At 67.9% G+C, this 53863-nt stretch carries 55 protein-coding genes, 1 other RNA gene and 1 pseudogene (2 of these 57 cut by a window edge); 29 read left to right on the top strand and 28 right to left on the bottom strand.

Translation table 11 applies throughout. The features are described 5' to 3' along the window. From AC07O8_RS17380 to gyrA, 6 genes are all read right to left on the bottom strand, one after another. On the bottom strand, positions 1 to 1389 hold the 5' portion of the coding sequence (locus AC07O8_RS17380) for a bifunctional 3-phosphoshikimate 1-carboxyvinyltransferase/cytidylate kinase (protein ID WP_495049230.1). It extends 633 nt beyond the left edge of the window; only the first 1389 of its 2022 coding nucleotides appear in the window; the start codon lies at positions 1387 to 1389; its stop codon lies off the left edge, out of view. A gap of 62 nt (positions 1390 to 1451) precedes the next feature. Continuing rightward, positions 1452 to 2339, bottom strand: coding sequence for a prephenate dehydrogenase (locus AC07O8_RS17385; protein ID WP_331614454.1), 888 nt, complete (start codon positions 2337 to 2339; stop codon positions 1452 to 1454). Between the two features lie 33 nt (positions 2340 to 2372). Next, positions 2373 to 3524, bottom strand: coding sequence for a prephenate dehydratase (gene pheA, locus AC07O8_RS17390; RefSeq protein WP_495049231.1), 1152 nt, complete (start codon positions 3522 to 3524; stop codon positions 2373 to 2375). Then, positions 3517 to 4644, bottom strand: a complete 1128-nt coding sequence (serC, locus tag AC07O8_RS17395; RefSeq protein ID WP_495049232.1) for a 3-phosphoserine/phosphohydroxythreonine transaminase — start codon at positions 4642 to 4644, stop codon at positions 3517 to 3519. The genes pheA and serC overlap by 8 nt, the downstream gene beginning before the upstream one ends. Positions 4645 to 4738: 94 nt before the next feature. Beyond that, positions 4739 to 5362, bottom strand: coding sequence for a DUF2059 domain-containing protein (locus tag AC07O8_RS17400; protein ID WP_495049233.1), 624 nt, complete (start codon positions 5360 to 5362; stop codon positions 4739 to 4741). A gap of 5 nt (positions 5363 to 5367) precedes the next feature. Beyond that, positions 5368 to 8073, bottom strand: coding sequence for a DNA gyrase subunit A (gyrA, locus tag AC07O8_RS17405; RefSeq protein WP_495049234.1), 2706 nt, complete (start codon positions 8071 to 8073; stop codon positions 5368 to 5370). 259 nt (positions 8074 to 8332) lie between these two features. Here gyrA and ompA point away from each other — a divergent pair, with 259 nt between their 5' ends. The 4 genes from ompA (at position 8333) to ssrA (ending at position 11055) form a co-directional block, all read left to right on the top strand. After that, a complete protein-coding gene (gene ompA, locus AC07O8_RS17410) occupies positions 8333 to 8983 on the top strand; it encodes an outer membrane protein OmpA (protein ID WP_495049235.1) in 651 nt (216 codons plus the stop codon). Between the two features lie 169 nt (positions 8984 to 9152). Next, the gene (gene ubiG / locus AC07O8_RS17415) at positions 9153 to 9857 is read left to right on the top strand and encodes a bifunctional 2-polyprenyl-6-hydroxyphenol methylase/3-demethylubiquinol 3-O-methyltransferase UbiG (RefSeq protein ID WP_495049236.1); all 705 of its coding nucleotides are present in this window, start codon (positions 9153 to 9155) and stop codon (positions 9855 to 9857) included. A gap of 8 nt (positions 9858 to 9865) precedes the next feature. Next, on the top strand, positions 9866 to 10561 hold the full coding sequence (gene gph / locus AC07O8_RS17420) for a phosphoglycolate phosphatase (protein ID WP_495049237.1): 696 nt from the start codon (positions 9866 to 9868) through the stop codon (positions 10559 to 10561). A 120-nt stretch (positions 10562 to 10681) separates the two neighbouring features. Further along, positions 10682 to 11055, top strand: a transfer-messenger RNA (tmRNA) gene (gene ssrA, locus AC07O8_RS17425). A gap of 83 nt (positions 11056 to 11138) precedes the next feature. Here ssrA and AC07O8_RS17430 read toward each other — a convergent pair. After that, positions 11139 to 13217 carry a WD40/YVTN/BNR-like repeat-containing protein gene (locus AC07O8_RS17430; protein WP_495049238.1) on the bottom strand — a complete coding sequence of 693 codons (2079 nt, stop codon included), beginning with the start codon at positions 13215 to 13217 and terminating at the stop codon, positions 11139 to 11141. Positions 13218 to 13556: 339 nt separating this feature from the next. Here AC07O8_RS17430 and AC07O8_RS17435 point away from each other — a divergent pair, with 339 nt between their 5' ends. After that, entirely contained in the window at positions 13557 to 14429 is an 873-nt protein-coding gene (locus AC07O8_RS17435; protein ID WP_495049239.1) for a PIG-L deacetylase family protein, read from the top strand. A 118-nt stretch (positions 14430 to 14547) separates the two neighbouring features. After that, positions 14548 to 14958 carry a hypothetical protein gene (locus AC07O8_RS17440; protein ID WP_495049240.1) on the top strand — a complete coding sequence of 137 codons (411 nt, stop codon included), beginning with the start codon at positions 14548 to 14550 and terminating at the stop codon, positions 14956 to 14958. A gap of 69 nt (positions 14959 to 15027) precedes the next feature. On the opposite strand, the gene AC07O8_RS17445 is transcribed toward AC07O8_RS17440, so the two are convergent. Further along, positions 15028 to 17679, bottom strand: coding sequence for an excinuclease ABC subunit UvrA (locus AC07O8_RS17445; RefSeq protein WP_495049241.1), 2652 nt, complete (start codon positions 17677 to 17679; stop codon positions 15028 to 15030). Between the two features lie 167 nt (positions 17680 to 17846). On the opposite strand from AC07O8_RS17445, the gene AC07O8_RS17450 reads away from it, so the two are divergent. The 3 genes from AC07O8_RS17450 to AC07O8_RS17460 all read left to right on the top strand — a co-directional run bounded on the left by AC07O8_RS17450 (position 17847) and on the right by AC07O8_RS17460 (position 19893). Then, complete coding sequence (locus AC07O8_RS17450) at positions 17847 to 18953, top strand: catalase family protein (RefSeq protein WP_495049242.1); 1107 nt, start codon at positions 17847 to 17849, stop codon at positions 18951 to 18953. Positions 18954 to 19045: 92 nt separating this feature from the next. After that, positions 19046 to 19561, top strand: a complete 516-nt coding sequence (locus tag AC07O8_RS17455; RefSeq protein WP_495049243.1) for a pyridoxamine 5'-phosphate oxidase family protein — start codon at positions 19046 to 19048, stop codon at positions 19559 to 19561. Between the two features lie 11 nt (positions 19562 to 19572). Next, positions 19573 to 19893 (top strand): plasmid stabilization protein, encoded by a 321-nt coding sequence (locus AC07O8_RS17460; protein ID WP_495049244.1) that lies wholly within the window; start codon positions 19573 to 19575, stop codon positions 19891 to 19893. Positions 19894 to 19991: 98 nt separating this feature from the next. Here the strand turns inward: AC07O8_RS17460 and AC07O8_RS17465 are convergent, their stop codons facing one another. Continuing rightward, a complete protein-coding gene (locus AC07O8_RS17465) occupies positions 19992 to 20237 on the bottom strand; it encodes a hypothetical protein (RefSeq protein WP_495049245.1) in 246 nt (81 codons plus the stop codon). A 289-nt stretch (positions 20238 to 20526) separates the two neighbouring features. On the opposite strand from AC07O8_RS17465, the gene AC07O8_RS17470 reads away from it, so the two are divergent. From AC07O8_RS17470 to AC07O8_RS17515, 10 genes are all read left to right on the top strand, one after another. Then, complete coding sequence (locus AC07O8_RS17470; protein ID WP_495049246.1) at positions 20527 to 21795, top strand: MFS transporter; 1269 nt, start codon at positions 20527 to 20529, stop codon at positions 21793 to 21795. Positions 21796 to 22037: 242 nt separating this feature from the next. Then, entirely contained in the window at positions 22038 to 24257 is a 2220-nt protein-coding gene (locus AC07O8_RS17475; RefSeq protein WP_495049247.1) for a TonB-dependent receptor, read from the top strand. A 122-nt stretch (positions 24258 to 24379) separates the two neighbouring features. Further along, positions 24380 to 24736 carry a DUF3649 domain-containing protein gene (locus AC07O8_RS17480; RefSeq protein WP_495049248.1) on the top strand — a complete coding sequence of 119 codons (357 nt, stop codon included), beginning with the start codon at positions 24380 to 24382 and terminating at the stop codon, positions 24734 to 24736. Then, a complete protein-coding gene (locus tag AC07O8_RS17485) occupies positions 24733 to 26478 on the top strand; it encodes a PepSY-associated TM helix domain-containing protein (protein WP_495049249.1) in 1746 nt (581 codons plus the stop codon). Before AC07O8_RS17480 ends, AC07O8_RS17485 begins: the two co-directional genes overlap by 4 nt. Then, entirely contained in the window at positions 26475 to 26753 is a 279-nt protein-coding gene (locus AC07O8_RS17490) for a DUF3325 family protein (protein ID WP_495049250.1), read from the top strand. The genes AC07O8_RS17485 and AC07O8_RS17490 overlap by 4 nt, the downstream gene beginning before the upstream one ends. Positions 26754 to 26821: 68 nt before the next feature. After that, positions 26822 to 28015, top strand: coding sequence for a fumarylacetoacetate hydrolase family protein (locus tag AC07O8_RS17495; RefSeq protein WP_495049251.1), 1194 nt, complete (start codon positions 26822 to 26824; stop codon positions 28013 to 28015). A 102-nt stretch (positions 28016 to 28117) separates the two neighbouring features. Then, the gene (locus tag AC07O8_RS17500) at positions 28118 to 28879 is read left to right on the top strand and encodes a MipA/OmpV family protein (RefSeq protein WP_495049252.1); all 762 of its coding nucleotides are present in this window, start codon (positions 28118 to 28120) and stop codon (positions 28877 to 28879) included. A gap of 58 nt (positions 28880 to 28937) precedes the next feature. Beyond that, positions 28938 to 29636: a response regulator transcription factor gene (locus tag AC07O8_RS17505; protein ID WP_495049253.1), complete on the top strand. Its 699-nt coding sequence runs from the start codon at positions 28938 to 28940 to the stop codon at positions 29634 to 29636. Beyond that, positions 29636 to 30937, top strand: coding sequence for a histidine kinase dimerization/phospho-acceptor domain-containing protein (locus AC07O8_RS17510; RefSeq protein ID WP_495049254.1), 1302 nt, complete (start codon positions 29636 to 29638; stop codon positions 30935 to 30937). The genes AC07O8_RS17505 and AC07O8_RS17510 overlap by 1 nt, the downstream gene beginning before the upstream one ends. Positions 30938 to 31047: 110 nt before the next feature. Further along, the gene (locus AC07O8_RS17515) at positions 31048 to 31425 is read left to right on the top strand and encodes a response regulator (protein WP_495049255.1); all 378 of its coding nucleotides are present in this window, start codon (positions 31048 to 31050) and stop codon (positions 31423 to 31425) included. A gap of 155 nt (positions 31426 to 31580) precedes the next feature. Here the strand turns inward: AC07O8_RS17515 and AC07O8_RS17520 are convergent, their stop codons facing one another. The 3 genes from AC07O8_RS17520 to AC07O8_RS17530 form a co-directional block, all read right to left on the bottom strand. Further along, complete coding sequence (locus AC07O8_RS17520) at positions 31581 to 32069, bottom strand: copper chaperone PCu(A)C (RefSeq protein WP_495049256.1); 489 nt, start codon at positions 32067 to 32069, stop codon at positions 31581 to 31583. Positions 32070 to 32126: 57 nt separating this feature from the next. Next, entirely contained in the window at positions 32127 to 32735 is a 609-nt protein-coding gene (locus tag AC07O8_RS17525) for an SCO family protein (RefSeq protein ID WP_495049257.1), read from the bottom strand. A gap of 141 nt (positions 32736 to 32876) precedes the next feature. Further along, positions 32877 to 33272: a DUF2946 domain-containing protein gene (locus AC07O8_RS17530; protein ID WP_495049258.1), complete on the bottom strand. Its 396-nt coding sequence runs from the start codon at positions 33270 to 33272 to the stop codon at positions 32877 to 32879. A gap of 160 nt (positions 33273 to 33432) precedes the next feature. Between AC07O8_RS17530 and AC07O8_RS17535 the strand changes: the two genes are divergently transcribed. Beyond that, on the top strand, positions 33433 to 33840 hold the full coding sequence (locus AC07O8_RS17535; RefSeq protein ID WP_495049259.1) for a VOC family protein: 408 nt from the start codon (positions 33433 to 33435) through the stop codon (positions 33838 to 33840). A 45-nt stretch (positions 33841 to 33885) separates the two neighbouring features. Here the strand turns inward: AC07O8_RS17535 and cynS are convergent, their stop codons facing one another. The 6 genes from cynS to AC07O8_RS17565 form a co-directional block, all read right to left on the bottom strand. Beyond that, positions 33886 to 34329, bottom strand: a complete 444-nt coding sequence (cynS, locus tag AC07O8_RS17540; protein ID WP_377153793.1) for a cyanase — start codon at positions 34327 to 34329, stop codon at positions 33886 to 33888. Continuing rightward, positions 34326 to 35129 carry an ABC transporter ATP-binding protein gene (locus AC07O8_RS17545; RefSeq protein WP_495049477.1) on the bottom strand — a complete coding sequence of 268 codons (804 nt, stop codon included), beginning with the start codon at positions 35127 to 35129 and terminating at the stop codon, positions 34326 to 34328. Before AC07O8_RS17545 ends, cynS begins: the two co-directional genes overlap by 4 nt. 37 nt (positions 35130 to 35166) lie before the next feature. Further along, positions 35167 to 36075 (bottom strand): nitrate ABC transporter permease, encoded by a 909-nt coding sequence (gene ntrB, locus AC07O8_RS17550; RefSeq protein ID WP_495049260.1) that lies wholly within the window; start codon positions 36073 to 36075, stop codon positions 35167 to 35169. 13 nt (positions 36076 to 36088) lie between these two features. Beyond that, positions 36089 to 37501, bottom strand: coding sequence for a CmpA/NrtA family ABC transporter substrate-binding protein (locus AC07O8_RS17555; protein ID WP_495049261.1), 1413 nt, complete (start codon positions 37499 to 37501; stop codon positions 36089 to 36091). A 242-nt stretch (positions 37502 to 37743) separates the two neighbouring features. Continuing rightward, complete coding sequence (locus AC07O8_RS17560) at positions 37744 to 38409, bottom strand: response regulator (protein WP_495049262.1); 666 nt, start codon at positions 38407 to 38409, stop codon at positions 37744 to 37746. After that, on the bottom strand, positions 38406 to 39644 hold the full coding sequence (locus tag AC07O8_RS17565) for a PAS domain-containing sensor histidine kinase (protein WP_495049263.1): 1239 nt from the start codon (positions 39642 to 39644) through the stop codon (positions 38406 to 38408). Before AC07O8_RS17565 ends, AC07O8_RS17560 begins: the two co-directional genes overlap by 4 nt. Before the next feature lie 27 nt (positions 39645 to 39671). On the opposite strand from AC07O8_RS17565, the gene AC07O8_RS17570 reads away from it, so the two are divergent. After that, a complete protein-coding gene (locus AC07O8_RS17570; RefSeq protein ID WP_495049264.1) occupies positions 39672 to 40154 on the top strand; it encodes a CPBP family intramembrane glutamic endopeptidase in 483 nt (160 codons plus the stop codon). 308 nt (positions 40155 to 40462) lie between these two features. On the opposite strand, the gene AC07O8_RS17575 is transcribed toward AC07O8_RS17570, so the two are convergent. From AC07O8_RS17575 to AC07O8_RS17585, 3 genes are all read right to left on the bottom strand, one after another. Beyond that, on the bottom strand, positions 40463 to 41062 hold the full coding sequence (locus AC07O8_RS17575; RefSeq protein WP_495049265.1) for a hypothetical protein: 600 nt from the start codon (positions 41060 to 41062) through the stop codon (positions 40463 to 40465). A gap of 142 nt (positions 41063 to 41204) precedes the next feature. After that, the gene (locus AC07O8_RS17580; RefSeq protein ID WP_495049266.1) at positions 41205 to 41696 is read right to left on the bottom strand and encodes a hypothetical protein; all 492 of its coding nucleotides are present in this window, start codon (positions 41694 to 41696) and stop codon (positions 41205 to 41207) included. Positions 41697 to 41731: 35 nt separating this feature from the next. Further along, complete coding sequence (locus tag AC07O8_RS17585; RefSeq protein WP_495049267.1) at positions 41732 to 43162, bottom strand: aminotransferase-like domain-containing protein; 1431 nt, start codon at positions 43160 to 43162, stop codon at positions 41732 to 41734. Between the two features lie 178 nt (positions 43163 to 43340). Between AC07O8_RS17585 and AC07O8_RS17590 the strand changes: the two genes are divergently transcribed. Beyond that, positions 43341 to 43580 carry a hypothetical protein gene (locus tag AC07O8_RS17590; RefSeq protein WP_495049268.1) on the top strand — a complete coding sequence of 80 codons (240 nt, stop codon included), beginning with the start codon at positions 43341 to 43343 and terminating at the stop codon, positions 43578 to 43580. Between the two features lie 9 nt (positions 43581 to 43589). Here the strand turns inward: AC07O8_RS17590 and ubiG (AC07O8_RS17595) are convergent. Beyond that, positions 43590 to 44270: pseudogene (gene ubiG / locus AC07O8_RS17595) on the bottom strand (bifunctional 2-polyprenyl-6-hydroxyphenol methylase/3-demethylubiquinol 3-O-methyltransferase UbiG). A gap of 35 nt (positions 44271 to 44305) precedes the next feature. Here ubiG (AC07O8_RS17595) and AC07O8_RS17600 point away from each other — a divergent pair. The 4 genes from AC07O8_RS17600 to AC07O8_RS17615 all read left to right on the top strand — a co-directional run bounded on the left by AC07O8_RS17600 (position 44306) and on the right by AC07O8_RS17615 (position 45998). Continuing rightward, positions 44306 to 44623 carry a helix-turn-helix transcriptional regulator gene (locus AC07O8_RS17600; RefSeq protein ID WP_495049269.1) on the top strand — a complete coding sequence of 106 codons (318 nt, stop codon included), beginning with the start codon at positions 44306 to 44308 and terminating at the stop codon, positions 44621 to 44623. A 52-nt stretch (positions 44624 to 44675) separates the two neighbouring features. Then, complete coding sequence (locus tag AC07O8_RS17605; protein WP_495049270.1) at positions 44676 to 45257, top strand: hypothetical protein; 582 nt, start codon at positions 44676 to 44678, stop codon at positions 45255 to 45257. 94 nt (positions 45258 to 45351) lie between these two features. Beyond that, entirely contained in the window at positions 45352 to 45651 is a 300-nt protein-coding gene (locus tag AC07O8_RS17610) for a hypothetical protein (protein ID WP_495049271.1), read from the top strand. Then, positions 45651 to 45998, top strand: coding sequence for a DUF2024 family protein (locus AC07O8_RS17615; RefSeq protein ID WP_495049272.1), 348 nt, complete (start codon positions 45651 to 45653; stop codon positions 45996 to 45998). Before AC07O8_RS17610 ends, AC07O8_RS17615 begins: the two co-directional genes overlap by 1 nt. A 554-nt stretch (positions 45999 to 46552) precedes the next feature. On the opposite strand, the gene AC07O8_RS17620 is transcribed toward AC07O8_RS17615, so the two are convergent. Further along, positions 46553 to 47005 carry a hypothetical protein gene (locus tag AC07O8_RS17620; RefSeq protein ID WP_495049273.1) on the bottom strand — a complete coding sequence of 151 codons (453 nt, stop codon included), beginning with the start codon at positions 47003 to 47005 and terminating at the stop codon, positions 46553 to 46555. A gap of 184 nt (positions 47006 to 47189) precedes the next feature. Here AC07O8_RS17620 and AC07O8_RS17625 point away from each other — a divergent pair, with 184 nt between their 5' ends. After that, positions 47190 to 47630, top strand: coding sequence for a GNAT family N-acetyltransferase (locus AC07O8_RS17625; protein WP_495049274.1), 441 nt, complete (start codon positions 47190 to 47192; stop codon positions 47628 to 47630). Positions 47631 to 47639: 9 nt separating this feature from the next. On the opposite strand, the gene ubiG (AC07O8_RS17630) is transcribed toward AC07O8_RS17625, so the two are convergent. Together ubiG (AC07O8_RS17630) and AC07O8_RS17635 are read right to left on the bottom strand one after the other, a co-directional pair. Beyond that, positions 47640 to 48344: a bifunctional 2-polyprenyl-6-hydroxyphenol methylase/3-demethylubiquinol 3-O-methyltransferase UbiG gene (gene ubiG / locus AC07O8_RS17630; protein WP_495049275.1), complete on the bottom strand. Its 705-nt coding sequence runs from the start codon at positions 48342 to 48344 to the stop codon at positions 47640 to 47642. Positions 48345 to 48367: 23 nt separating this feature from the next. Further along, positions 48368 to 48778 (bottom strand): thiol-disulfide oxidoreductase DCC family protein, encoded by a 411-nt coding sequence (locus AC07O8_RS17635; RefSeq protein WP_495049276.1) that lies wholly within the window; start codon positions 48776 to 48778, stop codon positions 48368 to 48370. A gap of 98 nt (positions 48779 to 48876) precedes the next feature. Here AC07O8_RS17635 and AC07O8_RS17640 point away from each other — a divergent pair, with 98 nt between their 5' ends. Then, on the top strand, positions 48877 to 49200 hold the full coding sequence (locus tag AC07O8_RS17640) for a metalloregulator ArsR/SmtB family transcription factor (protein ID WP_495049277.1): 324 nt from the start codon (positions 48877 to 48879) through the stop codon (positions 49198 to 49200). Between the two features lie 6 nt (positions 49201 to 49206). Here AC07O8_RS17640 and AC07O8_RS17645 read toward each other — a convergent pair whose 3' ends face one another. Both AC07O8_RS17645 and AC07O8_RS17650 read right to left on the bottom strand, forming a co-directional pair. Beyond that, complete coding sequence (locus AC07O8_RS17645; RefSeq protein WP_495049278.1) at positions 49207 to 49671, bottom strand: hypothetical protein; 465 nt, start codon at positions 49669 to 49671, stop codon at positions 49207 to 49209. A gap of 129 nt (positions 49672 to 49800) precedes the next feature. After that, entirely contained in the window at positions 49801 to 51315 is a 1515-nt protein-coding gene (locus AC07O8_RS17650) for a hypothetical protein (protein WP_495049279.1), read from the bottom strand. A gap of 106 nt (positions 51316 to 51421) precedes the next feature. Here AC07O8_RS17650 and AC07O8_RS17655 point away from each other — a divergent pair, with 106 nt between their 5' ends. After that, positions 51422 to 52267 carry a DUF3667 domain-containing protein gene (locus AC07O8_RS17655; RefSeq protein WP_495049280.1) on the top strand — a complete coding sequence of 282 codons (846 nt, stop codon included), beginning with the start codon at positions 51422 to 51424 and terminating at the stop codon, positions 52265 to 52267. Positions 52268 to 52286: 19 nt separating this feature from the next. On the opposite strand, the gene AC07O8_RS17660 is transcribed toward AC07O8_RS17655, so the two are convergent. Further along, positions 52287 to 53863 carry the 3' portion of a hybrid sensor histidine kinase/response regulator gene (locus tag AC07O8_RS17660; RefSeq protein WP_495049281.1) on the bottom strand. 616 nt of this gene lie beyond the right edge of the window, so the window shows 1577 of its 2193 coding nt (coding positions 617-2193); its start codon lies beyond the right edge, outside the window — the gene reads right to left on this strand; the stop codon is at positions 52287 to 52289.

Consider the following 53863-nt stretch of genomic DNA (forward strand, 5'->3'; position numbering starts at 1 on the left):
GGTGGGGCCGTCGATGGTGATGACGGGGATGTCGGCCACGTCCGCGCGGACCACGCCGAACAGCGTCTCGAAATAGTCCGGGAAGGTCTTGGCGACGCATTGCGGATCGAGGATGCGCACCGGCACCGCCGGTCCCTGACGGTCGTCCTGCAGGCCGTTGAATGCGGCCAGCGAGAAGCACATCGCCACGCGGTGGTCGTCGTAGGTGTGGATGGCGGCAGGCTTCCAGACCTTCAGCGGATGCACGCGCAGCCAGTCGGGGCCTTCCTCGACCTGCGCGCCGAGCTTGCCGAGCTCCGCCACCATCGCGGCGATGCGATCGGTCTCCTTGACGCGCCACGAGGCGATGTTGCGCAGCGTCGTCGGGCCGTCGGCATAGAGCGCCATCACGGCCAGCGTCATGGCGGCGTCGGGGATGTGGTTGCAGTCGAGGTCCAGCGCCTTCAGCGGCCAGGCGCCGCGGCGGACCTCGAGCCAGTTCGGGCCGATCTCGACGCGCGCGCCCATCGCCTGCGCGGCTTCGACGAAGCGGACGTCGCCCTGCACAGAGCTCGAGCCCACGCCCTCGATGCGCACCGGCGCCTCGGTGGCCGCGATCGCGCCCAGCGCGACGAAGTAGGACGCCGACGACGCGTCGCCCTCGACGTGCACTTCGCCCGGCGAGCGGTAGCGGCTGCCGGCGGGGATCACGAAGCGCTGCCAGTCGTCGTCGCGACGGACCGGCACGCCGAAGCGCGCCAGCAGTTCGAGCGTGATGTGGACGTAGGGCTTCGAGATCAACTCGCCGGTGACCTCGATCACCACATCGTTCGTGGCCACGAGCGGCAGCGCCAGGAGCAGCGCGGTCAGGAACTGGCTGGACACGTCGCCGCGCACGCGCACGGGGGCGTCGAGGCTCAGGGGCGCCGGCCCGTTCAGGCGCAGCGGCGGATACCCTTCCTGGCCGAGGCAGTCGATCGGGCAGCCCAGCGCGCGCAGCGCGTCGACGAGATCGCCGATCGGACGCTCATGCATGCGGGGCACGCCGGAGAGCTCGAAGCGGCCGCCCTGCGTCGCGGCCAGCAGGGCGAGTGCTGCCGTCAACGGTCGCATGGCCGTGCCGGCATTGCCGAGGAAGAGCTTGGCCTCCTTCGTCCGCGGCGCCCCGCCGATGCCGGTCACCGACAGCACGCCGTCGTCGCCGGTCTCGAGCCGGCAGCCCAGCTCGCGCAGCGCGGCCAGCATGACCTTCGTGTCGTCCGAGTCCAGCAGGTCGTGGACCCGCGTCACGCCGTCGGACAGGCCGGCCAGCAGCAGCACCCGGTTGGAGATGCTCTTGGAGCCGGGCAGGGACACGGTGCCGGCGGCGCCGCGCAGCGGAGGCAGGTCCAGGAAGGGGATCTTGTACATGGCGCGGTCCAGGCACGCGCGGCGTGCCGGCGGGGAAGGGGAAAGGAAAAAAGGCTGCTTGGCTACTTGGACTTCGACGACGGCGCGGGGGCGCCGAGCTGCCACTGCGCGCGACCCTCGGAGGCCTGGCGGATCATGGCCTCCAGCGCGTGGGCGTCGCCTTCGCGGATGGCCTGCTCCATCTGGTCCAGCACCTCGCGGAAGCGCTGCGATTGCGTCAGCAGGTCCTGCTTGTTGGCCACCAGGATGTCACGCCAGATCGTCGGATCGCTGGCGGCGATGCGGGTGAAGTCGCGGAAGCCGGGGCCGGCCAGGCTCAGGAAGTCGCGGCCTGAGGGCTGCTTCTGCACCGAACTGAAGTACGCGTAGGCGAGCAGGTGCGGCAGGTGGCTGACGGCGGCAAAGGCTTCGTCGTGGTGGTGCGGCGCCATCTTGAGCACCTGGCAGCCCAGCGCCGACCAGACGTCCGTCGCCTTCTGCACCATCTCCGGCTTGGTCTGTTCCAGCGGCGTCAGGATGACCTGGCGGCCCTGGTACAGCGCCGCGTCGGCATGCTGCACGCCGGCGCTTTCCTTGCCGGCGATCGGGTGCGCGGGCACGAAGCTCGAGAACTGCTTGCCCAGCGCGCGTTTCGCCGCGTCGACGACGTCGCCCTTGGTCGAGCCCACGTCCATCAGCAGCACGTCGGCGCGCACGAGGTGGCGGATCGCCTTGAGCGTCGACTCGGTGGCGGCGACGGGCACGGCCAGCAGCACGATGTCCGAACCGGAGACGGCCAGCAGCGCCGATTCCGCGGCGATGTCGATCACGCCCATGCGACGGGCGGTCTCGGTCGTCGACGGGCTCTTGCTGTAGCCCACCACCCGGCGCACGAGGCCGGCTTTCTTCATGGCCAGCGCAAACGATCCGCCCATCAGGCCGCAACCGATCACGCCGAGTTGGTTGTACATCGCGAGAAACCTCTTTCGCTCAGGACTTCAGCTTCAGGACTTCAGCGGGTAGGCGCCGATGACCTTGTAGAACGCGCACAGCTCCCGCAACTCCGCCAGCGCGGCCGCGACGTGCGGCTGTGACGGATGGCCGTCCAGGTCGATGTAGAAGTAGTACTCCCACTGACCGGTGCGGGCCGGACGCGATTCCAGGCGCGTCATCGACACGCCATGCTTCTTCAAGGGAACCAGCAGATCATGCATCGCGCCGGGGCGGTTCGCCACGGAGACGATGAGGCTGGTGCAGTCCCGCCCCGTGGCCGGGGGGGTGGCCATGGTCTGCGGCAGGCAGATCACGGCGAAACGGGTGCGGTTGTACGCCTCGTCCTGCACCGCGTGCGCGGTGATGTGCAGGCCGAAGAGCGTGGCCGCGCGCTCGCTGGCGATGGCGGCGAGGGTCGGGTCCTGGGCGGCCAGGCGGGCGCCCTCGGCGTTGCTGGACACGGCGCGACGTTCGGCGTTGGGCAGGTGCTTGGACAGCCAGTTCTGACACTGCGCCAGCGCCTGCGGGTGGGCCAGCACGGCCTCGATGCCCTCGAGCGTGTTGTCCTTGCGCAGGAGGTTGTGGCGGATCAGCAGGCTGACTTCGCCGACGACGTGCGTGGGCGTGTGCAGGAACAGGTCGAGCGAGCGCGTCACCACGCCCTCGGTCATGTTCTCGACGCCGACGACGCCGTACTGCGCGCTGCCGGAGGCGGTCGCGTGGAAGACCTCGTCGAAGCTGTTGCAGTAGATGAGGTCGGCGGCGCCGCCGAAATACTCGATGGCGGCCTGCTCGCAGAAGGTGCCGAACGGGCCCAGCACGGCGACGCGCTGCGGCGATTCGAGCGCCAGGCAGGCGGACATGATCTCGCGCCAGATCGCGGCGACGTGTTCGCCCTTGAGCGGTCCGGGATTGGCGCCCTTGATCTTGGCGATGACCTGCGCGACGCGGTCGGGGCGGAAGAAGGGCGTGCCGTCGCGGCGCTTGATCTCGCCGACCTGCTCGGCGACATGGGCGCGCTGGTTCAGCAGCGTCAGCAGCTGCGAGTCGAGCGCGTCGATCTGGTCGCGCAGCGCGAGCAGCTCCGGATCGGCCACCGGCGCGGCCGGCACCGGGGTGCCGTCCGGCTCGATCGGCGTGGAAGAGGTCGGCGTGTCAGCCATGTCGGGTCTCGAAGTCTTGGAGGTGGCTCACCAGGGCTTGAACGCCCTCCAGCGGCATCGCGTTGTAGATCGATGCCCGCATGCCGCCCACCGACTTGTGGCCTTTGAGTTGCAGCAGTCCGCGCTCCCTGGCGCCGGCCAGGAAGGCGTCGTTCAGACGCTCGTCGCGGAGGAAGAAAGGGACGTTCATCCGCGAGCGGCACTGCGTCGCCACGCGGTTCTCATAGAGCGAGGAGCCGTCCAGCGCCTGATAGAGCAGGGCGGCCTTGTCGATGTTGCGCTGCTCGATCGCCGCGAGGCCGGTCTTGCCGCCGTACTCGAAACGCTTGAGCCACTGGAAGACCAGGCCGGCGACGTAGATGCCGAAGGTCGGCGGCGTGTTGTACATCGACCCGGCCTCGGCCACGATCTTGTAATCGAAGGCGGACGGGCAGATCGGCAACGCATGACCCAGCAGGTCCTCGCGCACGATCACCAGCGTCAGTCCAGCCGGGCCGATGTTCTTCTGGGCGCCGGCGAAGGCGATGCCGACCCTGGACCAGTCGACCGGGCGCGACGCCACGTGCGAGGAGAAGTCGATCGCCAGCGGCGCGTCGCAGCCCAGCGCGCGGAGGTCGGGCAGCGTCTGGAATTCGAGGCCGTCGATCGTCTCGTTGGTGCAGACGTGGACGTAGGCGGCGTCCTTGCGCAGTTGCCAGGTCGACGGATCGGGGATGTCGAGATACCGGCCGCCGGCGCCGTCCAGTTCGGCGGCGTTCGCGGCGATCCTCACGTCGGCGTAGCGTCGGGCTTCGCCGGCGCTCTTCTTCGACCACGAGCCGGTGACGACGACGTCGACGGCACCGCCGCGCGAGAGGTTCATCGGCAGGATGGCGTTCTCGCCCAGTCCGCCGCCCTGCATGAACAGGATGCGGAAGTTCGCCGGCACCTGCAGCAGGTCGCGCAGGTCGGCTTCGGCGGCTTCATAGATCGAGATGAATTCGCGGCCGCGATGGCTCATTTCCATGACGCTCATGCCGGAGCCGTGCCAGTCGAGCATCTCCTCCGCGACCAGGCTCAGGACCTCCTGGGGGAGGGCGGCGGGACCGGCGGAGAAGTTGAACGGGCGGACAGCTTGCATGGGCGCGGAGAAAAACGCGGGTGAGGGTTCGGAGAAGGCGCGATGAAGCGGCGCGGCGAGGGTGCGGGACCCTCGCCGGACCGCGTTGCCTTGCTTACTTCTTCGGCGTCGGCGACGTGGCCGGCTTGTTGGTGTTGAGCTTCGGCGCGGAGGCCGAACCCGCGGGCGGCGGACCGGCTTCCAGGCCGAGCTGCTTGGCGACGTTCTGCTGCAGCGCGATGAACTTGTCGTCGAGCTGCTTGCCGTTGTCGTCGATCAGCTTCTTCGTGAAGAGGCTCTGCAGTTCCTGCGAGGACTCGGCGAACTTCTTGCTCACCGGCGATTCGAGCCAGGCCAGCAGCTGCTTGAGCTCGTCCTCGGTGAACTTCTCGTCCAGCGCCACGCCCATCGTCGACGGCGCCAGCTTCAGGCCCTTGTCGACCAGCGGCTTGGCGTTGTCTTCCATGAACTTGCGCAGGTCGGCGTCGATCTGCTTGGCGGTGGCTTCGCGCTTGGCTTCCGGCACGTTGCGCAGCGCCGGCGCGGCCTTGGCGGCGAGTTCGTTGACCGGACGGCTCAGCACGCCCATGGTCAGCGCCTCGATCGCGGGCTGCTGGATCTTGAGGATCTTCGCGATGACGTCCTTCTTGGACTGCGGGCTGTCGGCCTTCTGCGCGAAGACGACGGGGCTCGCCAGCAGCGAGGCGGCGATGGCGCCGGCTTGGATGGACTTCAGCAACAAGGTCATTCCTTCACGTCGGGGGTGGAGTCGCCTGCGTCGCCCGTGGCGTCGCCGGCATCGGAACCGTCGGCGCCGGTGGCGTCCGCTCCGGTCGATTCTGTCGATTCTGGAGATTCGGTCGGTTCAACCGCATCGTTCTCCACGATGCGTTGCAGGCCCGAGAGCTTCGCGCCCTCGTCCAGCGAGATCAGCGTGACGCCCTGCGTGGCGCGTCCCAGCTCGCGGATCTCGGCAACCCGCGTGCGCACCAGCACGCCGGTGTCGGTGATCAGCATGATCTCGTCCTCGGGACGGACCAGCGTCGCGGCCACGACCTTGCCGTTGCGCTCGCTCTGCTGGATGGCGATCATGCCCTTCGTGCCGCGGCCGTGCCGGGTGTATTCGGCGATGTTGGTGCGCTTGCCGTACCCGTTCTCGGTCGCGGTCAGCACGCTCTGCGTCTCGTCCTCGGCCACCAGCATGGCGATCAGGCGCTGGTCGGGCTCGAGCATCATGCCGCGCACGCCGCGGGCCTGGCGGCCCATCGGGCGGACGTCGTCCTCGTCGAAGCGCACCGCCTTGCCGCCGTCGGAGAACAGCATCACGTCATGCTGGCCGTCGGTCAGCGCGGCGCCGATCAGGTAGTCGCCCTCGTCCAGGTCGACCGAGATGATGCCGGCCTTGCGCGGGTTGCTGAAGTCCTTCAGCGAGGTCTTCTTGACCGTGCCCAGTGCGGTGGCGAAGAAGATGAAGTGGTCTTCCGGGAAGGTGCGGAACTCGCCGGTCAGCGGCAGGATGACGTTGATCTTCTCTTCCGGCTGCAGCGGGAACATGTTGACGATCGGCTTGCCGCGCGCGTTGCGCGAGCCTTGCGGCACCTCCCAGACCTTGAGCCAGTACACGCGGCCGCGGTTGCTGAAGCACAGCATCCAGTCGTGCGTGTTGGCGATGAAGAGCTGGTCGATCCAGTCGTCGTCCTTCGTGGCCGTGGCCTGCTTGCCGCGGCCGCCGCGGCGCTGAGCGCGGTACTCGCTGAGCGCCTGGCTCTTGATGTAGCCGGTGTGCGAGAGCGTCACCACCATGTCGGTCGGCGTGATCAGGTCCTCGGTGCCGAGTTCCTGGGCGTTGTGCTCGATCACGCTGCGGCGCGCGCCCAGCTTGGTCTGGCCGAACTCCTGGCGCACCGAGGTCAGTTCGTCGCCGATGATGGTCGTGACGCGGGCGGGCGTGGCGAGGATGTCGAGCAGGTCGGCGATCTGGGCCATCACGTCGCGGTACTCGCCGACGATCTTGTCCTGTTCCAGCCCGGTCAGGCGTTGCAGGCGCATCTGCAGAATCTCGCCGGCCTGGTCGTCGGACAGCTTGTACAGGCCGTCCTCCTGCATGCCGTACTGCGCGGGCAGGCCTTCGGGCCGGTAGGCGTTGCGGCCGCCGGCGGTCTCGCCCTCGGCGCGCGACAGCATCTCGCGCACCAGCGACGAGTCCCAGGCGCGGTTCATCAGCTCGACCTTGGCGACCGGCGGGCTGGGGCTGCGCTTGATGATCTCGATGAAGTCGTCGATGTTGGCCAGCGCGACCGCCAGGCCTTCCAGCACGTGGCCGCGTTCGCGGGCCTTGCGCAGTTCGAAGACGGTGCGGCGGGTGACGACCTCGCGGCGGTGCTCCAGGAAGACCGTGATCAGGTCCTTCAGGTTGCACAGCTTGGGCTGACCGTCGATCAGCGCCACCATGTTCATGCCGAAGCTGTCCTGCAGCTGCGTCTGCTTGTACAGGTTGTTCAGGACGACTTCCGGGACCTCGCCGCGCTTGAGCTCGATCACCACGCGCATCCCGTCCTTGTCGGACTCGTCCTGGATGTGGCTGATGCCCTCGATCTTCTTTTCCTGGACCAGCTCGGCGATGCGCTCGAGCAGGGTCTTCTTGTTCACCTGGTAGGGGATCTCGTCGACGATGATCGCCTGGCGCTGGCCGCGGTCGATGTCCTCGAAATGGACCTTCGCGCGCATCACGACCTTGCCGCGGCCGGTGCGGTAGCCCTCGCGCACGCCGCTCAGGCCGTAGATGATCCCGGAGGTCGGGAAGTCCGGCGCCGGGATGATCTCCATCAGCTCGTCGATCGAGCAGTCCGGATTCTTCAGCGCGTGCAGGCAGGCGTCGATCGACTCGTTGAGGTTGTGCGGCGGGATATTCGTCGCCATGCCGACCGCAATACCGGATGAGCCGTTGATCAGCAGATTCGGCAGGCGGGCCGGCAATACCAGCGGTTCTTTCTCGCTGCCATCGTAGTTCGGGCCGTAATCGACGGTTTCCTTGTCGATATCGGCCAGCATTTCATGGGCGATTTTCGACAGGCGGATTTCGGTGTATCGCATCGCGGCGGCGTTGTCGCCGTCGATCGAGCCGAAATTGCCCTGGCCGTCCACGAGCATGTGGCGCAGGGAGAAGTCCTGCGCCAGCCGGACGATGGTGTCGTACACGGCGCTGTCGCCGTGCGGATGGTATTTACCGATGACGTCGCCGACGATACGGGCCGACTTCTTGTAGGGCCGGTTCCAGTCGTTGTTCAGCTCGTGCATCGCGAACAGCACGCGCCGGTGCACCGGCTTGAGGCCGTCGCGGGCGTCGGGGAGCGCGCGGCCGACGATCACGCTCATCGCGTAATCCAGGTAGGAGCGGCGCATCTCCTCCTCGAGGCTGATCGGCAGGGTTTCCTTGGCGAACTGGGTCATGCGCGTGGGGCGCGCACGGAAGTGCGCGGCCTCTGGTGAGATCGGAAGACGGTGATTCTAATTGCGCGCGCTTGTCGTGCTTCTGCAACAGGTTCATGAACAGAAGACGCGCCTGCCGTGAGAATGCAGACGTCCTGTTGCCCTATGGCACAATCGGTTCGTCCCTAGGAGAAACCCTTGGTCGGGGAGACTCCTGAGGTTTTAGTTCCGACATTGGACGTTTCGCAGGGCAACTGCGGCTTTCCTTGAGAGGAGAATCATGAAGAAATTGAACCGCGTGGCAGCGCTCTTCGCTGTCGCCGCCGTCGCCACCTCGGGCGCTATGGCCCAAACCGTGGATAACTGGCGCGCTACGGATGGCACCGTTTGGAAGAACGGTACGAACGAGCTGTGCTGGCGCGATGCTTTCTGGACGCCGGCCACGGCTGCCAAGGATTGCGATGGCGCACTGAAGCCGGTTGCTCAGGCCACCCCGGCCGCGGCGCCCGCCGAGGCTCCGGCGGCGAAGCCGTCGGCTCCGGTGGTTGCACCGGTGCCCGTCGCTCCGACGAGCGAGAAGGTCACGTACGCCGCTGACGCCTTCTTCGACTTCGACAAGTCGACGTTGAAGCCGGAAGCCAAGGCCAAGCTGGATGACCTGGTCTCCAAGACCGGTGGCATCAACCTGGAAGTGATCATTGCTGTCGGCCACACCGACGGCATCGGCTCCGACGCCTACAACCAGAAGCTGTCGGTTCAGCGTGCTGAATCGGTCAAGTCCTACCTGGTGTCCAAGGGTCTGGAAAAGAACCGCGTCTACACCGAAGGCAAGGGCAAGAAGCAGCCCATCGCCGACAACAAGACCGCGGAAGGCCGCGCCAAGAACCGCCGCGTCGAAATCGAAGTGGTCGGTACTCGCGCCGTCAAGTAAGCGACGACGTATTGGCGACTTCGGTCGCCGATCGACGAACCCCGCCAGCCGCAAGGCTCGCGGGGTTTTTCATTGCGGTGTCATGCGGGGCTTGCCCGGAAGGGTGCATGCCATCGGCAATCTGCGCGATGGGGTCGTGGCGCTGCTGTGCTCGGCTACCATTGCGCCCATGGCGAATGTCGATGCAAAAGAGCTCGAGAAGTTCAGCGAGCTGGCCCACCGCTGGTGGGATACCGAAAGTGAATTCAAGCCGCTGCACCAGATCAATCCATTGAGATTGAACTGGATCGACGGGTGGTGCGGGGGGCTGCAGGGCAAGACGGCGCTGGACGTCGGCTGCGGCGGCGGCATCCTGACCGATGCGATGGCACGCAAGGGCGCGAACGTCCTGGGCATCGACCTGGCGACGAAGTCGCTGCGGGTGGCCGAGCTGCACGCGATGGAGGCAGGGACCGAGCACGTCGCCTACCAGGAGATCGCGGTCGAGGACCTGGCGGCGCAGCGCCCGGCGTCTTTCGATGTCGTGACCTGCATGGAGATGCTGGAGCACGTTCCCGATCCCGCCTCGGTGGTGACGGCGCTGGGGCAACTGGTGAAGCCGGGCGGCTGGGTCTTCCTGTCGACGCTGAACCGCAACGCCAAGTCCTTCCTCTTCGCGATCGTCGGTGCCGAGTACGTGCTGCGCATGCTGCCCGCCGGCACGCATGAATACGCGCGTTTCATCCGTCCCTCGGAGCTGGCGCAGATGTGCCGCGACGCCGGGCTGGAAGTGCAGGGCGCCAAGGGCCTGACCTTCAATCCGATCACGCAGCGTTATGCGCTGAATGCGGACACCGACGTGAACTACCTGCTGGCCTGCCGCCGTCCCGCATGAGCACGGTGATGCTCAACGCTCCGGTCGATGCGACGGTGCGCGCCAGCATCCGGACCGTGCTGTTCGATCTGGACGGCACGCTCGTGGACAGCGCGCCCGATCTCGCGGGGGCGACCAACGAGATGCTGGCGGCGAGGGGTCTGCCCGAAGTGCCTTTCGAGCGCCTGCGTCCCATGGTCGGCATGGGCGCGCGCGGGATGATGGGCGTGGCCTTCGGCGTGTCCCCGATGGAGAGTTCCTTCCCCGCGCTGCGAGACGAATTCTTCGATCGTTATGAGCAGCGCCTGCTGCGCGCGACGTTCCCGTTCGAGGGCGTTGCCACGATGCTGCAGTCCTTGTTGGACGAGGGCCTCCGCTGGGGCATCGTGACCAACAAGTCCGAGCGCTTCGCGCTCCCGCTGACGCGCGGACTGGGATGGGAGGCGCAGGCCGCCGCGATTGTTGGCGGCGACACGACGCCGCACAGCAAGCCGCATCCGGCGCCGTTGCTGGAAGCGGCGCGGCGGGCGGGCGTCTCGCCGCACGAATGCGTCTACGTCGGCGACGACGCGCGCGACATCCTCGCGGGTCGCGCGGCGGGCATGCCGACCGTGGCGGTGCGTTGGGGCTACCTGGGCGACGGCGAGCCCATCGAGGCCTGGGGCGCGGACGTGGTGGTGGACACACCGTCGCAACTGATCGAGTGGCTGCGGGCATCGCGCTGAGCGCGCCCGTTCACACGCCTGTCGAACTTCGAAAGCAGTCGTTGAAGACTCTTTGACGAACTTGTCGAGATCGGGCTCTTGAAGTCCGGGCGGCAGGCATAATGTGAGACTTCTCTCTCTGGGGCCGACCTGGTTTCGACGTGGGTACGGATTTGGAGTAGGGCATGCCGAGGGCCAGGCACCTCGTAAATCCATCTGGAACAAACCAACTGCGAACGATCAAACGTACGCTCTCGCGGCTTAAACCCCGCGGACCTCTCACCGGCAGGCCAATGGGCCGGGTGATGGGACGCAAGTCCTGACACAGAGAGGTTATTCACATTGGCTGGCTGTCACCCGGGCACCTTGGGTGATGGCGAGATCTAGGGTGCTGGCCCGTCCGGTAGCGTGCTCCTGCGCGACCGAATAGGTGAGAACCAAATCAGAGAGCTAAGCATGTAGAACTGCCCGATGAAGGCTTGCGGACGCGGGTTCAATTCCCGCCGGCTCCACCATCTTCCTGAAAGGGCCCGGACGTTTCGTCCGGGCCCTTTTCTTTTGCGATGACGCGCAAGGCGCGCAATGACGCGCCGGACGATCATTGCGGAGCAAACGTCATGTTCGACGAGACGTAGCTGATCGGCATGAACACGCCGCCACCCACATACTGCAGATGCAGCGCGTCGGCCTGGCCCCCCGAGAGCGAACCGGTCACTCCCGGCGTGGTTGACGACCGGCGCACGCCGCCATACAGCGAAGCACCGGATTTGCCGGCCAGCAGGGTCAGACCGTTCGCGCTGCTGGCCACCGTCGTCCAGGCGCCCGCGTCGGCCGTGGACCGCCATGTCTGCCCACCGTCTGGCGACTCATACAGCGCGCCGCCGCTCGTGGCCGCCACGACATGACGACCGTCCGACGACGTGGCGATGCCGCGCCAGTCCCGGCTGGTCGCGACGGCTTCCCAGGTGGTGCCGAAATCGTCGGACCGCCAGATGGCGCCGGTATCGACCGTCGCGTACAGCCGCTTGCCGTCCGAAGACGCCGCAGTGCCCCACCAGAACTGCGCGGAGGCCCGGGCGGTCCAGGTCACGCCGTAGTCGGTCGACACATACAGCTGCGCGCCATTGGTGCCTGCCACCAGAACGCGACCGTCAGCCGAAGCACTGATCGTGCGCCAGGCGCGGTTGCTGTCGCGCGCCGTCCAGGTCGCACCGCTGTCGGACGAGGTCCAGATCTGACCCAGGTAGGCCGTGGCCGCGAGGCGCACGCCATCGGCCGAACTGGTCACGGCGGACCAGGCGCGGGCGCTGCCGTCATTGGACCAATTGGCGCCGCCGTCCGTGGACAGATAGAGGGCGCCGCCGTTGAACGAAGCCAGGAGCTTCATGCCATCGGAAGAGGTCGACACGCCCGACCAGGTCTGCCCGGCAAGGCGCAGCGCCCAATGCGCGCCTGCGTCGGTGGAGGTATACAGCTCGCCGGACGCCGAGGTCGCGACCTGCCGGGCGCCATCGGCCGACACGGCTGTGCCGGTCCACGAGCCGGTCGGGGACTGGGCAGCCCAGCCGATCAGGTTGCCGCCCGGCAAGCCCACGGTCGTGATCCGCTGACCGGCGTTCTGCGCAATCGTCCAGCCGCCGGTGCCCACGCCCGTGACCTTGATCCAGTCCCCGATGACAGGCGTCGCCGGCAGCGTGATCACCACGGTCGAGCTCGAATTCGCCAGGTAGCCGGTGTTGGGAACGGCCTGCGCGGTGGGCCCGGTCACGTCCACCCATCGGGTGTCCGCCGGGGCGGCACTGCAGACATACGAGGTGGCAGTGACCTCCCCGGCGTCCAGCACGCCGTTGCGGTTGGCATCCTGTCCCGATTGCACGCGCTGGCCGCCATAGCCGCAGTTCGCGCCAGCCGGCTCCGCGACGACCGCGACGAGCGCGTCAAGGCCGGAAGCTCCCGTGGGACCAGTCGGGCCAGTCGGGCCAGTCGGGCCAGTCGGACCGGAAGGGCCGGACGGACCTGTAGGACCTGTTGGGCCTGTAGGACCGGCAGGACCCGTGGGACCTGTCGGACCTGTCGGACCGGCCGGTCCCGAAGCCCCGTCCGAACCATTCGATCCGTTCGATCCGTTCGAACCATTGGTCCCGTCAGTGCCGTTCGCCCCGTTGCAGACGTAGGCGATGCTGCTGGCTTCATTGGCGTCCAGTGCGCCATTGCCATTGGCATCCAGCCCGGCAAGCACGGCAGACCCCCCTCGTGCGCAATTCGCGCCGGCGGCTTCGGACTGGACTCTCACCAGCATGGACCGCCCTTGGGCACCGGCGCCGCCGTCCAGGCCATTGCAGACGTACTGGGTGCTGGACACCTCCGCGTCAGCCAATTGGCCGTTGGCATCTGCATCCGGGCCTGATTGAACACGTGTGCCGCCGGCCGGACAGTGACTGCCTGCGGGCTCCGGAGCGACACGCACCAGGGTTGCGGCGGCGGTGCCGGGATTGGCCTCCGGCCCCGCATCGTCACTGGACGATCCGCCACCGCACGCGGTCAACGCGGTGGCGAGGGCGGTGGCCCCGATGAGGAGCATGTGACGGGAGTGGCAGGTCAATCGAGTGCCGCGGAAGCGTCGATCGGCGATGGTATGAAGCATGGTGGATATGGGCGCCTCCAGCGGTCGCACCATGCAACCGCTCCCCCGAGGCGCGCGTCGCGGAAGTATCCGCAACCGAAGTCAGGTCCGGTATCAAGTCCAATCACGGCATCCTGAAAAGTTACAGAAGTGTCGTGCCTCCGCCGCGATGCGGCTGGTCCGGCAACAGGTCCCGTGGTCCCGCCCACCGTGTCTTCTCAGGCGTGGTGTCTTGCGGCGGCCGCACGATCGTTGCCGCACGGGGTCGGACACAAACCGTTTCACGAAGCTGGCAGGCCCTTTGCCATGTTCCTCCGCCAGTCCTTGGCGACCGCGAGCCGGTCGCCGGGGATACCGAAACCTGGAAGGAACCGCCACGCCATGGACGCTCTGATGCATCGACGCCCGTTCCGTACCGTGAACGAGGGCATGCCCGTCGGTCTCGCCCCTCCGGAGGCGCAACCGCGCTCGCCGTCCGACCGCCGCATCGACGGCGAGGGCACGCCCGAATGGGCCTGGCGCCAATGGCAGCCGCTGTGGGGGGCGCCGCTGACCTCGCTCGATGAACTGGTGCCTGAGGGTCGTCGCGCCGTCGTCGTCGCGCCGCATCCCGACGACGAGGTCCTGGGCTGCGGCGGACTGCTGTCGCTGCTGGTCACGCGGCATCGGGCCGGACTGCCGCCCGATCGCGCGCCCGCGCCGCCCGTCGAGCTAGTGGCTGTCACCGACGGCGAAGCCAGCCATCCCGGTTCGCCGCGATGGACGCCGCAGCGGCTCGCCGTGCAGCGCCGCCACGAACGGGCGTCCGGGTTGCGCCGCCTCGGGCTGCATGTGCCCGTGCATGCGCTCTGCGTGCCCGATGGTCACGTCACCGACCATGAGGACGATCTCGTGCTGGAGCTGTGCCGGCGCCTGCGGCCCGATGACGTCCTCCTCACGTCGTGGCGCCTCGACGGCCATCCGGACCACGAGGCCACCGGTCGCGCCTGCGCCCGCGCGGCCCTGCTGACGGGGGCCTCGCTCATCGAGCTGCCGATCTGGGCCTGGCATTGGGCGCGCCCCGGCGACGCCGCGGTGCCGTGGCACCGGATGCGGCGCCTGCCGTTGAACGCCCGCGCGCTGAGCGACAAGCGCGCCGCGCTGGCCGCGCATCGCAGCCAGTTGCTCGCCGATGGCGATCGCCCGCCCGCGCTGTCGGCGGAGTCGGTGAACCGCCTGCTGCGGCCGTTCGAATTCGTGCTGCTGCCGGACCTCGCCCACCAGTGAGCCCGCCGCCGCGCATTGACGCGGCGCATTGCCGTGGCGCATTGACGCGGCGCAGCATGACAAGGCTGAGGACGGGGGCGTAGCATCGAGTTTCCTCGGGCTCATGCCTCCCCCCGTCATGTCCGTCTGGCAATTCGATCTGGCCTTCGCGCAGGGTGGTGCCGCGGCGTCGTGGTTGCCCTCATCGCGCGCCGACGTCATGCACTACCTCGCGAGTCGCGTCGGTCCCAGCACGCCGATGCTCGAGGGCTGGCGCTACTTCGGCAACGAGGCCGGCAACTGCATCGACATGGTCTCGGACCCCGATGGCCGCTACGAACTGCATGCGCGCCTGGACGCTTGCGCCGAAGAAACCGACCACTTCATCGACGTCGTCTGCGACGTCGCCCACGCGCTCGGCTGCGAGTTCTTCAGCGAGGAACTGTCCGCCCTGGTGCGACCCAGCTCGCGGGCGTTGAAAGAGGCGCTGCAGCGTTCCAGCGCTTGGCGTTTCGCGCTCGATCCCGAGGGCTTCCAGCCGAGTCGCTGATCGCGCCGTTCCGCGCCGCGCTGCGCCGCACCGCGTCACGTCGGATCAGCCACGCCCCGTCGTCCCATCTCAAACCGCGCCGTCGATCGCCGCCTTCAGATGCGGCGCCGTGCGGGAGTCCGCGCTCGCGGCCACGTCCTCCGGCGTCCCCGCGGCGACCAGCCGACCGCCTTCGCCGCCCGCGCCCGGCCCGAGGTCGATCACCCAGTCCGCGCCGGCGACGACGCGCATCTCATGCTCGACGACCACCACCGAGTGACCGGCGTCGACGAGATCGCGCAACTGCACCATCAGCTTGTCGACGTCGGACGGATGGAGGCCCGTGGTGGGCTCATCCAGCACGTAGAGCGTGTGGCCGCGCTGCGTGCGCTGCAGTTCTGTGACGAGCTTGATGCGCTGCGCCTCGCCGCCGGACAGCTCGGTCGCCGGCTGGCCGAGCCGCAGATAACCCAGGCCGATGCCCTTCAGCAGTCCGAGCGGTCGAGCGAGCGCCGGCTCCTCCGCGAAGAAGTCGAACGCGGCGTCGACCGTCATGCCGAGCACGTCGGCGATGTTGCGCTCGCGGTAGCGGACCTTCAGCGTCGCTTCGTTGTAGCGCGCGCCGTGGCAGGCGGGGCAGGGCGCGAAGACGCTGGGCATGAAGAGCAGCTCCACGCTGACGAAGCCTTCGCCCTCGCAGGTCTCGCAACGGCCCTTGGCGACATTGAAGGAGAAACGGCCCGCATCGAACTTGCGCGCGCGCGCGGCCGGGGTCGCGGCGAAGAGCTTGCGCACGTGGTCGAACAGCCCCGTGTAGGTCGCGAGATTGGATCGCGGCGTGCGTCCGATCGGTTTCTGGTCGACCTGCACGAGGCGGCGGATCGTCTCGGCGCCGTCGGCGATTCGGCCACCGGTCGTGGAGGGGATCTCCGCGCCGGCCTCGGTGTCCTCGTCGTCGTCCGCAGCGACCGGCTCATGACCGAGATGCGCGCCGACCAGGTCCACGAGCGCACGACTCACGAGCGACGACTTTCCGGAGCCCGACACGCCGGTGACCGCCGTGAACACGCCGAGCGGGAACGCGGCATCCACGTCGACGAGGTTGTTTTGCGTGATGCCTTCCAGGCGCAGCCAGCCCTTGGGCGTGCGTGGCGCCGGTCCGCGGTCGGGACGGCCGACGGGACCAGCCGAATCGTCAGCGGAGTCGGCGGAAGAGTCGGCGGAAGAGCCGGTGGAGGCATCGGCGAAGGCACCAGGGAAAAGATAAGCGGCGGTGCGTGACTCCGCGATGCCGCGCAGGCCGTCCGGCGGACCGCTGTAGAGCACGCGGCCGCCGAGATCTCCGGCCGCGGGGCCGACGTCGACGATCCAGTCGGCGGCGCGCATCAGGGCGAGATCGTGTTCGACGACGTAGATCGAATTGCCCGCCGCCTTCAACGAACGCAACGAGGCGAGGAGGGATTCGCTGTCGGCCGGGTGCAGTCCTGCCGAGGGCTCGTCCAGCACATAAATGACGCCGAAGAGGTTGGAGCAGATCTGCGTGGCCAGCCGTAGCCGCTGGAGCTCGCCGGGTGACACGGACGGCGTCGCGCGCTCCAGCGACAGGTGACCGAGTCCGAGCGACAGCAGCGGCCGCAGCCGCATCAGCACGTCGTCGACCAGGCGCCGGGCCGCGAGGCGCTTCTCCTCGCTGAGTCCGTCGATCGCCGCGTCGCCGAGGTGATCGGCGAGCTGCGCCAGCGGGAACTGCGACAACGCGCCGATGTCCAGTCCGCCGAAGCTCACCGACAGCGCCTCGCGCTTGAGCCGCTTGCCGTCGCAGACCGGACAGGCGCCGCCGATCAGGTAGCGCGACACGCGGCGCTTCATCAGCGCGCTCTGCGTCGTGGCGAAGGTGTGCATCACGTAGCGCTTCGCGCTGCTGAACGTGCCCTGGTAGCTGGGCTCCATCTTGCGGCGCAGCGCGTCCCGGGTCTCGGCGGGCGTGAAGCCCGCGTACACGGGCACGGTGGGCTGCTCGTCGGTGAACAGGATCCAGTCGCGGGTCTTGCGCGGCAGCTCGCGCCAGGGCTTGTCGACGTCGATGCCCAGCGTGACCAGGATGTCGCGCAGGTTCTGGCCGTGCCAGGCCGGCGGCCAGGCGGCGACGGCGCGATCGCGGATCGTGAGCGAATCGTCGGGCACCATCGAGGCCTCGGTGACCTCGTACACGCGTCCCAGCCCGTGGCAGTGCGGGCAGGCGCCCTGCGGCGTGTTGGGCGAGAAGTCCTCGGCGTACAGCATCGGCTGCTTCGCCGGATAACGACCGGCGCGGGAGTACAGCATCCGCAGCAGCGACGAGAGCCCGGTCACGCTGCCCACGGACGAACGGGCGCTGGGCGTGCCGCGTTGCTGCTGCAGCGCGACGGCGGGCGGGAGGCCGTCGATCGAGTCGACCGCCGGCACGCCGACCTGGTCAATGAGGCGGCGCGCATACGGCGCGACCGATTCGAAGTAGCGCCGCTGCGCCTCGGCGTAGATCGTGCCGAAGGCGAGCGAGGACTTGCCCGACCCCGACACGCCGCTGAACACCACGAGCGCGTCGCGCGGCACGTCCACGTCGACGTTCTTGAGGTTGTGCTCGCGCGCGCCGCGCACCTGGACGAAGGCGGCGCGGCCGGGGCGGTCGCCGATGGCATCGGAGGACGCCGCGGTCGTGGACGACGGCGCGGGCTGCGAGCGGGCGGTGGGGCGTTTGGCCAAGACGGAACCTCTTTCATCGGCACAAGGTGCGCGGGTAAGGGCGGGGCCGGAGTATCGGTCGATGCGACCGATCAGCAAGCTGGATGCCCAGCACGCCGGGCGCGTGGGGGTCCAGCGGGACGGGCATGGCCATTGCCTTCTCAAGGTTCCACTTCAGAGCCCCCGCCATGAACCTTGCTGCCGATGTGATGCCCGTGACCTTCGAACCGTCGCTCGAACGCGAGGAGCCCAGCGAGGCGACGACCGTCGACGAACTGGTGAAGACATTCGTCGGCATGGCCAGGATCGTGGCCGACACGGAAGGCCACGCGTTCCGAGCCGTGCATGCGAAGGGCCAGGGACTGCTGCGAGGCCAGCTCGTCGTGCATCGCGAGCTGCCCGCGATCTTCGCCCAGGGCCTGTTCGCCCGACCTGCGGTCTACGACGCCCTGGTGCGCCTGTCGTCGCCGCCGGCGGAACAACTGCCCGACAGCGTCTCGACGCCGCGCGCGCTCGCGCTCAAGGTGCTGGGCGTGTCCGGCGAGCGCCTGCCGGAGGCGCTGGGTCCCGACGCCCAGGATTTCCTGATGGTCAACGGGCCGGCCTTCTCCCGGCCTGATCCTCGCGGGTTCCTCAAGGACGTCCAGCTGCTGGCGTCCACGACGGAGAAATCGCCGCGCGGCAAGGAGGTGCTGTCCGCCGTCCTGCGCGGCGCGGAGCACGTGCTCGAGGCCATCGGCGCGGAGAGCGCAAAGCTCAAGTCGCTCGGCGGACATCCGAAGGTCCATCCGCTGGGCGACACCTACTTCTCGCAGACACCGTTCCTGTTCGGACCCTACATCGCGAAGTTCTCGTTGCAGCCCGTGTCGCCCGCGCTCACCGCGCTGACCGGCGAATCGATGGAGGCCGACGGAGACGATGCGCAGCGGGTCTCGGTGGCGCGCTTCCTGTCCGCGCAGATGGCACCGGTCGAATGGGCGCTGCGTGTGCAGCTCTGCGTGAACACCGATGAGATGCCCATCGAGGACGCGTCGGTCGAATGGCCCGAGGACATGAGCCCGTGGGTCACGGTGGCGACCTTGTCGGTCGCGCCGCAGGACAGCTGGCAGGGCGAGGCGACGCAGGCCGAGGAAGACGCGCTGGCCTTCAGCCTCTGGAACGCGCTGGCCGCTCACCGTCCGCTGGGCGGCGTGAACCGCGCGCGCAAGATCGTCATGGCGGCGTCGCGCGAGTTCCGGTCGGCGTTCAACCGATGTCCCATCCACGACCCGGTCAGCCGTCGCAGCGTGTCGTGATCACACGACTGATGCCATGAGCGTCGAGGGAGGGCCTGGGGCGGGAGCGAGGTTTGCTGCGAGGGATGCAAACCCTTCAAAGGAGCCTCACCATGACCGACAAGCCCCTCTCCGACACCGAACGCCGCGAGAAGCTCTGGGACCTCATCAAGGACGTCAAGGTCGGACTGTTCACGACCCACCATGCGAACGGGCACTTGCACTCGCGTCCGATGACGCTGCAGAACAAGGGCCTCGACGAGGGTGAATCGCTGTGGTTCTTCATGTCCCGCAGCGGCGAACCGTACAGCGACATCGTGTCGTCCTCGCAGGTGAATGTCGGTTTCGCCGATCGGAGCGAAGACACCTACGTCTCGGTGTCCGGCACCGCGGAACTCAACGAGGATCGCGCCAAGCGCCAGGAGCTGTGGAACAAGGCGGCGGAAGCCTGGTTCACCAAGGGCGTGGACGATCCCGACCTGGCGGTGGTGCGCGTGCGCATCAGCCATGCCAGCTACTGGGACGTGAAGGCGTCGAAGCTGACGCAGCTCTATGCGATGGCGAAGGCCGCCGTGACCGGCAAGCCGCCCACGGGCTTGGCCGAGACCGGTGAAGTGCGCATGAAGTGAGGAGTCCCCCCATGCCCAGAGGCGACAAGTCGTCCTACACGGACAAGCAGAAGCGGCAGGCCGAGCACATCGAGCGCGGCTACGAGGATCGCGGCGTTCCCGCAGATGAAGCGGAAAAGCGTGCGTGGGCCACGGTCAACAAGGAGACCGGCGGCGGCAAGAAGTCCGGCTCCGGGCGCGGCCAGCCCGAGAACCACGAGCCTGCCCGCAAGGGCGGGCGCGTGGGCGGCCAGGCGGCATCTAGCCGCACGGCGGCGGAGCGTTCGGCCTCCGCGAAGAAGGCCGCCGCGACGCGCAAGCGCAATGCGGCTGCCCGCGCGGGACATCACTGAAGCAAGACGCCCGGCATGAGCCGGGCGTCTTGCGTGGGAGCGAACCGAGGGTCGTCAGTCCGTGGATCGCTCCACCGAAACAGCGCGACTTGGGCCGTTCACTCGGCCGAAGCGTCTTGATCGGCAGCCGTGCTGCGGCGGCCAGTGATGTAGACGGTCGGCAGCTGTTCGCGCTTCACGGTAACGATCACCGGATCCAGCGTGACGATCGACGCACGCAGGTCGCGTTGACCTTGTGCATGAGCGATCCCCAGTCCGAGCACCACGGCCGCGATGGCACCGAAGGCGACGGCCTTGAAGGTGGTGTTGGTAGCGGAAGTGATGCTGAGGCGGGTGGCGTTCATGTCGATCTCCTGAAGGGCGGTTGCTGTGTCGATGGAGTCAGTGTCGTCATCGCGGCCCCGCCTTTCGAGCGCTCAGCGACGAACCTCCACTGCGGCGGCGTGAACTGCAGGCGCGACGGATGAACCGTTGGGTTTCGGGTCTCGGGTCTCAGGAAGTCAGAACGCCGGCAGGGGGGCCATCCGGCGCTGCGCGAAGAGCGGTCGCATCGCAGGGGTCCCGTCCGGGAAACGGCTCGAAGTCCTTTAGGCTCGACGGTTTCCCCATCGCGACCTCCCGGCTGTACCCCGCATGACCTCCGATTCCGCGTCCCTCGCCCGTTCCGACGCGGCGCTGTCTGCCGCCACCGCACCAGCGGCGACCGGCTCCCCCGCCGCCCCCCATGCGCACGGCTTCCTGCTGCCCATCGTCGGCGCCGCCGCCTTCGCGCACCTGCTCAACGACCTCATCCAGGCCGTGCTGCCCTCCATCTATCCGATGCTGAAGGCCAACTACGCGCTGAGCTTCGGCCAGATCGGCTGGATCGCGCTGGTCTACCAGATCACCGCCTCGCTGCTGCAGCCCTGGGTCGGTCTCTACACCGACAAGCATCCCAAGCCCTATCTGCTGCCCATGGGCATGGTCGCCACGCTGGTCGGCGTCGGGCTGCTGGCGTTCTCGACCTCGTACGCGATGCTGCTCGTCGCCGCGGGCGTGATCGGCATCGGCTCGGCGACCTTCCATCCGGAAGCCTCGCGCGTCGCGCGCATGGCCTCGGGCGGTCGCTTCGGCACGGCGCAGTCCTGCTTCCAGGTCGGCGGCAACGCGGGCTCGGCCGTCGGGCCGCTGCTCACCGCGGCCATCGTCATCCCCCACGGCCAGTCGGCCATCGCCTGGTTCATGCTGGTCGCGGCGCTCGCGATCTTCGTGCTGTCGCGCATCACCGGCTGGACGCTGCGCCACGGTCAGGCGAAGGTGAACAGCCTCGCCCGCGGCGCGGTCGGCGGCCTGGGCCGTCGCGAGGTGGTCCGCGCCATCGTCGTCATCGCGGTCCTGATGTTCGCGAAGTTCGTCTACATCGCGTCGTTCACGAACTACTTCACCTTCTACCTGATCCAGCGCTTCGGCCTCAGCGTCCAGCAGAGCCAGGTCTACCTGTTCATCTTCCTGGCCGCCATCGCGGCAGGCACCTTCGCCGGCGGACCGGTCGGCGACCGCATCGGCCGCAAGGCCGTGATCTGGGTGTCCTTCCTCGGCGTCGCCCCGTTCGCGCTGGCGCTGCCGCATGTCGGCCTGACGCTCACCGCCGTGCTGGCGGTCGCGATCGGGCTGGTGATGTCATCGGCCTTCGCGGCGCTGGTCGTCTATGCGCAGGAGGCCGTGCCCGGACGCGTGGGCATGCTGTCGGGCGTGATGTTCGGACTGATGTTCGGGATCGGCGGCATCGGCGCCGCCGGCTTGGGCCATCTCGCCGACGTGCACGGCATCGTCTGGGTCTACACCCTCACGTCCTTCCTGCCGCTGCTCGGCCTGGCAACCGCGTTCCTGCCCGACACGCGCAAGGCGCGCGCCGCCGCCTGAGGGACGCAGCGCCCCGGCCGGACCGGCCCAGGTGCACGGCCTGTCCGGCCTGCGCGGCGATCTTCAGACACGGCGGTAGGCGCTGCTGAACACGATGATCAGCCGGCGTGTCGACGGCATCGTGGGTGGCGGGCCCGCTGGTACCGCTGCCACCAGCTCCATCAATCGCACGGGGATTCACGGCACCCACATGTTGCGCCTCTATGATGAGAAGAGTTCTCATTTGCAACAAGCTGCCGCCCATGTCCGTCCGTTCCGAATCGACCGTCCTCTTGACGCCGCTGTCCGCAGCCCTGAAATCGCTGCTGGGCGCCAGCTTGGCCGTCGGCGCCGCGGGCGCGCTGGCGCAGGCCGCCGAGGCGCCTGCCGCCCCGGCCAAGGCCGCTTCAGAGGCTTCCGCCGCCTCGACCTCGTCGAACACCGCGCTGAACAAGGTCACCGTCCAGGGCAAGGCCGAACGCCAGAAGGCCGGTCTGGGCTCGCGCGGCGGCGTCGGGATCCTGGGCTCGCAGGACGCGATGGACATCCCGTTCAGCACGCTGAACTACACCGAGCAGTTGATGCGCGACCAGCAGTCGCGGACCCTGGCCGACGTGCTGCAGAACGACGCCTCGGTGCGCGTGATGACGGCCGCGCAAGGCTTCGGCGAAGACTTCCAGATCCGCGGCTTCGCCGTGCCCAGCGGCGACGTGGGCTTCAACGGCCTGTATGGACTGTCCTCCGGCAACCGCATGCCGGCGGAGATCATGGAGCGCGTCGAGGTCCTGAAGGGCCCGGCCGCGATGGTCAACGGCATGCCGCCGGGCGGTAGCGTCGGCGGCGCCATCAACGTGATCCCCAAGCGCGCCGGCGACCAGAACCTGACGCGCCTGACCACCAGTTTCGCCAGCGGCGACCAGCTCGGCGTCGCGATCGACGCGGGCCGCCGTTTCGGTGAGAAAAAGGAATGGGGCCTCCGCGTCAACGGCAGCTACCGCGACGGCGAGGCCAGCATCGACGACGGCAACGCCCGCCAGCGGTTCGCCTCGGCCGCACTGGACTACCGCGGCACGCAGCTGCGCTGGACCACGGACGTCTTCAAGCAGCACGAGAACATCCGCGGCTTCCGCTCGCAGCCCGCCTTCGTGGCCGGCCTGCTGCAACTGCCCAAGGCGCCGGATCCGGGCAAGAACATCTACGGCAGCAACGCGCTGCTGGCGATCGACGACGAGATGTTCGCGACCCGCCTCGAGTACGACGTCAGCGACCGCCTGACCGTCTGGGCCGGCGCCGGCTGGCGCGACAGCTGGTCCATGCAGGACTTCCCGACGGCGAGCACGCGCGCGGACGGGCAGGGCAACTTCCGCCTGATTGGCGCTTGGTACGACGCCTACTTCCAGACCACCAGCGCCGAGGCCGGCGCCCGCGCCCGCTTCGAGACGGCGGGCATCGGCCACTCGATCTCGGTCGGCGTGAGCCGGCTGGACCAGGAGACGGGCAGTTTCTACCTGGCCAACCCGACATCCACCTCGGTGCCATCCAACATCTACAACCCGGTGGAGATGCCGGCCGTGATCGGCGTGCGCCGCGCGCCGACCCTGACCTCGGACACGCGCCTGTCGGGCGTGGCGATCGCGGACACGCTGTCCTTCCTGAACGAGCGCTTGCTGGTGACCGTCGGCGTGCGCGACCAGACGGCCGAGCTGACCGCCTATCCGAAGACCGCCACGAACTACTACAAGAAGAGCGCCGTGTCGCGCCTGGGCGGCATCGTGTTCAAGGCGAGCGAGGACATCTCGGTCTACGCCAACTACGCCGAGGGCCTGACCCGCGGCGGCATCGCGCCGGCCACGGCGGTGAACGCCAACGAGGCCTTCGCGCCCTACCAGTCCAGGCAGATCGAGGCCGGCGTGAAGGTCGACTGGGGCAGCGTCCTCACGACCGCCAACGTCTACCAGGTCAAGAAGCCCAACACGATCAACGAGACCGTGCCGGCGGATTCGCAAGGCCGCACCGTGCGCTACAGCTTCGGCGGCGAGCAGCGCAACCGCGGCGTCGAACTGTCCGCGCAGGGCGAGATCATCCGCAGCATCCGCTGGCTGGCGAGCGCGTCCTTCACCGACGCCAAGCAGACCCGCACCACCAATGGCCTGAACCAGGGCAAGGACGCCACCGGCGTGGCGGACAAGACCGCCAGCGTCGGCGCCGACTGGGACGTGCCCCATCTGCCGGGCCTGGGCATCAACGGACGCGTGATCTACACGTCCTCGGGCTGGCTGGACACCGCCAACACGCTGGCCGTGCCCGCCTGGACGCGCGCCGACATCGGCGCCCGCTACACCACGAAGATCGCCGGCGTGCCGACGGTCCTGCGCGCCAACATCGACAACGTCTTCGACCGCCACTACTGGCTGCTCAGCGGCAGCTACGCGACGGTGGCCACAGGCCGCACGGTCGTGCTGTCCGCGTCGTTCGACTTCTGATCCTTCGCTGTCATCCGTTCATCGTCCGAGTCCTCCAGGAGACCTCATGAACAAGAGCTTCCGTCCGGCCCTGTGCCTGTCTTCGCGTCCGCCCCGCAAGTGAGCCGGGGAGGAGCGTCGCGATGAACGCCGTCAGCGCCCCGTCGGGCCGCACGTCACGGATCGCCGTCGCGGCGACCCGTGTCCTGGGCGTGCTCCCGCTGATCTCGCGCATCGTCGCGGCGATCGGCGGCGGCTACGTGCTCGCCGCGCTGCTCAGCGTCGCGGTGCTCGCGCTGCCGGTGAGCCGGCCGCAGGCCGTCATCGGCGGCATGCTCGGCAGCTTCGCCGTGTATGCCGGCGCCGTCATCTGGGTCTTCGCGGTGCGCAGCGCCACGAGAGCCTGGGTCGGCCTGATCGTCGCCGCGCTGCCGCTCCTGCCGTTCGCGTGGTCCGCCTGGTCCGTCTGGACCGCCGCCGCCCCCGCCGCCTCGCCATGACCGTCCACGTCCAAGACACCCCCACCGCGCCGCAGCCGCGCGGCATCCGGCAGACGATGTCGGATCTGCACATCTGGACCGGCCTGCTGTTGGGCTGGTTCCTGTTCGCGATGTTCCTGACCGGGACCGTCAGCTACTTCAAGGAGGAGCTGTCGCAATGGATGCGGCCCGAGATCGCGCACCAGGCAGTGACGCCGGAGCCGGCCGTCGTGGCCGGCCGCATTGCCCGGGAACTGGAGACGCTGGCGCCGGGCACGTCGCAGTGGAGCCTGCGCCTGACCGACGACCGCCACAGCGTGGCCGATGCCTTCTGGCGCCTGCCGGCCAAGGAGGGCGCGCGGCGCGCGTTCAAGTCGGCGGTCTTCGATCCGCAGACGGGGCAGAAGGTCAGCGCGCGCGAGACGCTGGGCGGCGAGTTCTTCTACCGCTTCCACTTCCAGTTCCACTACATGCCGGTGCTGTGGGGCCGCTGGCTCGCGGGACTGGCGGCGATGTTCATGCTGGTGGCCATCGTCAGCGGCGTGATCACGCACAAGAAGATCTTCACGGACTTCTTCACCTTCCGCTGGGGCAAGGGCCAGCGCTCGTGGCTGGACGCGCACAACGCGCTGTCGGTGTTCGGGCTGCCCTTTCACCTGATGATCACGTACACCGGCCTGGTGACGCTGATGGCGCTGTACATGCCCTGGGGCGAGCAGGCCGGCATCAACACGCCGGCGTTGAAGAAGCAGTTGACGTCGGAGCTCAACGCCTTCATCCAGCCCGGCAAGCCCGCGGGCGAGGCGGCGCCGCTGGCGCCCGTCGAGGCGATGGTGCGCGAGGCCGAACGCCGCTGGGGCGCGGGCAACGTCGCCCGCGTCACCGCGACGAATCCGGGCGACGCCGCGGCGCGCGTGGCGATCACGCGCGGCGAGGGGGGCCGCGTCTCGATGAGCCCGCAGTACCTGCTGTTCGACGGCGTCTCCGGCCGGCTGCTCGAGGAGCGGGGCGGCGTCGGCGCCGCGGCCGAGACCCGCGGCGTGATGTACGGGCTGCACCTGGGCCGCTTCGGCGACGACACGACGCGCTGGCTGTACTTCATCGTCAGCCTCGCGGGCACGGCGATGGTCGGCAGCGGGCTGGTGATGTGGACCGTCAAGCGTCGCCAGAAGCTGCCCGATCCGGACCGGCCGTACATCGGCTTCATGGTGGTGGAGCGGCTGAACATCGCCGCCATCGCCGGCCTGCCGCTGGCGATGAGCGGCCTGCTGTGGGCCAACCGGCTGCTGCCGCTGGGGCTGGAGAAGCGCGCGGAATGGGAAGTCCACGTGATGTTCATCGTCTGGGCGGTGACGCTGCTGCATGCGCTGGTCCGGCCGGCGAAGCGCGCCTGGATCGAGCTGTTCTGGCTGGGCGCCGCGTCGCTGGCGCTGCTGCCGGTGGGCAACGCGCTGACGACGGACCGACCGCTGTGGCACAGCTTCTGGCAGGGCGACTGGACCTTCGCGGCCGTCGAGCTGATGTTCTGGGCGTTCGCGGCGTTGCTGGCCTATCTGGCGATCCGGACGGCGCGCCATGTGCCGAAGGGCAGGCCGGTCGCGAAGGCGAAACGCGCTCCGCCGTCGGCGCCTGACCGGGCGCCAGTCAAAGCCCCAGTCAAGGCGCCAATCAAGGCGCCGGTCAAGGCGTCCCGGCAGCCGCCCCCGCCGCCCTCCGGCGAGGCCGGCATGGCGCTGCGATCGGGCGGGGAGGGCGCGCGATGATGCACGCCTTCAGCCTGCTCATCTGCGTGGCCGCTTTCGCGGCGCTCGCGATGGCGACGGACCGCGCGCAATCGGACCTGCTCGGTCGCGAGCTGCCCGCGTCGACGTCGCGCACGCTGCGCACCGTCGGCTGGGTGCTGCTGCTGGCGAGTCTGGCGCTCGTCGTGAACGTGCAGGGCTGGGGCCTGGGCCTGGTCAGCTACAGCGGGCACACCAGCGTCGCGGCGGGCGTCGTGTTCGTTGCCTTGATCGTGCGGCAGCGACGCAAGGGCTAGACCGCGACCTCACGGTCGCTTCACCGCCTGGTTGCTGGAATCGGCGCTCCTTTCCTCAGGAGCGCTCCATGCCTTCTCTCCACAAGCACCTCCGACGCGGCCTCTGGGCCGCGCTCGGCCTTTTCGGCGTCGCCTACGCGGTGGCGCTCACGCGGACCGAGCCGCCGCCGGTCTCGCCGTACACCCTGGCGCAGTGGCACGCGATGGTCCCCCGGATGGACGGCGTCCCCATCGCCCCCACGCGTGAGGCGCTGACTTTCGCGCGATTCCCGACCGAGCGCGGCCTGCGCCTGATGCGCGTGGACCGCTACGAGCAGGGTGTCGTCACCGGCACCGACATCACCGCGCTGCAGCAACGCGGCGAGGCGGATCCGATCAGCCTCTGGCAGCAGTCCAGCTACGACGCGATCGCCGCCGCCACCGGCCCCTCCGTGAGCGTTCCGGCCTCGACGCTGGCGGTGCCGTTCGCCTCCACGGGGAGCCAGATCGCGATGGGCGGCACCTATCCGGCCCACTCCAACGAGACCCGGATCGCGCGCCCCTTCGTCTTCCCGAAGCTGCAGCCGGCGCAGGCCTGGAACATGCCGGTGCCCAGCCGCACCTTCCTGCTGGACTACGAGATCGAGCTGGGCATCGTCGCGCTGGAGCCGCTGAAGGAGGGACGCCGGTCCAGCCACTTCGGCCTGATCCTGGCCTCCGACTACACCGACCGCGACCGGCTGCTGCGAGATCTCAACATCGGCGACGTGACCACCGGGCTGGCCTTCGCGGCGGCGAAGTCCGTCGTGCCGGCGATGCCGGTGGGCGCGCTGTTCGTGATCCCCAAGGACGTGCGCGCGTTCCACAAGAAGCTGGAGCTTCGGCTGCACGTCAACGACCGCCTGCGCCAGATCGCGCTGCCGCGGGACCTGAGCTGGGACATCGACCGCATGGTCACCGAGTCCCTGGCGCGCAAGGCGCTGGCCTTTCCCATGGGGCGCAATACGGTCGCGCTGCCGATCGGCGCCGACGGCGCCATCCCCGCGCGCACCATCCTGCTGTCGGGCACGACGGACGGCGTCGTCGTGCGCCCGCCGTCGGGGCGCCAGATCTTCATCGGTGTCACGCAGTGGCTGGTCAGCCTGCGCTGGACGACGCCCAGCCTGATCGTCGAACGCAGCATCGCCGAGGCCCATGCCGACGGCCACTACCTGCAGCCCGGCGACCAGGTCGTGATGCGGGCCGACTACCTCGGCCTGATCTCCAACACGATCGTCCATTGACGCTCCTCACGGTTGCTTCACCGGGGCGATGCGCCAATCCATCCGCCTCTCCAGCCTTTTCGAAGGTTTTCAAGCCCTCCCCAGCCTTCTCAAGCGAGTCCCATGATGTCCACCACCCAGTCCTTCGTCCACGCCGGCATGCTGCTTCTCGGGCTGCTGACGATTCCCTCCGCACAGGCCGATGCGGGCGCCGGTTCCCAATGGGGACTGGGCGCGACGGTCGGCTTCGACCGCAAGCCCTACCGCGACTTCGACGACAAGGCGCAGGCGCTGCCGCTGGTCTTCTACGAAGGCCGCTGGCTGCGCGTGGCCGGTCCCGCGCTGGACCTGAAGCTGGCGGTCAGCGACGCGATCACCGTCGGCCCGCGCCTGCGCTACGCGGGCGACGGCTACGAGGCCGACGATTCCCCGTTCCTGCAGGGCATGGCCGAACGCAAGGCGAGCTTCTGGCTCGGCGGCTTCGCCCAGTGGCGCACAGGCTGGGCCACGCTGTCGGTGGAAGCGCTGGGCGACGCCTCGCGCGAGAGCACGGGCAGCCGCTTCAGCCTGCGCGTCGAGCGCGGTTTCGCCGCGGGCGACTTCGAGCTGACGCCGCGCGTGGTCGTGCATCGGGTCGATCGCAAGTTCGTCGACTACTACTACGGCGTGCGCGCGGAGGAGGCGACGGCCTTCCGTCCTGCCCATGCCGGCCAGTCGGCGACCAATCTGGAAGCCGGACTGCGCATCGGCTACGCGCTGGCGCCGCGCCATCGCCTGTCCCTGGACCTGAGCACCACGCGCCTGGGCAGCGGCATCAAGGACAGTCCCCTCGTGGAGCGCAGCCGGCAGGACGGGGCGCGGGTCTCCTACCTCTATCTCTTCTGAGGTCGGTCCCGGCGCCGTCGTCGGCCAGAATCGCCCAACCCCCACTGAAGGCCTTGCCGTGCACCGCGAACGCATCCTGCTGGTCGAAGACAACCGGGACCTGGCGGCGTCCATCCTGGAGACGCTGGCGGAGTCCGGCTTCGAGCCCGACTACGCCGGCGACGGCGCCCATGCGCTGCAGCTGGTGGCGACGACGGCGCCGCCGTTCGACGCGGTGATCCTCGACGTCGGCCTGCCGCGGGTGAACGGCTTCGAGGTCTGCACGCGGCTGCGCGGCGACGGCTTCCGCGCGCCCATCCTGATGCTGACGGCGCAGGGCGCGGCGGACCAGGTCGTGGAGGGTCTGGAGCGCGGCGCGGACGACTACATCGTCAAGCCCTTCGAGGCCCGTGTGCTGGTCGCGCGGGTGAGGGCGGCCATCCGGCGTTACCTGCGCGTGCCCGACGGCGCCGGCGTCGTGCAGGCGGCGGGACTCTCGCTCGATACCGGCCACTTCCAGCTGACGCTGCCGTCGGGGCGCGTGTGCCCGCTGACGCCGCTGCAAAGCCGCCTGCTGCACACGCTGATGCGCCACGCGCCGCGCGTGGTCTCGCGGGACGAACTCGAGAGCGCGCTCTGGGGCGACGAGCAGCGCCCGGCCAGCGACGCGCTGCGCAGCCACCTCTACCAACTGCGACGATTGATCGAGGGCGCCGGCGGCCCGCCGCTGATCCGCACGCTCGGCAAGCAGGGCTACTGCCTCGAGGCGGAGGTCTGATGGCCGGGACCCGCCCCACGAAGTCCATCGCCGACCGGGGCCGCCCGCGGACGCTGTTCGCGAAGATGTGGCAGGCCTTGCTGATCCTGATGCTGGTGATCTTCGTGGTCCACGCGCTGCTGGTGACGGGGACGCTGCAGCTGGGATCGGAAGCGCAGACCGAGCGCCGCCTGCGGCGCATCGGCGACTACTGGGCCGCGCAGGCGCCGCTCACGACGCCGCTGGGCCTGGACCCGGTCACGGTGATCTACCCGCGCCATGAGCTGATGCCCGCCAACCTGCGCACCATGCTCGCGCCCGAGGCGCGCGGCCTCTTCGAGCTGGGCAACCGGGCGCAGGACTACTTCGTGCTGGCGATTGCCGTCGCGGGGCGGCCGACCTTCTACATCGTCGAGTTCCACTCCGAGGTCAAGCCCAACGAGACCATGGAGCACCAGGTCTTCTTCTGGTACCTGCTGGGCATGGTGCCGCTGGGGCTGCTGCTGCTCTGGCTCTGCCGCCGCATCACCGCGCACGTGGTCGCGCCGATGCGCGCGGTGGGACGCGAAGTCGCCGAGCGGTCGCCGGACAGCCTGGCGCCGCTGGCGGTGCCGGCGGGGGCTTCCGAAGAGCTGGTGGTGCTGGTGGAGCAGATCAACCACGCGCTGGCGCGGACGGCGGCGGTGCTGGACCGGGAGCGCAGCTTCACCCGGTTCGCCAGCCACGAGCTGCGCACGCCGGCGGCCGTGATCCAGGCGGCGCTGGAGCGCATCGACGCCCAGGCCAGGCCGGAGCAGGCGAGACCGATAGCCCGCGCACACCGCGGCCTGCGCGACATGCATGCGCTGATCGACACCTTCCTGCAGCTCTCGAGCGACCGCCTGACCGCGCCGGACGAGGAGGGCGTCGTCGTCGACAGGCACTGGATGACCGCGCTGCTGCACCACGTCGCCGGCGGCCAGCCGGACCGCGCCTTCACCGTCGAAGAGATGGCCCCGCTGCATCTGCTCGCGCCGGCCACGCTGGTCCACGTGCTGATCGCCAACCTGCTGAAGAACGCGCTCTTCCACGGCGGCCGGGAACCGATCGAGGCGACGATCACCACGGACGCCATCGAGCTGCGCAACAGCCTGACGGATCCACCGGCGCCCTCCGGCTTCGGGCTCGGTTGCCAGATCGCGCACCGCATCTGCGATCGCCTGGGGTGGCGTTTCTCGCTGGTGCTGGCGGACGGCCTGGCGGTGGCGAGGGTGGAGGTGACGCCAGAAGCGCCGCCGCCGGACGCCCCTGCCGCCGCGTGGGCAGATCCCACCCGTTTGTAGTCCTTCACCTGACCTGGGGTCGGCGCGGGGGATCACCCCGGCTGGGGGCCGGCCAGACTCGAAAAACTGTCGCCCGTCACTCATCATTGAGTCATTCCAGGGAGACAAAAATGAAGGTTGCACTGATCGAGGACAACGCGCTGCTGCGGCGCCTGATGGTGTCGCGCCTGCAGTCCGAAGCGTCCATCACCGTGGTGGGCCAGGCCTCCAGCGAGAACGCCGCGATGACCACGATCGCGCTGAGCGCGCCGGACGTCGTGCTGGTCGACCTGAGCATCGACGGCGGTTCCGGCCTGGGCGTGATCGAGCGCCTGCGTGCGGCGCGCTTCCGCGGCCGCATCCTGGTGCTGAGCTCGGAGGACCGCGCCGCCTACGAGCCGCGCGTGATCGCCTGCGGCGCGGACGCCTTCTACGACAAGGCCTGCGACTTCGAGCGCCTCGTCGGCGAGCTCTGCACGCTGTCCAACAGCGCGTGGATGGCGGATTGATTCACGACTGCAAGCGCCGTAACGGGCGCGGATGATCCGTCGTGGATCGGCAGCGTGTGCGCGGCATGCTCGGTGGAGCGCGCCGCGGTGCCATGGCCGGCGTGCGCCACCGATCGCGCAGCGTATAGACGCCGCCGGACACGGTCAGGGTGACGTCAATGCGCGTGATCGCCGTGACCACCGCCCTTGTCGTCCTTCGCCGGCATCGCCGCATTGAGCGCGCGCACCGGCGCCTTGACCTCGACGGTCTGGCGGGCGCCGCTGCGGTCCTCGAAGATCAGCGTGAGCGGCACCTGATCGCCGGCTTTCACCTGCGCGGGCAGGTCCAGGAACATCAGGTGGAAACCGCCGGGCTTGAGTTCCACCGTCTTGCCAGCCGGCAGCTCGATCGCCGGGACCTGGCGCATGCGCATCACGTTGTCCTGCATCGCCATCTCATGCACCTCGGCCTTGGGCGTCAGCGGCGTGCTCACGGCCACGAGCCGGGTGTCCTTGGCGGCGGTCAGCTTCATGAACGCGCCGGTGGCCCTCTGCTGAGGGACCGTCGCGCGCACCCAGGCGTCGTCGACCTTCACCTGGGCGTTGACGAGGGAAGCGAACAGCGAGCCTGCGACGAGCAGCAGCGTGTGGATCTTGAAGGTCATGTCGTTTCTCCGAAGGATGTGGGATTGAAGTCGAGTCAGGTGTTGATCAGGTGTTGGTCAGGTGTTGAGCAGTTGACGTATGTCCGCGGCGAGGTCGGCGGCGCTCATCTCGTGCTTGATCGCCAGCCGCGCCTTGCCCTTGCGATCGAAGACCGTGCTCAGCGTCGAGTGGTCCATCGTGTAGCTGCTCCCCGTGGGGACCTTGCCGTAATAGACCTTGAACTCCTTGGCGACGGCGGCCGTTCCCGCGAGATCGCTGTAGAGGCCGAGGAAGCTCGGATTGAACGCGGCGGTGTAGGCGGCCAGCACCGGCGCGGTGTCGCGCTCGGGATCGATGGTCACGAAGAGGACCTGGAAGTCCTTGGCATCCTCACCCAGCATCTGATGCACGGCCGCAGCGCGCGTGAGCGCGGTCGGGCAGACATCGGGGCACTGCGTGAAGCCGAAGAACATCATCACCACCTTGCCGCGGAAGTCGGCCAGGCGGTGGGGGCGGCCGTCCGCGCCTTGGAGCGCGAAGTCGCTCGCGTAACTCACCAGCGAGAGATCGATGCCGTGGAAGGTCGGAGAGGGCTTGCAGGCCGCCAACGGCAGCAGGCAGGTGGCGAGAGTCAAGGCACGGCGACGCGCGGCGGGCGCGCTGGGGGAGAAAGAAGGGTGTCGCATGATCGAAAGGACGTGGACCGACCCGCCGCGCATGAGCGCAGAGGCGCAAAGGCCCATTCGCGCGAGCGAAGGCGGCAGGTCAGTCGTGAGGTGCTTCGCGTCCGGAACGGAGCGAAGTGCGCATCGGCCGCGAGGCGGCGATCAGGCGACGGCAGGAGGTCCGCGCGCGAGCGCTGGCGCCCACGCGAAGAGCGGGCGAGGCGCGGTGAAGAACAGCTGCGGACGCTCGAACTTCAACGCGTCCGGCGGCATCCATTGCATGGCGGCGGGCGGCAGGTCCGGCGCGCCATGGTGGATGGCGCAATACGGGCAGTTCATCGACGAGTTCATCAGCGATGAGCTGTCGCGGCTCGTGTCGACATTGCCGGCGGCGTCGACCACCACGAGCTTGGCGCCGGTCGCGGAGCAGATCTCCGCGAAGGTGGCGCCCTGATGGACCAGCATCGCATGCGACAACGACGGCAGCATCGCCGCGAGCAGGATCGTGAGACTCACGAGCCATGCCCAGCGCTGGGTCGATGTCCGCGTCGCATGCATGCGAGGATTCTATGCGCCGGAGTCTCCAGGGACGTGCCCGGGGTCGGCGATGTGATCGGCAATCCGCGCGGCGATGTCGATCCGGGGACTGCTCGATCGTCGTGACGAAGAAGGTGTCCTGCGCGGCGGGACCCGACTCAACCTGTCAACGGAGTGAACCATGCCCAAGAGCCTCTTCATCAGCCTTCCGGTCAGCGACCTCGGCGCCTCGATCACCTTCTACAAGGCCTTGGGCTTCGGCCAGAACCCGCAGCTCAGCGGTGAAGACGGCGCCGCCATGGTCTGGAGCGACGCGATCCAGGTCATGCTGGTCACGCACGCCAAGTGGCGGACTTTCACCCAGCGGCCGTTCCCGCCGGCCGGTTCGTGCGGGCTGATGCTGTCGCTGGCCCTGGAGAGTCGCGCCGCGGTCGACGCGATGAACCAGGCCGCCGCGTCCCACGGCGGGCAGGCCGATGTGAATCCGATGGAGGACCACGGCTTCATGTACACCCGCGACCTCGCCGATCCCGACGGTCACATGTGGGCCGCGCTCTGGATGGACCCGACGGCGATGCCGGCGGGGTGACCGCGGTCGTGCCGCGCGATGCGGCACCGCCGGAGGGTCGAGCCCTCAATACGTCTTGTACGGCAGGAACTTCCCGCTCATCACGATGCTGACGCGGTCGCCCTTGGGATCGGGTTCGCGCTGCAGGTCCATGCGGAAGTCGATCGCGCTCATGATGCCGTCGCCGAACTCCTCGTGGATCAGCTCCTTGAACGTGGTGCCGTAGACGCTGATCAGCTCGTAGAAGCGGTAGATCAGCGGATCGGTCGGGACCGAGGTCGGCAGGCTGCCCTTGTACGGGACGACCTTGAGCCACTGCGTCTCCGCCTCGGTGAGGTCGAAGAGGCCTGCCAGCGTCGCGGCCTGGGCGTCGTCGAAGGTCATCTGGCCGAGGCATCCGGCCGTGACCCACTCCTTGCTGAGGCCGACCGCCTCGGCCACGTCGGACCACTTCAGGCCCTTGGCCACCTTGGTGGCGATGATCTTTTCGGTGACGTCGAGTCGGCTCATGGGAAGCTCCTGGGAGGGGTGAGGGGATGGCTGCGCTCCACCAGGAAGTCCATCAGGTGGTTGCGCATCGGGTAGTACTGGGGATCGTGGTGCAGCGTGGCGCGCTGGCGCGAGCGGGGCATCGTGTTCACGACGATCTCCGCGACCTGCGCGTGCGGGCCGTTCGACATCAGCATCACGCGGTCGGCGAGCAGCAGGGCTTCGTCGACGTCGTGCGTGATCATGAAGACCGTCTGCCGCGTCGCGGCGCAGATCTTCAGCAGTTCGTCCTGGATGGTGCCGCGCGTGAGTGCGTCCAGCGCGCCGAAAGGCTCGTCGAGCAGCAGCATCCGCGGCTCGATCGCGAAGGCGCGGGCGATGCCGACGCGCTGCTTCATGCCGCCGGAGAGCTGGCTCGGCTTCTTGTCGAGCGCCGGCGTCAGGCTGACCAGGGCGACGTACTTGCGGACCTGCTCGTCGACCTGGGCCTTCGACCAGTCCGGCCACTTGCTGCGAACGGCGAAGGCGATGTTCTGCCGCACCGTCAGCCAGGGCATCAACGCGTGGCCCTGGAAGACGACGCCGCGATCGAGACCCGGTCCGACGACCTCGCGGCCATCGACAATGACGTGGCCTTCGCTGGCCGGTTCCAGACCCGCCAGCGTGTTGAGGATCGTCGTCTTGCCGCAGCCGCTGTGGCCGACGATGCAGACGAACTCGCCCTGGCGCAGCGTGAAGTTCACGTCCTCGAAGATGGTGGTGTCGCCGTAGCGCTTGGCCAGGCCTTCGACGCGGACCAGCACGGGCGCTGTCTCAGGCATGGCGTCGACCGCCGCCGCCGCGCCCTGTTCCAGCGGATCAATCCGCATAGGTCACCGCCTTCTGCGCGCGGGCGAACAGACCGTCCAGCGCCATGCCCACCAGCCCGATCACGAGGATGGCGAAGACCACGTTGGGCAGGCTGAGGTTGTTCCACTCGTTCCAGACGAAGTAGCCGATGCCGGTGCCGCCGACCAGCATCTCCGCCGCGACGATCACCAGCCAAGCGATGCCCATGCTGATGCGCATGCCGGTGAGGATGGTCGGCGCGGCGGCGGGGAGGATGACTTCGATCGCGCGGCGCAGCGGTCGGACTTCCAGCGTGCGGGCGACGTTGAGCCACTCCTTGCGCACGCCGGCGACGCCGAAGGCCGTGTTGATCAGCATCGGCCAGACGCTGCAGATGAAGATCACGAAGATGCCGCTCGCGGCCGAGTCCTTGATCGTGTAGAGCGCCAGCGGCATCCACGCCAGCGGCGAGATCGGCTTGAGGACCTGGATGAAGGGATCGAGCGCGCGATGGACGAGCGGGCTCATCCCGATCGCGAAGCCCAGCGGGATCGCGACGAGCGCCGCGAGCAGGTAGCCCAGCGCGACCCGGCCCAGCGAGTACGCGAGCTGCAGGCCGATGCCCTTGTCGTTGGGGCCCTTGTCGTAGAACGGATCGGCGAGGTGGTGGACGACGGTTGAGCCCATCTGCGCGAGCGTCGGGAAGCCGCTCTTGGTCGCCACCGATGAGGCGCTCCCGCCTGCGTCGGCGGGCACGGGCTTGCCCATGAGCTTCGCGTATTCGATCTGCTCGGGCGTCATCGTCGGTGCCGCGGCGTTGGTCGCGGACGAGGCAGTACCGGCGTTCATCGTCGCCAGATGCCAGATGCCCAGCAGCAACCCGAGGAGCAGCAGTGAGAGCAGGGCGGCACGCGCGTTCAGCGATGTGAGCGAGGTCATCGGCGACTCCCGCTCACGCGCGCTTGATCGCGAAGCCGGCCACGTAGGCATCGGGCTGCGCGGGATCAAAGGTCTTGCCCATGACGCTGAACTTCGGATACGCGCCGTCCGGCACGGCCTGGTCGAGCGCCTTCATCTGCTTCTTCGCATCGGTGAGCAGGAAAACCTTCTCCGCGATCTGCCTGTAGTTCACGTCGCCCTTCAGGTAGCCCCAGCGCTTCATCTGCGTGAGCATCCATACGGCCATGCTCTGCCAGGGGATCGGATCGAAGTCCGCGCGGTCTGGCACCACGCGCACATTGCCCAACCCATCGGCGAACTTGCCGGTGAGCACCTGCGCGATCACCGTCTCCGGCTGGTTGAGGTAGGCCTGCGGCGCGATGACCTTGGCGATGAGCTCGCGGTTGCGCGCCTCGCGTGCCATCGCGGCGGACGTCAGCACCGCGCGGTACAGCGCGGCGAAGGTGTTGGGGTGCTTCTGGATGAACTCGGTGCTGGTGCCGAAGGCGCAGCAGGGGTGGCCGTTCCACAGGTCCTTCGAGAGGATGTGGATGAAGCCGACCTCCTCGAACACGGCGCGCTGGTTGAACGGATCCGGGCCGAGGAAACCATCGATGTTCCCGGCGCGCAGGTTGGCCACCATCTCCGGCGGCGGCACGACGCGGATCTGGATGTCGCGGTCGGGATCGAGGCCCGCTTCCGCCACGTAGTAGCGCAGCAGGAAGTTGTGCATCGAGTACTCGAAGGGCACCGCGAACTTGAAGCCCTTCCACGACTTCGGATCGCGCTTGTCCTTGTGCTTCATCGCCAGGGTGATCGCCTGGCCGTTGGTGTTCTGGATCGTCGCCACGTTCATCGGCGTGGCGGTCGCGCCCAGGCCCAGGCTGATGGCCAGCGGCATCGGGCTCAGGAAGTGCGTGGCGTCGTACTCCTTGTTGATCATCTTGTCGCGGATCAGCGCCCAGCCGGCGGTCTTCACGACCTCGACGTTCAGCCCCTGTTTCGCGTAGAAACCCAGCGGGTGCGCCATGATCAGCGGCGTCGCGCAGGTGATGGGGATGAAGCCGATCTTGAGGTCCTTCTTCTCCAGCGCGCCGCGCTCCTGCGCCATCGCCTGCAGCGGCGCGATCGGCAGCACGCTGCTGATGGCGGCCATCGCGCCGCCGCGACCGACCGCGCGCAGGAAACGACGCCGCAGCGCGTCCTGCGGGAACAGCGCCTTCACCAGCGCAGCTTCGACGAACTGGTTGGACTCGCGCTCGATGTCCGCCGTGTCCATCGCATCGGCGCGCTGACGCAGCATCGCGGCGGCGCGGTCGCGGTCCAGCTCGCGGGTGTGCTCGGCCTCGCTGCCGTGGCGGCCGCAGGCGCAACGCATCAGCAGCGGGCGATCAGCGTCGTAAGGGTCGTGGCGGAAGTCGCTCATCGCTGCTTTCCAGGTCGGTGGACGGAGGACTCCACTCTAGGAAAACGCGTTCGATCGCGGCATCGTGCGCGCTGTGGTTCTCTTGTAGGGGGTGCACTACAAGCGGCGCAGTCGCCTTCGACGTCCACTTCGTTCGGCCAAGCGCGGGCTCTCCACGGGGCATGGGGCACCCCTCCAGGGACCCCAAGCCCCATTCCGGCCCCACGGTCACTCGCTGACCCCGTCCGTCTTCTGGGCCGAGGTCAGGGGGAGAGCAGTTCGCGCCTCACGGCAAAGAGCGTCAGCTCCACGTCGTTGCGGACGCCGGTCTTCTCTAGGATGCGGGCGCGGTAGGTCGACACGGTGTTGGAGGACAGGACGAGTTGCTCGGCGATCTCGCCAACGCTGCGTCCGGCCACCAGCATTTGGAAGACCTGGTGCTCGCGGTGCGAGAGCACCTCATGCAACGGCACGGCGTCGTCCGCCGCGAAGCCGTCGCCGATGGCGGCAGCCAGATGTTCGGCGACGCTCGGCGTGATGAAACGGCGTCCCTTGGCGACGGTGCGCACGGCGTCGATCATCTGCTCGCTGTCGGCGCTCTTGTTGAGGTAGCCGGCGGCGCCCAGCTTGAGACTGCGCACCGCGTACTGCCGGTCCGGATAAGTGGAGAGCATCAGCACGGGCAGCTTGGGGAACTCGCTCCGGAGCGCCTTGAGGATGTCGAGCCCGTCGCGTTGCGGCATGGCGATGTCCAGCAGCACGACGTCGGGTCCAGACCCGGCGGCGACGCCCGCGCGGACCTGCTGGATCGCTTCGGGACCGTTGGCCGCTTCACCCATCACGCGCAGGTCGCTGGCCTCGGCGAGGATCTGCTTGATGCCCTCGCGGACGATGCGATGGTCGTCGCAGATCAACACACGGATCGTCATGACGGAGTTCCTTCCCGCCGCGTGTCCGACGGCGTTGCGTCATCGAGCGAACCTCCTTCAAGCGGCATGACCAGCCGCACCGTCGTGCCGCGCCCCGGCGCGCTGGCGATGCCGAGCCGGCCGCCGAATTGCGCCGCGCGCTCGCGCATGCCGAGCACGCCGTAGCTGCGTGCGTCGTTGAGCGCCTCGTCGGGCGCGCCGATGCCGTCGTCGCTGACCTGCAGGTAGAGCACCGGCTGCGGCGGCGCGTCGACGTCGATGCGGATGTCCACGTGCGAGGCCTGCGCGTGGCGGGCGATGTTGGAGAGCACCTCCTGGAAGATCCGGAAGACGGCGATCGCCAGGCCGCCCTCGGGCGACACGACGTCGGCGGCGACGAAGATGCGGAAGCGCACCTCGCGCTCGTCGCTGCCGGCGAGCTGGAACTCCTGGGCCTGCCACTCCAGCGCGGCCCACAAGCCCTGGTGATCGAGGATGCTGGGGCGGAGGTCGGTGATGATGCGGCCGACGGCGTCCACGGCGGTGTCCACGAGGCCGCCCATGCGGTGGCACTTCGCCACCATCGCGGCGCGCTGGGCCTCGTCGCCGACGCGGCGCTCGAGCCAGTTGACGTCCATCTTCAGCGCGACGAGCAGCGAGCCGAGTTCATCATGGATCTCGCGTGCGATGCGCTTGCGCTCGGTCTCGCGCACGGCCTCGAGGTGATGCGCGAGTTCGCGCAGTTGCGTGGTCCGCTCCGCGACGCGGCGTTCGAGCTGGTCGTGACTGGCGCGCAGCAGCTCCTCGGCGTGTTTGCGCTTGGAGATGTCGACGAAGGTGACCACGGCGCCCTGGACGTGGCCGTGCTCGAAGAGCGGGTAGCTGGAGTACTCGGCGGGGAAGGCGCTGCCGTCGGCGCGCCAGAGCACCTCGTCGTCGATGCGGCAGGGGTCGCCGCGGCGGAAGGCGTTGAAGATCGGGCAGTCGCATTCGCGGTAGCCGCTGCCGTCGCCATGCGAGTGGTGGATCAGCGCATGCATGTTGCGGCCGAGCACCTCGTCGGTGCGCCAGCCCAGCGTGTCGCAGGCGGCGCGGTTCACGAAGGTGCATCGCCCGTCCATGTCGATACCGAAGATGCCCTCTCCGGTGCTTTCCAGCAGCAGCGCGAGGCGGCGCGCGGCCTCGTCGGGCGAGGCCTGGTCGTCGACCGCGTTGGCGGTCGCTGCGGGAGCGGGCAGGGCGGTCGGCGGGAACATGCCCCGCTGGTGTGCAAGGGATGTGCCATGCCGGCGCGCCGCTGCCATCGTTGGCGTTGCCGACCGCGCAGCCTCTGCGTCGCGCTCGTGCTCTTGCGCCCGCTGGAGCGTTCCTTCGGCATCGCGTGGGCGCTGGTGATTTCCAGCCTCGTCTTTGGTCTGGCCCATTTGGGCAATGCGGGCGCGACGCCATTGATCGGAGCCCTGCTCGGGTTGGAGCTCGGTCTGCTGTTTGGCGCGGCCTACCTGCTGACCCGGCGGATATGGATGTGCACCGCACTGCACTTCGCCTGGAACTTCGTGCAGGGAGCCGTGTTTTCAATCGCGGTCTCTGGTCAGTCGGGGGAGTCGTGGCTCCACGGCACACTGACTGGACCGGTCTGGCTGTCCGGCGGCGTCTTTGGCGCCGAAGGCTCCGTCGTGTCGGTCGTCCTCTGCCTGGCCATGACAGGCGTCTTGCTGGTGCTCGCGCACCGGCGCGGACGATTCAGCACCACGGCTACCCCATGATCGATTCGGCAGTCGGCAACCGAGGTAGTCGCGGTTGGGCAGTGCCTCCTCCCACTTCATCTCCTCTTTCGCCTTTACTGCAAGCAAGCGGATCGCAATCCAGGGGGCGCCTGTGAAGACCTGCTTGTCTCCTCATTCAGGCTTGAAGCCTGAGCGCCTCAGAGCTTCGGAACCCTGAGCGACGTCGGCAGCGATGAACTTCCTGAACTGCTCGCTGCCTTCCGACAGCGCATCGATGCCGATTGCCGCGTAGGCGCCGTTGCGTCCCAACTCCGACGACTGCAGCTGTCCAATCTGTCGCCGGACGTTCAGCCGTTCTTGGGCGCCGTGATCACCCCGGCGTCCTGCAGCGCCTTGATGAGGCTTTCGCCGAACTTCCTGCGCTTTTCCTTCTTGCTCTCTTCCTGCGCCTCTGCGCTGATCCCGTCACCGCCAGACCTCAGAGCGACATGGCCCTTCCAAAGCGTTTGGCCGGTCGCCACTTCCTGGATCTCAGCATTCCAGAAGAACTCGATTAGTCTGGACAGGCTGGCTTGGGCCTGCTCCATCTTGACGAACAGGACGTGGCTGGGTCGAAGGGCACCCGGTGTCGCAGGGAACTGTTCGGACAGCATCAGGGTGAGCCCCGGGATTCCGCGTGCCTCCATGGCCTCCTTGGTGCCCAAGCGCATCTCGCGCATGGACAGGTGCAGTTCCGCCGTGGCGCGCCTTGCCATCTGGTCGCCGATGGATCCGCTTCCATCGGCCTCCTTCAACTGTGTCTGATTGACAAAGACCACATCTACGGACTTGAACGGGACCCGCTCGCCGGGCGCTGCAATTCGCTGTCCCGACAATTCATTGGTGGCGCAAGCGGCCAGGCCGAGTGCGACAGCGACGACTGCCGCGGACATGAGACGTCGGATCATCCGCACAGCTCCAGGTTTTTGTTGAATGGCAACAATTTTGCGGGCCCGAGCGTCATGACGAAGCTTTGCCTTAAAGGGGCCGGCCCACTGCCTGTAGTTGGACTGTCACGCGGCGAGTGGCTTCTCCCCGGGCAGTGCGCCGTCAGAGAGGCTCCCGTGTACCAACGTCGGACGCCAAGCGCTCGTTGGGAACGCTGCGCAGCAGGGCCCTTTCCTCGATGACGCGCCGACACCGCCAGAACGCTCCCAATGACCACAGCAGCGTCACGCCGCCGCCCAGTGCCTTCAGCACCTGCATCCCCGCCACTGGTTCCGAGGGCAGCCTCATCCAGGTCAGGATGCTGATGACGGCCAACAGCAGGGCCATCAACAACGCAGATTGAAAGGAGGGCAGAACGAGCTCGCCGGTCGTGTGGTTCTGCCATCCGACGATGGAGCTCAGATCTCCGGGCTTTCGGCACAGGGCCGTGAGCCGGTGCCCTGCCTCGATGTGCGGAGCGCCCGGGACTTCCAGCCCGAAATAGGACTTCCCCTGCACGGTCAGGGACAGCCGGGTGCAGGGCTCCTGGCGCGGACGGCGCGGCACGCGTTCGACGTTGAAGACATCCTCCGGAGTGACGTTGATCAATTCCATAGACGCAAAGTGACAAGGGTGGGTGAATTGTCTTGCTACGGATGAGCGTCTTGCGCTGACGTCGTCAGGACGCCGGCAATGTGTCCCAAGGTCTTCAGCGCCCCCTCGACCTGCGCGTTGTCCGGATGCCCGAAATTGAGCCTCAGGTGATGCGTGAAACGACGATCGGCCGAGAACAGATGCCCAGGCGCGATGCTGATGTCATGCGACAGGGCGACCCGGTGCAGTTCCAGCGCGTCGATCCGGGCGGGCAACTCGACCCAGACGCAATAGCCGCCCTCCGGCTGCGTGACGCGGGTGCCTGACGGAAAGCACTTGGCGATGGTCCTCAGCACAGTCTGGCGGTTCGTGACGAGCGCTTGCCGGAGCTGCCGCAGGTGGCGGTCGTAGCTGCCCCGCCGGAGGTACTCGCTCAAGCCCTCCTGCATCGGCACCGGGGTGGCCAATGAACTCATGAGCTTGCGACGACTGACATCCCGGGCGAACCGGCCCGCGGCCGCCCAGCCGACGCGGAATCCGGGTGCCAGCGACTTCGAGAACGAACTGCAGTGCAGCACCATGCCGGTCCTGTCCCAGGCCTTCGCGGGCCGCGGTCGTGAGCCGAAATACAACTCACCGTAGACGTCGTCCTCGATGAGCGGAATCTCGCGTTCGGCGAGCAGCGCCACCAGCGCCGCCTTGGCGGCATCGGGCATCAGGCTGCCCAACGGGTTCTGGAAATTCGGCATCAGCCAGCACGCCTTGACGGGATGACGGTCGAGAACGGCCGCCAGCGCCGCCACGTCGACGCCGGTGCGCGCATGGGTGGCCACTTCGACCGCCTTGAGCCCGCGCCGCTCCAGCGCCTGCAAGGCGCCATAGAAGGTCGGCGACTCGATGGCGACGAGGTCCCCCGGCTTCGTGACCGCCTCCAGGCACAGGTTCAAGGCCTCCATCGCACCGTTGGTCACGACGATCTCGTCCGCGTCCACCTTGCACCCGGCGCCCAGGTAGCGCAGGCCGATCTGGCGCCGCAGTTCGGCGCTGCCCGGAGACAGGTCCTCGACCGTGCGCCACGGGTCCATGGCGCGCGCGGCCTTGCCCAGCGCCAGTGCCAACTTGTCCAGGGGGAACAGCGTCGGGCTCGGAAACGCCGAGCCCAGCGGCACCACGGTCCGGTTGCGCGACAGCTCGAGCACCTGGAACACCAACTCCGATACCTCGACGCTTCGCTCCTCGGCCAGCGGATCTGACGCGAGGGGCTCAGGATGCGGGATCGCCGCCCGGCTGACGAAGTAGCCGGACCGCGGCCGCGCCTCGATCAGGCCGCGGGCCTCCAGGAGGTAGTAGGCCTGGAACACGGTGGAAGGACTGACCCCGCGACCCTTGCTCGCTTCGCGGACCGAAGGCAGACGGTCGCCGGGCCGCAGTTGCCCCGCGGCGATGGACGCCGCCAGATCGTCGGCAAGGACTTCGTAGCGCTTCATGACGTGGGATGCTGATATCGCCCGTTCCGTGAAACGATGGCACTGTATCGGCAACGGTCAGTTCGCTTTGAATGTCCTCCCGGACGCCGGTCTGATCTGGTGTTTTTACAAGAATCTGAATCTGTACTTTTGATGTCGCCGGGAGCACAGTGGCAACCCGGAAGGAAGTTCAAAAATCATGGAATGGATCCCCACGGTCTTCATCGCGTTCAAGGCCAGCGTGCTGTGCATCGGCATGTTCTTCGCCATCAAGTGGCACTACGACCGAGCGAGGAAGGAGCAGGGGGCGGACAACCAGCGCGCGGTGCTCCGCACCAGCGCCATCGTCGCCGCTGTCTTCGTGCTGTTGGTCGTCGGCCTGGTGGTCCTGACGCTCAGCCTGGGCACGAGGCTCGGCCTGGATTTGACCGTCCCATGACCCGGTCGCTCAGACCTTCTGCATCGCGAGCATGAAGTTCACTCCGGTCCAACCATAGAGTCGGAAGGTCCGGGTGACCGGGTTGTAGCGCAGGCCCTTCTCCTCCCTGAGAGCCAGGCCGGCCGCGGCCGCCATCGCCTTCAACTCCGCCGGCTTGATGAACTTGGCGTAGTCGTGCGTGCCGCGCGGCAGCACCTTGAGCACCCGCTCGGCGCTGAAGATGGCGACCAGCCAGCTCAGTGGCGATCGGTTGATCGTGGAGAAGAACACCCATCCGCCCGGCTTCACCAGCGCCGAGCAGGCGGCCACGACCTGCGCGGGATCCGGGACGTGCTCGAGCATCTCCATGCACGTCACCACGTCGAAGGTGCCCGGACATTCGGCAGCAAGCTCCTCGGCAGCGACATGACGTTAGGCGACGGAGGCCTTGCTCTGCGCCGCATGGAGCATGGCGACTTTCAGCCCCTTGTCCGCGCGGTCGATGCCGAGCACGTCCGCGCCGCGCTGTGCCATCGATTCGGTCAGGATGCCGTCGCCGCAGCCGACGTCCAGGACGCGTTTGTCCCGCAGCGAGACCAGCCGATCGATCCATTCGAGCCGATGCGGATTGATCGCGTGGTCCCGCCAGCGGGAGGCCAGCGCCTGGAACTTGGCGAGCTCGGCGGCATCGACATTGGTGTGCGTTGCCATCCTGTTTTCCTTGCTTGAGCGATTTACCACCGACGTTGGCGGCGGTCCACGAGGCGCCTGGCGAGGCGTGGTCGCTGGAGCGCATGGCCGAGCGTGCGGGCATGTCGCGCAGCGCGTTCGCGGCGCGCTTCCGCGAACTGGTGGGGCAGGCGCCGGCGGCGTACCTCGCCGACTGGCGATTGAGTCTGGCGCAGGAGCAACTGCGGCTGGGCCGCTCGATCAAGCAGATCGCCGATCAGCTCGGCTACGCGAATGCTTCGGCGCTGTCGCGCGCCTTCACGCAGCGGGTGGGAAGGTCGCCGAGGGCATGGCGGCAGTCGCTGGCAGAGCAGGTCGATCCGATCGCGTCATGAGCTGGCGCGATCGCTGACAAGCGACCAGATGCATTCCGCTAGGCTATCGGGCATGGAACTGCAGACGCTCATCGACACGGTGCATGAAGACCTTGATGCCTGCTTGAGGTCGGTGTCACTGGACGACGCGGGCGGTCTTCGTCTGCAAATTGAATACGACCGTCTTGTTCTGCCGGAAGGACCGCAGCGCTTCGAGCTCAGATGTTTGCAGCCCAAGGAATTCAATGTCGCCGTGGGTCATTTCGGATCGATCAATCAGTCCAAGGACCATGTCCTGCTCTTGGACCATCAGGGACCGCAGTCGCAATTGTTCTTTTCCTCCGCCCCAGCGTCGCCGGAACAGGTGTTCTATCTCGCCCACGCGGTGCTCTCAAAGGAGTTGCGTGGCTGGAGAGATCCCGCGACCTATCTGAACGGCTCACCCGAGGTGCTGCGCGGTCACTTGACCGGAGGCTACGGACTGTTGGCCCGGGGGCCCCACGCCGCGATGCAGGCCGTGGCGGCGGCTGTCAGTCCTCTCCTGACCGTTCGCACGGTGGCATCACATTCGCTGCCAGGCACAGAGATGGTCCTGACGCTCGACCGCAAGTTCGTGATCTGCGAAGCGGTGGAAATCCTGCTCGGCGACCGTTGATCATGTCGAGGCAGCAGAACGTCCAGCAGCAAATTCGCTCGCGGAGTTCTGGATCCGGGACATCGCGAATCATCGGCGCGCGACCCCGTGGCCGGTGGCATTGCGTCAGGTGGCGCAAGAGCGCGGCGTGGACTGCGATCGGGCGGTCGTGATCCGCTTTGAGATCGACTTCCCCGGCATGCCTCGCGTATTCGGTCAACTGCTCACTTCGGAGGCCCGCTTCATCCGCTTCGAGATGGAGACGGATGCGCGGCACCTCGTTGTCGAGGGCGGGGTCGAATGGAGCGACGTGACGGACGAGCAGAACCTGTCGTCGCACAACAGGGGATTCGGCGCAGGCGCCGGTGCGATCGCGCTGAGGGTGCTGGAGGAGTTGAACGCCGGGACGATCTGATGCGGGTGCTGGACGTTCAGTGGCATTCGCCGTGCAGCGGTCTTCCACACTGGGCCATCGACAACTCCCCCGATGTGGACCCCATGAAGATCGCCGTGTTCGACACCTACGTCACCCTTCCGGACGGCCGCCTGATGCATTTCGACATCCTCGTTCCTGGCGCGTCTCGCGAGCAGGAGCAGGTGCTGACCTTCGGCCGCAGGTATCTCGCAGCTCGAGGCTTGCCCGCCCATCAGCTGTCGGCCGAAGAGTGCCGTTTCTGCCACATGGAAATCGCGCCGGAGCCGGTCGTCGAGGAGATCGCGCGCGAGGGCTTCGCGATCATCGAGTTGGCCAACTGCGAGTGAGAACCGCATCGGTCCGATGTGTTTCGTCGCTCTGTCGAAACACCGGTTCACGCATTGCCGACTCTAACAGGCATGTCGGCGCGATCTAAACTGCGAAACTTGTTAGGGCGAACTACTAAAATTGCGCGACGGAAGCTGGCTGCATTTGGGCATTCAGGGAGGATGGGTCGCCACTCTGACGTCGGATACCGTGACTGAAGAATTTCCGGTCCCCCAACTGCCCAAGCAACTTCCCCCAATATAGGACGTGCCACCTCCGGCGCCCCAACTGGTCCCACCGCCGCCGCCAGAAGACCCCGATGAATTTACTGGAGGTGGGCGAGATTCTTGATTGCAGGAGTTGGTGACGTTGGCGCTATTTGCGTCAGCTTTCCTTACTTCTTGATTGTAGCGTGTGCCCAGTTCAATTGCTTCTGGGTCTCCAGCATTGTCGCCAAGTCCGGTTAGCGCGGCGGACGCCATGCCGGAAATTAATGCGCCAACATTGCCGCTACCGTTGGGCGCAATATCAAATGCTGAGATTCTTAGGCTGAAATCGTTGGGAGTTACTGCCGTCACGCTGACGTACGACGAATTTTCTGCGCCCACAGGAATGACGCAGTTGTAGGTGTTGGGTTCGGATGCAAAGTAATTCTGATTCCAAGATCGCTGCCTTGTCTATACCAAAGCAGGTCTTCTATTTGAAATCCGGATATTTCCATATGCTTTTCATCAATCCATCTGATGTTCAGTCCTTTAAGTCGTGCGTTAACTCCGAAATAGCCGCGGTGAATCTCATTGCTGGCTTTTTTGGTAATTATCAGTCCTGTCTCGGTGCTGGAGAATCCTCCGCAGCCGCCTGATTTGAGCTCGGCACGAAAGGTTCCGGCCGGAGACTCGAATGCAGAAGATGGTCCGTGGCTGCAGATCTTGCTGTCGCACGCGGAAAGTGATGCGGCGGCCAGCACCGCAAGTGCCGTAGTCGCAATGGCGCGACGAACAACGTCGCAGGTCAGTCGTTTAAACATACATTTCCCCCTTTGGCTGTTTTAGCAGTTCACATTTCCTTAGCGCTACAACGTAACCCCCATACTCGACGACACTTGAGAGGGGACTTCACCCGAAAGGGTGGCGCCTTTTGGTGTGGCGAGTGAGAAGTGGTCGTATCGCTCAAGTCCAGACCGACATGCCGATCAAACTACTCCAATATCAATGACCACCTCCTGGGCTGCATGCTCCGTCCTGCTCTCGGACGCCGACCAGATCGCCAGGCACGCCTGCTATCGCGAAGAAGACGCGCATCGCCGCGCGGGCTACGCGGACTGGCTGATACCGCGCATTGAGGCTGGCAAATACGTCGGCCTGCTCGCGATCCACGACGGCGCGGTCATCGGCGGCGCCGGTGTCGTCCTGCTGGACTGGGGCCCAACGCGCGGCAATCCCGGCGGGCTCATGGGACGCGTTGCGAATGTCTTCGTAGAGCCGCAGCATCGCGGTCAGGGCATCGCCCGCTCCCTCGTTGCCAACGTGATGGCGCACTGCGAGGCGCTGGGCGTGCGCGAGTTCAACCTCGGCGCCACGCCGGAAGGGCGCGCGCTCTACCAGTCGCTGGGCTTCGTCGACTATCCCGCCGAGATGCGCCGTCGCGTCTGACCGGCCCCCTCAGGCCTTCTGCATCGCGAGCATGAAGTTCACTCCGGTCCAACCATAGAGTCGGAAGGTCCGGGTGACCGGGTTGTAGCGCAGGCCCTTCTCCTCCCTGAGAGCCAGGCCGGCCGCGGCCGCCATCGCCTTCAACTCCGCCGGCTTGATGAACTTGGCGTAGTCGTGCGTGCCGCGCGGCAGCACCTTGAGCACCCGCTCGGCGCCGAAGATGGCGACCAGCCAGCTCAGGGGCGATCGGTTGATCGTGGAGAAGAACACCCATCCGCCCGGCTTCACCAGCGCCGAGCAGGCGGCCACGACCTGCGCGGGATCCGGGACATGCTCGAGCATCTCCATGCAGGTCACCACATCGAAGCTGCCCCGGCGTTCGCTCGCGAGATCCTCGGCAGCGATATGGCGATAGGCCACCGAGGCCTTGCTCTGCGCCGCATGGAGCATGGCGACTTTCAGCCCCTTGTCCGCGAGGTCGATGCCGAGCACGTCCGCGCCGCGGTGCGCCATCGATTCGGCCAGGATGCCGCCGCCGCAGCCGACATCCAGGACGCGCTTGTCCCGCAGCGAGACCAGCCGATCGATCCATTCGAGCCGATGCGGATTGATCGCGTGCAGGGGCCAGAACTCCGACCCGGCGTCCCACCAGCGGGAGGCCAGCGCCTGGAACTTGGCGAGCTCGGCGGCATCGAAATTGGTGTGCGTTGCCATCATGTTTTCCTTGCTTGAGTGATTCACCACCGACGTTGGCGGCGGTTCCAGAGGTACAGGAGACGGGCGAAGGCAATGTAGGCCCACGACGTCAGGGTCCGAAGTCCGGGGAGGCCCAGCGGCTTGAGGAGCCAGCCCCCGCGGCGCTGCAGCGACCACGTGGTCAGCAGCGCCGGCGCGCCCACCTGCAGCTGGCCGTCGGCGTCGACGAGGTGCAGTCGCTCCCGCACGCTTTCCAGGTCGAGCCCCAGCGGCGCGAGGCGTTCCGGATGGCGGTGCACGTCCACCCACTCGACGCCGCGCTCGTCGATGCGCTCCCGCATGGCGCACACGCCCGCGTCGCAGACCGGGCAGGCGCTGTTGTAGTAGACGGTGTGGCGTCGCTCGGCCTCGTCAACGGCGGGCGACAGGGATGAGCGGGGATCTGTGGACATGCGAACTCCTGCGATGGGAGTCAGCATACCTTGTAATTAGCTAAATGGCTAAATAGCTAATTGACGAACGCTGTGGGCGGGGCGGCTAAGATGCGCCGATGGATAAAGTCTTCGAAGCGCTGGCGTCGACGCCGCGGCGCAAGATCCTGGCCTTCCTCTCCGAGACGGAACTCTCGGCGGGCGACATCGCGAGCCGCTTCGAGATGACGAAGCCGTCCTTGTCCAAGCACCTCAAGATCCTCGAGGCCGCCGGCTTGGTGAAGGCCGAGAAGCGCGGCCAGTTCGTCTTCTACAGCCTGCAGAAGGACAGCCTGGCCAACACCCTCACGAGCTTCGTGCAGCAGGTCTGTCCGGTCTCCACGAAGCTGCGCAAGGAAAGCAAGGCCATCGCCGCCGCGAAGACCTCGCGCCGGAGCGCCTGAACGCGCTCAGCGCTTCGCCTTGCCCTTCTCGATGTCCATCTTGCTGTCCGGATCCAGCGTGCGGACCAGGTAGCGGGTGCGGGCGTCGAAGGCGCCGCGGGCGATGACGACGCCGGGGTTCTCCGCGTGATAGACCGCCGCCTCGAGGATCACCGGATCCTTCGACGGCGCGATCAGCCAACCGCCCGGCTCGACCTTGGGCAGGGGCTTGCACGGCATCGGGCCGGTGTGCTCCGCGATGCCCTTCTCGGGATACCAGATCACGCACTGGCCGCTCTTGAGCGGCAGCAGCGGCGCCGGGATGCGGTTCTTGGCCGTCACGTTGAAGTAGGAGTTGTCCTGGCCGGGCGCGGCGCGGCCGACGTCCCGCGCGGGATCGGAGGCCTTGCCGACGGATTGCGCCGCGGCACCGAGGCCGGTGAGCAGGGCGGCCGCGCCGACGAGGGCGACGGCGAGAGGGCGAATGGGCATGACGATCTCCTGTTGTGATGGCGGCCTCCTCCTGAGGCCCTCGCCGACAACAGGCAACCGGCATGCCAGCGCGACGATGCCCGACGGTCCGCACACCTGGACATGTCACCCCCGGCCGGAGCGCCTTCATCAATGATTGATGAAGGCCAGAAGCCGCCGGAGCTGCTCCGTGAGTTCCCCGATCACCACGCCCGTCAGCGTGCGGAACTCGAGGATCGGGAAATCGCCGGGATCGAGCTTCTTGCCATAGCTGCCGAGGGACTCCATCTGGGCCTTCTTCGCCTTCCCGCCCGGGAAGTGCTTCTTGGTCAGGCGGTCCACGCCCTTGTTGTAGCCGCCGAAGAAACCGACGGTCGGCAGGGCGTCGTCCACCCAGTCCTGGAGGGTGAGGTCGATGAGGTCCGGGGCGCCGCCGGCCACCGCTCCGGCGGGGAAGACCGGATCGCCGATCACGACACCTCCCGGCGGAAGGGCCGCGTTGATGGTCGCGAGCACGATCTGCCGCATGTCCGCCGGCGTCAGCGCCGCCTTGGTGGGGTTGGACAACTTCTTCAGCATGCGTGAGAAGTCGGTGCGCGCCAGATGCGCGCCTGCCGCCGACTTCGCGTAGGGCAGATGGCCCAGCTGCGATCGGGCCGTGACGGGAATGGTGGCCATGAGCGCCACGATCCCCGCGAGGTGGTCGCGCTCCGCCTGCGTGAGCGCATTGAGCGCCGCCGTCCCATTCACCGCGACCGCCGCATGCGGCCCCACCGCGAGACCCACGCCGCCCATCACCGGCTCGTACGGCGCCAGTGTTCCGCGCACCGCGTCATCGTCCGCATTGCCACCCACCGGGGCCAGCGTTGCCAGATAGTTCTGCGCCTGCGCGCCGTTCAGGTGGGCCAGCAGCTTGGCGGGGTCGACGCCGCCCGTCATCTGGAGCTGGCCGAAGATGTTGGCCACGCCGTTCCCCATGAATCGATATTCGTCCAACCTGCTGCCTCCCACGCCCCCGATCTGGTTCGCGCGCGTCCAGGCAGCGGCACCATTGGCGATGGCAGTGATCGCGGCGACCGCGCCCGGCGCCGTGTTGTTGACGAGGTTCAACACCGCGTTGGCATCGGTCTCATCGATCTCCTTGATGATCACCTCGAGTTGACTGGCGCCGTTGACGTCGATGTCGGCCGTCAACTGGAATCCGGGAAACTGCCGCAGCACGTAACCCTTCTCGTGGGGATGCGTACCGTTGCCGAAGAAGTTCCGACGCCGGGTGTTGATGTCGGTCATCTCGTACTCGAATCCCACCTTGCGCTGGATGGGCGCCGCCGTCCGGGGTTGGAAGCTGGCACCGAAGGTGGACCGCAGCGTGGCCCGCTGTGCCTGCATGACCGGCGACGCGTCGACGTACGCCTGCAGCGCGCCCTGACGGGTCGGTGCGCCCGATGGGGCCGCGTTCGTCGTCAACCCCGTCTTGCCAGGCTGGCGCTCGGCCGCCGGTAGCGTGTGCCCCGCCGATGTCGACTCCTGTGCGCGCATGCGCCCTCCGGGCGGCGTCCGGCCGCGAGCCTGCACGATAGGAAGCCGTCGTGCCGCAGTCCATCGGCATGCCGCTGAGTTTGGGAGGAGAAAGATCCGAGCCGTCCGCGCACCGGTCGGGCGCATGTCGGGCCCATGTCGGGTGCTCTCCGTCCCGACCTATCATCGTGCCCGCGCGACCGGCAGGGAGTGAACAGCCCGCGCGCCCACGACGACTTCGGAGCCGCCTGCAATGACGCCTCTCTCTCCGGCCCACGCTGCCACCCCTGGCGCCGCGACCTGCCACAACTGCGATCTCGCGCTCCAGCCCGGCGGGAGCTTCTGTCCCCACTGCGGCCAGGAGGCGCATCTGCATCCGGCCTCGATGCGCGAGTTCATCCACGAGTTCATCGGCCACTACGTCGCGCTCGAAGGGCCGTTGTGGCGGACCCTCTGGGCCATGCTCTTCCTGCCAGGGCGCCTGACCCGCGAGTACTTCATCGGACGGCGCCGGCGCTACGTGCAGCCATTGCGCCTGTACCTGAGCCTCAGCTTCGTGTTCTTCATCGCCGTGCATCTGCTGCCCGGCGATCACGGACTCCATGTCACGCGCGATGAGCAGGCCATCGCGCAGGCGCGACAAGGCAGCTGCGCCAGCGCCGGCAGCAATTGCAGCGGGTGGCAGCGTCGCCTCGACGGCATCGGCGAGCGTCTGGCCAACGGCGCCTCCGCCGCCCAGGCGCAGAAGCGCATGGACAAGCTCGCCCCCTACGCGATGCTGCTGATGCAGCCGGTCTTCGCCGGCCTGCTGGCGTTGGTCTTCCTGCGGCGCCGGATGAAATACGCCGAGCACTTCGTCTTCGCGCTGCACCTGCACGCCTGCTGGTTCGCCGCCTACCTGCTCGCGATCGTGGTGCCGGCCGCCTCGGCGGTCATCGTCGCGCTGGTGCTGCTGCACGGCGTCATCGCGCTGCGGACCGTCTACCGCACGAGCTGGTGGGGCGGGATCTGGCGCGGCGGCGTGCTCGCCGTTCTCTATCTCCCGCTGTTGCTGGCGGGCATCGTCGCGCTGGTGGTCGGCGCGGCGATGGTGAGCTGAGCCCGGGCGCGCCGGCCCCTCACGCCTGCGGCTGCTGCGCCACGCCGCCGAGCAGCTCCTGCATCACCTGCTCGAGCTCGTCGAACTCCACCGGCTTCACCAGGTGGGCGTCGAAGCCCGCGGCCGACGTGGCCTCGCGGTCGGAGCGCTGTCCCCAGCCGGTGATCGCGATCAGCGCGAGCGGCTCCGCGCCCGGCATCGCCCGCAATCGCCGCGCGACGTCCGTCCCCGAGAGACCGGGCAGACCGATGTCCAGCAGCACCGCGCGGGGCTGCGTGCGCTCGAAGACCGCCAGCGCCTCTTCACCGCTGTAGGCGACGGTCGCGGCATAACCGGCGCCGCGCAGCACCTCGGCGAGCGTGTTGGCCGCATCCTCGTTGTCGTCGACGACCAGCACACGCGCCTGGCCGGACGACGCGCGGGCGCGGCCGGCATCACCCGCGGCGTCGTGCGCGTCGGTGGTGAGTCCGCCCGCCGCCAGCGGCAGGCTCACGGTGAAGCAGCTGCCATGGCCGATGCCTTCGCTCGCCACGGCGATCGTGCCGCCGTGCAGCTGCACGAGCTGCCGGGACACCGCCAGGCCGATGCCCAGCCCCGATGCCGCCGCGCCGCGCGCGTCGATCCGCGTGAACAGCTCGAAGACCCGCGGCTGCATCGCCGGCGCGATGCCCGCGCCCCGGTCCGTCACCGTGACCTGCGCCCGGTCCGCGACCACCGCGACGTGCACGGCCACCTCGCCCGGCTCCGGGCTGTACTTGGCCGCGTTGTCCAGCAGGTTGCCCAGCACCTGCTGCAGCCGTGTCGGATCGCCGTCCACGGGCACCGCCGCCGGCGGCAAAGACAGCGAGACGCGGTGCCGCATCTCGCTGTACAGGGGCTCGATCGCCTCCAGCGCCTGCTTCACCACCGTGCGCAGGTCGATGACCTGGCGCTTGAGCTCCACCACGTTGCGCGTGATGCGGCTCATGTCGAGCAGGTCGTCGAGCAGTCGCGCCATGTGCGCCGACTGCCGCGCGATGATGTCCGTGGCCTGCGCGCGGGTGTCGTCCGAGGCGGACTGGCGCAGCATCGCGACCGCGTAGCGGATCGGCGCCATCGGGTTGCGCAGCTCGTGCGCGAGCGTCGCCAGGAACGCGTCCTTGCGCTCGCTCTCGCGGCGCAGTTCCTCCTGCGCCGCCGACAGCTCGGTGACGTCGACCGTCGCGCCGATCACCCGCTGCACCTGGCCGTCATGCGCGGTGATCGGCCGCAGCGAGGTCAGCAGCTGGTAGGTCCGGCCGCCGTGGGACGTGCGCTGCGCGAGGTTCATCGCCTGGCCCGTGATCACCGCCTCGCGCACGATGCCGGCGAACTCCGGCTCGCCGACCAGGCTGCCGACCTCCGCGCCGATCAGCGCCTCGCGCGTGAATCCCATCGGCGTGTTGAACGCCCAGGTGTAGCGGCCCTGGACGTCGCACTCCCAGGCCATCACCTTGCCGCTCTGCAGCGCGAGGTGGAAACGCTCCTCGGCCGCCAGGCTCGCGCGCAGCGCCTCCTGCTGCGTGGTGACATCGACCGCGACGCCGTAGGCGTGCACGGCGCGGCCCTTCGCGTCCA

It is taken from the genome of Roseateles sp. GW821-FHT09G09 (assembly GCF_059415965.1).

What these genes read in the sequence shown, in the direction of transcription:
- ompA (WP_495049235.1), top strand. Translation starts at nt 8,333, where the DNA reads ATGAAGAAATTGAACCGCGTGGCAGCGCTCTTCGCTGTCGCCGCCGTC.
- AC07O8_RS17575 (WP_495049265.1), bottom strand. Translation starts at nt 41,062, where the DNA reads ATGATCCGACGTCTCATGTCCGCGGCAGTCGTCGCTGTCGCACTCGGC.
- AC07O8_RS17510 (WP_495049254.1), top strand. Translation starts at nt 29,636, where the DNA reads ATGGCCGGGACCCGCCCCACGAAGTCCATCGCCGACCGGGGCCGCCCG.
- gyrA (WP_495049234.1), bottom strand. Translation starts at nt 8,073, where the DNA reads ATGACCCAGTTCGCCAAGGAAACCCTGCCGATCAGCCTCGAGGAGGAG.
- AC07O8_RS17480 (WP_495049248.1), top strand. Translation starts at nt 24,380, where the DNA reads ATGAACGCCGTCAGCGCCCCGTCGGGCCGCACGTCACGGATCGCCGTC.
- AC07O8_RS17560 (WP_495049262.1), bottom strand. Translation starts at nt 38,409, where the DNA reads ATGACGATCCGTGTGTTGATCTGCGACGACCATCGCATCGTCCGCGAG.
- gph (WP_495049237.1), top strand. Translation starts at nt 9,866, where the DNA reads ATGCTCAACGCTCCGGTCGATGCGACGGTGCGCGCCAGCATCCGGACC.
- AC07O8_RS17435 (WP_495049239.1), top strand. Translation starts at nt 13,557, where the DNA reads ATGCATCGACGCCCGTTCCGTACCGTGAACGAGGGCATGCCCGTCGGT.
- AC07O8_RS17535 (WP_495049259.1), top strand. Translation starts at nt 33,433, where the DNA reads ATGCCCAAGAGCCTCTTCATCAGCCTTCCGGTCAGCGACCTCGGCGCC.
- AC07O8_RS17590 (WP_495049268.1), top strand. Translation starts at nt 43,341, where the DNA reads ATGGAATGGATCCCCACGGTCTTCATCGCGTTCAAGGCCAGCGTGCTG.
- pheA (WP_495049231.1), bottom strand. Translation starts at nt 3,524, where the DNA reads ATGGCTGACACGCCGACCTCTTCCACGCCGATCGAGCCGGACGGCACC.
- AC07O8_RS17430 (WP_495049238.1), bottom strand. Translation starts at nt 13,217, where the DNA reads ATGGTGCGACCGCTGGAGGCGCCCATATCCACCATGCTTCATACCATC.
- AC07O8_RS17625 (WP_495049274.1), top strand. Translation starts at nt 47,190, where the DNA reads ATGACCACCTCCTGGGCTGCATGCTCCGTCCTGCTCTCGGACGCCGAC.
- AC07O8_RS17460 (WP_495049244.1), top strand. Translation starts at nt 19,573, where the DNA reads ATGCCCAGAGGCGACAAGTCGTCCTACACGGACAAGCAGAAGCGGCAG.
- AC07O8_RS17620 (WP_495049273.1), bottom strand. Translation starts at nt 47,005, where the DNA reads ATGTTTAAACGACTGACCTGCGACGTTGTTCGTCGCGCCATTGCGACT.
- AC07O8_RS17635 (WP_495049276.1), bottom strand. Translation starts at nt 48,778, where the DNA reads ATGTCCACAGATCCCCGCTCATCCCTGTCGCCCGCCGTTGACGAGGCC.
- cynS (WP_377153793.1), bottom strand. Translation starts at nt 34,329, where the DNA reads ATGAGCCGACTCGACGTCACCGAAAAGATCATCGCCACCAAGGTGGCC.
- AC07O8_RS17495 (WP_495049251.1), top strand. Translation starts at nt 26,822, where the DNA reads ATGCCTTCTCTCCACAAGCACCTCCGACGCGGCCTCTGGGCCGCGCTC.
- AC07O8_RS17490 (WP_495049250.1), top strand. Translation starts at nt 26,475, where the DNA reads ATGATGCACGCCTTCAGCCTGCTCATCTGCGTGGCCGCTTTCGCGGCG.
- AC07O8_RS17545 (WP_495049477.1), bottom strand. Translation starts at nt 35,129, where the DNA reads ATGCCTGAGACAGCGCCCGTGCTGGTCCGCGTCGAAGGCCTGGCCAAG.
- AC07O8_RS17440 (WP_495049240.1), top strand. Translation starts at nt 14,548, where the DNA reads ATGTCCGTCTGGCAATTCGATCTGGCCTTCGCGCAGGGTGGTGCCGCG.
- ubiG (WP_495049275.1), bottom strand. Translation starts at nt 48,344, where the DNA reads ATGGCAACGCACACCAATTTCGATGCCGCCGAGCTCGCCAAGTTCCAG.
- AC07O8_RS17655 (WP_495049280.1), top strand. Translation starts at nt 51,422, where the DNA reads ATGACGCCTCTCTCTCCGGCCCACGCTGCCACCCCTGGCGCCGCGACC.
- AC07O8_RS17615 (WP_495049272.1), top strand. Translation starts at nt 45,651, where the DNA reads ATGCGGGTGCTGGACGTTCAGTGGCATTCGCCGTGCAGCGGTCTTCCA.
- AC07O8_RS17530 (WP_495049258.1), bottom strand. Translation starts at nt 33,272, where the DNA reads ATGCATGCGACGCGGACATCGACCCAGCGCTGGGCATGGCTCGTGAGT.
- serC (WP_495049232.1), bottom strand. Translation starts at nt 4,644, where the DNA reads ATGCAAGCTGTCCGCCCGTTCAACTTCTCCGCCGGTCCCGCCGCCCTC.
- AC07O8_RS17520 (WP_495049256.1), bottom strand. Translation starts at nt 32,069, where the DNA reads ATGACCTTCAAGATCCACACGCTGCTGCTCGTCGCAGGCTCGCTGTTC.
- AC07O8_RS17645 (WP_495049278.1), bottom strand. Translation starts at nt 49,671, where the DNA reads ATGCCCATTCGCCCTCTCGCCGTCGCCCTCGTCGGCGCGGCCGCCCTG.
- AC07O8_RS17565 (WP_495049263.1), bottom strand. Translation starts at nt 39,644, where the DNA reads ATGTTCCCGCCGACCGCCCTGCCCGCTCCCGCAGCGACCGCCAACGCG.
- AC07O8_RS17475 (WP_495049247.1), top strand. Translation starts at nt 22,038, where the DNA reads ATGTCCGTCCGTTCCGAATCGACCGTCCTCTTGACGCCGCTGTCCGCA.
- AC07O8_RS17605 (WP_495049270.1), top strand. Translation starts at nt 44,676, where the DNA reads ATGGAACTGCAGACGCTCATCGACACGGTGCATGAAGACCTTGATGCC.
- ubiG (WP_495049236.1), top strand. Translation starts at nt 9,153, where the DNA reads ATGGCGAATGTCGATGCAAAAGAGCTCGAGAAGTTCAGCGAGCTGGCC.
- AC07O8_RS17650 (WP_495049279.1), bottom strand. Translation starts at nt 51,315, where the DNA reads ATGCGCCCGACCGGTGCGCGGACGGCTCGGATCTTTCTCCTCCCAAAC.
- AC07O8_RS17465 (WP_495049245.1), bottom strand. Translation starts at nt 20,237, where the DNA reads ATGAACGCCACCCGCCTCAGCATCACTTCCGCTACCAACACCACCTTC.
- ntrB (WP_495049260.1), bottom strand. Translation starts at nt 36,075, where the DNA reads ATGACCTCGCTCACATCGCTGAACGCGCGTGCCGCCCTGCTCTCACTG.
- AC07O8_RS17580 (WP_495049266.1), bottom strand. Translation starts at nt 41,696, where the DNA reads ATGGAATTGATCAACGTCACTCCGGAGGATGTCTTCAACGTCGAACGC.
- AC07O8_RS17450 (WP_495049242.1), top strand. Translation starts at nt 17,847, where the DNA reads ATGAACCTTGCTGCCGATGTGATGCCCGTGACCTTCGAACCGTCGCTC.
- AC07O8_RS17555 (WP_495049261.1), bottom strand. Translation starts at nt 37,501, where the DNA reads ATGAGCGACTTCCGCCACGACCCTTACGACGCTGATCGCCCGCTGCTG.
- AC07O8_RS17470 (WP_495049246.1), top strand. Translation starts at nt 20,527, where the DNA reads ATGACCTCCGATTCCGCGTCCCTCGCCCGTTCCGACGCGGCGCTGTCT.
- AC07O8_RS17570 (WP_495049264.1), top strand. Translation starts at nt 39,672, where the DNA reads ATGCCGGCGCGCCGCTGCCATCGTTGGCGTTGCCGACCGCGCAGCCTC.
- AC07O8_RS17485 (WP_495049249.1), top strand. Translation starts at nt 24,733, where the DNA reads ATGACCGTCCACGTCCAAGACACCCCCACCGCGCCGCAGCCGCGCGGC.
- AC07O8_RS17500 (WP_495049252.1), top strand. Translation starts at nt 28,118, where the DNA reads ATGATGTCCACCACCCAGTCCTTCGTCCACGCCGGCATGCTGCTTCTC.
- AC07O8_RS17525 (WP_495049257.1), bottom strand. Translation starts at nt 32,735, where the DNA reads ATGCGACACCCTTCTTTCTCCCCCAGCGCGCCCGCCGCGCGTCGCCGT.
- AC07O8_RS17455 (WP_495049243.1), top strand. Translation starts at nt 19,046, where the DNA reads ATGACCGACAAGCCCCTCTCCGACACCGAACGCCGCGAGAAGCTCTGG.
- AC07O8_RS17585 (WP_495049267.1), bottom strand. Translation starts at nt 43,162, where the DNA reads ATGAAGCGCTACGAAGTCCTTGCCGACGATCTGGCGGCGTCCATCGCC.
- AC07O8_RS17640 (WP_495049277.1), top strand. Translation starts at nt 48,877, where the DNA reads ATGGATAAAGTCTTCGAAGCGCTGGCGTCGACGCCGCGGCGCAAGATC.
- AC07O8_RS17515 (WP_495049255.1), top strand. Translation starts at nt 31,048, where the DNA reads ATGAAGGTTGCACTGATCGAGGACAACGCGCTGCTGCGGCGCCTGATG.
- AC07O8_RS17385 (WP_331614454.1), bottom strand. Translation starts at nt 2,339, where the DNA reads ATGTACAACCAACTCGGCGTGATCGGTTGCGGCCTGATGGGCGGATCG.